At 71.6% G+C, this 56,783-nt stretch carries 50 protein-coding genes and 6 pseudogenes (2 of these 56 only partly in view); 24 read left to right on the top strand and 32 right to left on the bottom strand.

Going from position 1 to position 56,783, the window contains the following annotated elements:
- From OG747_RS02900 to OG747_RS02880, 5 genes and pseudogenes are all read right to left on the bottom strand, one after another.
- Positions 1–210, bottom strand: partial view of a TetR/AcrR family transcriptional regulator gene (locus OG747_RS02900; protein WP_405877461.1) — the 5' end (the start) only. Its footprint begins 345 nt before the window's first position; the window shows 210 of its 555 coding nt (coding positions 1–210); it begins with the start codon at positions 208–210; the stop codon falls past the left edge of the window.
- The gene (locus OG747_RS02895; RefSeq protein WP_405877459.1) at positions 207–569 is read right to left on the bottom strand and encodes a DUF1304 domain-containing protein; all 363 of its coding nucleotides are present in this window, start codon (positions 567–569) and stop codon (positions 207–209) included. Before OG747_RS02895 ends, OG747_RS02900 begins: the two co-directional genes overlap by 4 nt.
- A gap of 98 nt (positions 570–667) precedes the next feature.
- Positions 668–1,014: pseudogene (locus OG747_RS02890) on the bottom strand (amidohydrolase family protein); the annotation flags it as partial.
- Positions 1,015–1,281: 267 nt separating this feature from the next.
- Entirely contained in the window at positions 1,282–1,725 is a 444-nt protein-coding gene (locus tag OG747_RS02885; RefSeq protein ID WP_405877457.1) for a nitroreductase family deazaflavin-dependent oxidoreductase, read from the bottom strand.
- Positions 1,726–1,968: 243 nt separating this feature from the next.
- Complete coding sequence (locus OG747_RS02880) at positions 1,969–2,601, bottom strand: LysE family transporter (RefSeq protein WP_405877455.1); 633 nt, start codon at positions 2,599–2,601, stop codon at positions 1,969–1,971.
- Positions 2,602–2,978: 377 nt separating this feature from the next.
- Between OG747_RS02880 and OG747_RS02875 the strand changes: the two genes are divergently transcribed.
- Positions 2,979–4,166, top strand: coding sequence for a cytochrome P450 (locus OG747_RS02875; protein WP_405877453.1), 1,188 nt, complete (start codon positions 2,979–2,981; stop codon positions 4,164–4,166).
- Positions 4,167–4,185: 19 nt separating this feature from the next.
- Positions 4,186–4,380 carry a ferredoxin gene (locus OG747_RS02870; RefSeq protein ID WP_405885429.1) on the top strand — a complete coding sequence of 65 codons (195 nt, stop codon included), beginning with the start codon at positions 4,186–4,188 and terminating at the stop codon, positions 4,378–4,380.
- 66 nt (positions 4,381–4,446) lie between these two features.
- Here OG747_RS02870 and OG747_RS02865 read toward each other — a convergent pair.
- A pseudogene (locus OG747_RS02865) lies at positions 4,447–4,605 on the bottom strand (TetR/AcrR family transcriptional regulator); the annotation flags it as partial.
- Positions 4,606–4,653: 48 nt separating this feature from the next.
- Here OG747_RS02865 and OG747_RS02860 point away from each other — a divergent pair.
- Positions 4,654–5,187: a flavoprotein gene (locus OG747_RS02860; protein WP_405877451.1), complete on the top strand. Its 534-nt coding sequence runs from the start codon at positions 4,654–4,656 to the stop codon at positions 5,185–5,187.
- A 10-nt stretch (positions 5,188–5,197) separates the two neighbouring features.
- Here the strand turns inward: OG747_RS02860 and OG747_RS02855 are convergent, their stop codons facing one another.
- Complete coding sequence (locus OG747_RS02855; RefSeq protein ID WP_405877449.1) at positions 5,198–6,970, bottom strand: ArnT family glycosyltransferase; 1,773 nt, start codon at positions 6,968–6,970, stop codon at positions 5,198–5,200.
- A gap of 556 nt (positions 6,971–7,526) precedes the next feature.
- Here OG747_RS02855 and OG747_RS02850 point away from each other — a divergent pair.
- The 4 genes and pseudogenes from OG747_RS02850 (at position 7,527) to OG747_RS02835 (ending at position 11,852) form a co-directional block, all read left to right on the top strand.
- A complete protein-coding gene (locus OG747_RS02850) occupies positions 7,527–8,132 on the top strand; it encodes an NADPH-dependent F420 reductase (protein ID WP_405877447.1) in 606 nt (201 codons plus the stop codon).
- A 21-nt stretch (positions 8,133–8,153) separates the two neighbouring features.
- Positions 8,154–9,077 (top strand): alpha/beta fold hydrolase, encoded by a 924-nt coding sequence (locus OG747_RS02845; protein ID WP_405877445.1) that lies wholly within the window; start codon positions 8,154–8,156, stop codon positions 9,075–9,077.
- Positions 9,074–9,520, top strand: a pseudogene (locus tag OG747_RS02840) (AAA family ATPase); the annotation flags it as partial. The gene OG747_RS02845 and the pseudogene OG747_RS02840, both read left to right, overlap by 4 nt.
- A 1,318-nt stretch (positions 9,521–10,838) precedes the next feature.
- Positions 10,839–11,852 (top strand): LuxR C-terminal-related transcriptional regulator, encoded by a 1,014-nt coding sequence (locus OG747_RS02835; RefSeq protein ID WP_405885428.1) that lies wholly within the window; start codon positions 10,839–10,841, stop codon positions 11,850–11,852.
- 2 nt (positions 11,853–11,854) lie between these two features.
- Here the strand turns inward: OG747_RS02835 and OG747_RS02830 are convergent.
- A pseudogene (locus OG747_RS02830) lies at positions 11,855–12,013 on the bottom strand (phytanoyl-CoA dioxygenase family protein); the annotation flags it as partial.
- Positions 12,014–12,429: 416 nt separating this feature from the next.
- On the opposite strand from OG747_RS02830, the gene OG747_RS02825 reads away from it, so the two are divergent.
- On the top strand, positions 12,430–15,528 hold the full coding sequence (locus tag OG747_RS02825; RefSeq protein ID WP_405877443.1) for a glycoside hydrolase family 2 TIM barrel-domain containing protein: 3,099 nt from the start codon (positions 12,430–12,432) through the stop codon (positions 15,526–15,528).
- Here OG747_RS02825 and OG747_RS02820 read toward each other — a convergent pair.
- Entirely contained in the window at positions 15,439–16,986 is a 1,548-nt protein-coding gene (locus tag OG747_RS02820; RefSeq protein ID WP_405877441.1) for a cytochrome bc complex cytochrome b subunit, read from the bottom strand. The genes OG747_RS02825 and OG747_RS02820 overlap by 90 nt on opposite strands.
- Positions 16,983–17,927, bottom strand: a complete 945-nt coding sequence (sigJ, locus tag OG747_RS02815; protein ID WP_405877439.1) for an RNA polymerase sigma factor SigJ — start codon at positions 17,925–17,927, stop codon at positions 16,983–16,985. Before sigJ ends, OG747_RS02820 begins: the two co-directional genes overlap by 4 nt.
- A 173-nt stretch (positions 17,928–18,100) precedes the next feature.
- On the opposite strand from sigJ, the gene OG747_RS02810 reads away from it, so the two are divergent.
- Both OG747_RS02810 and OG747_RS02805 read left to right on the top strand, forming a co-directional pair.
- The gene (locus OG747_RS02810; protein WP_405877437.1) at positions 18,101–19,735 is read left to right on the top strand and encodes an MFS transporter; all 1,635 of its coding nucleotides are present in this window, start codon (positions 18,101–18,103) and stop codon (positions 19,733–19,735) included.
- Positions 19,732–20,361 carry a hemerythrin domain-containing protein gene (locus tag OG747_RS02805; protein ID WP_405877435.1) on the top strand — a complete coding sequence of 210 codons (630 nt, stop codon included), beginning with the start codon at positions 19,732–19,734 and terminating at the stop codon, positions 20,359–20,361. Before OG747_RS02810 ends, OG747_RS02805 begins: the two co-directional genes overlap by 4 nt.
- 14 nt (positions 20,362–20,375) lie before the next feature.
- Here OG747_RS02805 and OG747_RS02800 read toward each other — a convergent pair whose 3' ends face one another.
- The gene (locus OG747_RS02800; RefSeq protein WP_405877433.1) at positions 20,376–20,669 is read right to left on the bottom strand and encodes an SRPBCC family protein; all 294 of its coding nucleotides are present in this window, start codon (positions 20,667–20,669) and stop codon (positions 20,376–20,378) included.
- A gap of 32 nt (positions 20,670–20,701) precedes the next feature.
- Here OG747_RS02800 and OG747_RS02795 point away from each other — a divergent pair.
- The 5 genes and pseudogenes from OG747_RS02795 to OG747_RS02775 form a co-directional block, all read left to right on the top strand.
- Positions 20,702–20,932, top strand: a pseudogene (locus tag OG747_RS02795) (TIGR03086 family protein); the annotation flags it as partial.
- Positions 20,932–21,189, top strand: a complete 258-nt coding sequence (locus tag OG747_RS02790; RefSeq protein ID WP_405877431.1) for a hypothetical protein — start codon at positions 20,932–20,934, stop codon at positions 21,187–21,189. The pseudogene OG747_RS02795 and the gene OG747_RS02790, both read left to right, overlap by 1 nt.
- 37 nt (positions 21,190–21,226) lie before the next feature.
- Positions 21,227–21,472, top strand: coding sequence for a hypothetical protein (locus OG747_RS02785; RefSeq protein WP_405877429.1), 246 nt, complete (start codon positions 21,227–21,229; stop codon positions 21,470–21,472).
- 3 nt (positions 21,473–21,475) lie between these two features.
- The gene (locus OG747_RS02780) at positions 21,476–21,853 is read left to right on the top strand and encodes a toxin Doc (protein ID WP_075028158.1); all 378 of its coding nucleotides are present in this window, start codon (positions 21,476–21,478) and stop codon (positions 21,851–21,853) included.
- Positions 21,854–22,476: 623 nt separating this feature from the next.
- The gene (locus tag OG747_RS02775) at positions 22,477–24,387 is read left to right on the top strand and encodes an RICIN domain-containing protein (RefSeq protein ID WP_405877427.1); all 1,911 of its coding nucleotides are present in this window, start codon (positions 22,477–22,479) and stop codon (positions 24,385–24,387) included.
- A 43-nt stretch (positions 24,388–24,430) separates the two neighbouring features.
- On the opposite strand, the gene OG747_RS02770 is transcribed toward OG747_RS02775, so the two are convergent.
- Together OG747_RS02770 and OG747_RS02765 are read right to left on the bottom strand one after the other, a co-directional pair.
- Positions 24,431–25,423 (bottom strand): 2-hydroxyacid dehydrogenase, encoded by a 993-nt coding sequence (locus OG747_RS02770; protein ID WP_405877425.1) that lies wholly within the window; start codon positions 25,421–25,423, stop codon positions 24,431–24,433.
- The gene (locus OG747_RS02765; protein ID WP_405877423.1) at positions 25,420–26,589 is read right to left on the bottom strand and encodes a lactate 2-monooxygenase; all 1,170 of its coding nucleotides are present in this window, start codon (positions 26,587–26,589) and stop codon (positions 25,420–25,422) included. Before OG747_RS02765 ends, OG747_RS02770 begins: the two co-directional genes overlap by 4 nt.
- A 113-nt stretch (positions 26,590–26,702) precedes the next feature.
- On the opposite strand from OG747_RS02765, the gene OG747_RS02760 reads away from it, so the two are divergent.
- Positions 26,703–27,890, top strand: coding sequence for a PucR family transcriptional regulator (locus tag OG747_RS02760; protein ID WP_405877421.1), 1,188 nt, complete (start codon positions 26,703–26,705; stop codon positions 27,888–27,890).
- A 78-nt stretch (positions 27,891–27,968) separates the two neighbouring features.
- On the opposite strand, the gene OG747_RS02755 is transcribed toward OG747_RS02760, so the two are convergent.
- Positions 27,969–29,078: a Gfo/Idh/MocA family protein gene (locus tag OG747_RS02755; RefSeq protein ID WP_405877419.1), complete on the bottom strand. Its 1,110-nt coding sequence runs from the start codon at positions 29,076–29,078 to the stop codon at positions 27,969–27,971.
- 112 nt (positions 29,079–29,190) lie between these two features.
- On the opposite strand from OG747_RS02755, the gene OG747_RS02750 reads away from it, so the two are divergent.
- On the top strand, positions 29,191–29,517 hold the full coding sequence (locus tag OG747_RS02750) for an ArsR/SmtB family transcription factor (RefSeq protein WP_405877417.1): 327 nt from the start codon (positions 29,191–29,193) through the stop codon (positions 29,515–29,517).
- A gap of 27 nt (positions 29,518–29,544) precedes the next feature.
- On the opposite strand, the gene OG747_RS02745 is transcribed toward OG747_RS02750, so the two are convergent.
- From OG747_RS02745 to OG747_RS02725, 5 genes and pseudogenes are all read right to left on the bottom strand, one after another.
- On the bottom strand, positions 29,545–30,213 hold the full coding sequence (locus OG747_RS02745) for a cyclase family protein (protein ID WP_405877415.1): 669 nt from the start codon (positions 30,211–30,213) through the stop codon (positions 29,545–29,547).
- A gap of 21 nt (positions 30,214–30,234) precedes the next feature.
- Positions 30,235–30,480, bottom strand: a pseudogene (locus tag OG747_RS02740) (cytosine permease); the annotation flags it as partial.
- Positions 30,481–30,606: 126 nt separating this feature from the next.
- A complete protein-coding gene (locus OG747_RS02735; protein ID WP_405877413.1) occupies positions 30,607–31,053 on the bottom strand; it encodes a TIGR03668 family PPOX class F420-dependent oxidoreductase in 447 nt (148 codons plus the stop codon).
- Positions 31,054–31,086: 33 nt separating this feature from the next.
- Entirely contained in the window at positions 31,087–31,914 is an 828-nt protein-coding gene (locus tag OG747_RS02730) for an LLM class F420-dependent oxidoreductase (RefSeq protein ID WP_405877411.1), read from the bottom strand.
- A gap of 50 nt (positions 31,915–31,964) precedes the next feature.
- The gene (locus OG747_RS02725; RefSeq protein WP_405877410.1) at positions 31,965–32,516 is read right to left on the bottom strand and encodes a hypothetical protein; all 552 of its coding nucleotides are present in this window, start codon (positions 32,514–32,516) and stop codon (positions 31,965–31,967) included.
- Positions 32,517–32,825: 309 nt separating this feature from the next.
- Here OG747_RS02725 and OG747_RS02720 point away from each other — a divergent pair, with 309 nt between their 5' ends.
- The gene (locus OG747_RS02720; RefSeq protein WP_405877408.1) at positions 32,826–33,290 is read left to right on the top strand and encodes a subtilase-type protease inhibitor; all 465 of its coding nucleotides are present in this window, start codon (positions 32,826–32,828) and stop codon (positions 33,288–33,290) included.
- 138 nt (positions 33,291–33,428) lie between these two features.
- Here OG747_RS02720 and OG747_RS02715 read toward each other — a convergent pair whose 3' ends face one another.
- On the bottom strand, positions 33,429–33,662 hold the full coding sequence (locus tag OG747_RS02715) for a hypothetical protein (RefSeq protein ID WP_405877406.1): 234 nt from the start codon (positions 33,660–33,662) through the stop codon (positions 33,429–33,431).
- Positions 33,663–33,947: 285 nt separating this feature from the next.
- On the opposite strand from OG747_RS02715, the gene OG747_RS02710 reads away from it, so the two are divergent.
- Positions 33,948–35,543, top strand: coding sequence for a bifunctional phosphatase PAP2/diacylglycerol kinase family protein (locus OG747_RS02710; RefSeq protein ID WP_405877404.1), 1,596 nt, complete (start codon positions 33,948–33,950; stop codon positions 35,541–35,543).
- Positions 35,544–35,554: 11 nt separating this feature from the next.
- Here the strand turns inward: OG747_RS02710 and OG747_RS02705 are convergent, their stop codons facing one another.
- Positions 35,555–37,054 carry an MFS transporter gene (locus OG747_RS02705; RefSeq protein ID WP_405877402.1) on the bottom strand — a complete coding sequence of 500 codons (1,500 nt, stop codon included), beginning with the start codon at positions 37,052–37,054 and terminating at the stop codon, positions 35,555–35,557.
- A gap of 211 nt (positions 37,055–37,265) precedes the next feature.
- On the opposite strand from OG747_RS02705, the gene OG747_RS02700 reads away from it, so the two are divergent.
- A complete protein-coding gene (locus OG747_RS02700; RefSeq protein ID WP_405877401.1) occupies positions 37,266–37,619 on the top strand; it encodes an ArsR/SmtB family transcription factor in 354 nt (117 codons plus the stop codon).
- Between the two features lie 5 nt (positions 37,620–37,624).
- A complete protein-coding gene (locus tag OG747_RS02695; RefSeq protein ID WP_405877399.1) occupies positions 37,625–38,161 on the top strand; it encodes an SRPBCC family protein in 537 nt (178 codons plus the stop codon).
- A gap of 37 nt (positions 38,162–38,198) precedes the next feature.
- Here OG747_RS02695 and OG747_RS02690 read toward each other — a convergent pair whose 3' ends face one another.
- From OG747_RS02690 to OG747_RS02670, 5 genes are all read right to left on the bottom strand, one after another.
- Positions 38,199–41,024: an NHLP bacteriocin export ABC transporter permease/ATPase subunit gene (locus tag OG747_RS02690; protein WP_405877397.1), complete on the bottom strand. Its 2,826-nt coding sequence runs from the start codon at positions 41,022–41,024 to the stop codon at positions 38,199–38,201.
- A gap of 1 nt (position 41,025) precedes the next feature.
- Positions 41,026–43,248 carry an NHLP family bacteriocin export ABC transporter peptidase/permease/ATPase subunit gene (locus OG747_RS02685; protein WP_405877395.1) on the bottom strand — a complete coding sequence of 741 codons (2,223 nt, stop codon included), beginning with the start codon at positions 43,246–43,248 and terminating at the stop codon, positions 41,026–41,028.
- Entirely contained in the window at positions 43,245–44,054 is an 810-nt protein-coding gene (locus OG747_RS02680; RefSeq protein ID WP_405877393.1) for an HlyD family efflux transporter periplasmic adaptor subunit, read from the bottom strand. The genes OG747_RS02685 and OG747_RS02680 overlap by 4 nt, the downstream gene beginning before the upstream one ends.
- 91 nt (positions 44,055–44,145) lie before the next feature.
- Complete coding sequence (locus tag OG747_RS02675; protein WP_405877391.1) at positions 44,146–44,361, bottom strand: type A2 lantipeptide; 216 nt, start codon at positions 44,359–44,361, stop codon at positions 44,146–44,148.
- 483 nt (positions 44,362–44,844) lie between these two features.
- Positions 44,845–45,258, bottom strand: a complete 414-nt coding sequence (locus OG747_RS02670; protein WP_405877389.1) for a PaaI family thioesterase — start codon at positions 45,256–45,258, stop codon at positions 44,845–44,847.
- Between the two features lie 196 nt (positions 45,259–45,454).
- Here OG747_RS02670 and OG747_RS02665 point away from each other — a divergent pair, with 196 nt between their 5' ends.
- Positions 45,455–46,858 (top strand): S1 family peptidase, encoded by a 1,404-nt coding sequence (locus OG747_RS02665; RefSeq protein WP_405877387.1) that lies wholly within the window; start codon positions 45,455–45,457, stop codon positions 46,856–46,858.
- A gap of 114 nt (positions 46,859–46,972) precedes the next feature.
- On the opposite strand, the gene OG747_RS02660 is transcribed toward OG747_RS02665, so the two are convergent.
- Entirely contained in the window at positions 46,973–49,135 is a 2,163-nt protein-coding gene (locus OG747_RS02660; protein WP_405885427.1) for a SpoIIE family protein phosphatase, read from the bottom strand.
- 171 nt (positions 49,136–49,306) lie between these two features.
- On the opposite strand from OG747_RS02660, the gene OG747_RS02655 reads away from it, so the two are divergent.
- Together OG747_RS02655 and OG747_RS02650 are read left to right on the top strand one after the other, a co-directional pair.
- On the top strand, positions 49,307–51,760 hold the full coding sequence (locus OG747_RS02655) for a SpoIIE family protein phosphatase (protein WP_405885426.1): 2,454 nt from the start codon (positions 49,307–49,309) through the stop codon (positions 51,758–51,760).
- 60 nt (positions 51,761–51,820) lie between these two features.
- Positions 51,821–52,321, top strand: coding sequence for a metallophosphoesterase family protein (locus tag OG747_RS02650; RefSeq protein WP_405877385.1), 501 nt, complete (start codon positions 51,821–51,823; stop codon positions 52,319–52,321).
- 5 nt (positions 52,322–52,326) lie between these two features.
- Here the strand turns inward: OG747_RS02650 and OG747_RS02645 are convergent, their stop codons facing one another.
- The 5 genes in view from OG747_RS02645 to OG747_RS02625 are tightly spaced (at most 33 nt apart) and all read right to left on the bottom strand, a layout consistent with a single transcriptional unit that may run on beyond the window.
- Complete coding sequence (locus OG747_RS02645) at positions 52,327–52,977, bottom strand: SRPBCC family protein (RefSeq protein ID WP_405877383.1); 651 nt, start codon at positions 52,975–52,977, stop codon at positions 52,327–52,329.
- Positions 52,961–54,100 carry an XdhC family protein gene (locus OG747_RS02640; RefSeq protein ID WP_405877381.1) on the bottom strand — a complete coding sequence of 380 codons (1,140 nt, stop codon included), beginning with the start codon at positions 54,098–54,100 and terminating at the stop codon, positions 52,961–52,963. Before OG747_RS02640 ends, OG747_RS02645 begins: the two co-directional genes overlap by 17 nt.
- A 33-nt stretch (positions 54,101–54,133) precedes the next feature.
- Entirely contained in the window at positions 54,134–55,306 is a 1,173-nt protein-coding gene (locus tag OG747_RS02635; RefSeq protein ID WP_405877379.1) for a vWA domain-containing protein, read from the bottom strand.
- 5 nt (positions 55,307–55,311) lie between these two features.
- The gene (locus tag OG747_RS02630) at positions 55,312–56,196 is read right to left on the bottom strand and encodes an AAA family ATPase (protein WP_405877377.1); all 885 of its coding nucleotides are present in this window, start codon (positions 56,194–56,196) and stop codon (positions 55,312–55,314) included.
- A gap of 5 nt (positions 56,197–56,201) precedes the next feature.
- On the bottom strand, positions 56,202–56,783 hold the 3' portion of the coding sequence (locus OG747_RS02625) for an FAD binding domain-containing protein (RefSeq protein WP_405877375.1). The gene runs 270 nt beyond the window's last position; 582 of the gene's 852 nt are visible here — the last part of the coding sequence; its start codon lies beyond the right edge, outside the window — the gene reads right to left on this strand; its stop codon occupies positions 56,202–56,204.

Below are 56,783 nucleotides of genomic sequence, written 5' to 3'. Positions count from 1 at the left end.
CACGGCCTCCCCCACGACATCGGCGCAGGCGTCGACGGCCAGCGCCTCCAGGTCGGCGTAGTGCACGTAGAAGGTGGCCCGGCCGACCCCGGCCCGCCGCACCAGCGCGGCGACGCCGACCTCCTCCAGCGGGCGCTCGGCGCACTCCGCGAGGAGCGCCTGCCGCAGCTTCTGGCGGGTGCGGGCGGCCCGCGGGTCCTCCGGCGTCACCGTGCGATCAGGACGGCGGCCAGGGCGAGGGCGCCGGGCAGGGCCTGGGCGAAGAGTATGCGGCGGTTCGCGGTGACCGCTCCGTACACCCCGGCGACCACGACGCACACCAGGAAGAAGACCTGGACGTGGAACCCGGTCGGATCCGCGGCGATCAGGCCCCACACCAGTCCGGCCGCGAGAAACCCGTTGTAGAGCCCCTGGTTGGCGGCCATCGGGGCGGTCGCCCGGGCCATCTCCGGGTCGAAGCCGTGCAGACCCCGCCCCGGCTTCTTCTCCCACAGGAACATCTCCATCACCAGGATGTACGCGTGCAGCGCGGCCACCAGGCCCACCAGCACGTTCGCGACCGTCTCCATCGTCAGCAAGCTCCCTCGTAACAGGCTTTCCTGGACAGCTGTCCACTATAGCTGGACAGCTGTCCAGGAAGTCACTGCGAACGCGGTGACGGTGGGAGTCAGGCACCGGGCGCCGCGTGGACGCGCTCACCCCCCCACATAGGTCAGCGCGACCTTCGCGCACGCGATCTCCTCCGGCGGTCCCGCATACGGGTCACGGTCCAGTACGACGAGATCCGCCACGGCCCCCTCGTACGCTCCCGGTGTCGTCGAGGTGGTTCGCGTACGTCGATCCCGCGGTGTACGCCGCGAGCGCGGCCGTGAGGCTGATGCGCTCGGCGGGCAGGAACACCGCTCCCGCCTCGCCGGGGGCCACCCGGTTGACCGCGACATGGATGCCCTGGAGCGGGTCGGGGCTGCTGACCGGCCAGTCGCTGCCCGCCGCGAGCCGCGCCCCGCACCGCAGCCGCCGCGGCGACCGCGCGAGGCGACGCGGCAATGGGCGGCCCCGCCGCGACGGGGGAGCGCAGCGGGGCCTGAGGCTCGGCTGCCCGAGAGGCGGCGGATCATGCACGCCGATTCCGAGATTCCGGGATTCCGAGAAAAAGCCGGAGCCGGGCAAGTCCCGACTCCGGCGAACGGCTGCCCCTTGCGAAAGGAGACGAGGTGAGATCGGCACCGGCACGCACACCATGGGGAGCCGGTACAGACCACTGCCGTGCGTGCGCGACGCTCAGTCGGTCGGCTCCAGCACGAAGACGGGGATCTGCCGGTCGGTCTTCGTCTGGTAGTCGGCGTACGGGGGATACGCGGCGACCGCGCGCTCCCACCACTCCGCCTTCTCCTCGTCCGTGACCTCACGCGCCGTCATGTCCTGGCGCTCGGCGCCGTCCTGGAGCTCCACATGCGGATCGGACTGTACGTTGAAGTACCAGACCGGATGTTTGGGGGCACCGCCCTGCGAGGCGACCACCGCGTAGCGTCCGTCGTGCTCGACCCGCATCAGCGGGGTCTTGCGGATCTTGCCGCTCTTGGCACCCCGGGTCGTGAGAATGATGACTGGCAGTCCCGTGTCCAGCAGCGTGGCCCCCTTGGTGCCGCCGGAGCTCTCGTACAGCTCCACCTGGTCTCGCACCCACTGCGCCGGGCTGGGTTCGTACTCACCCTCAAGAGGCATGACTTCCGTCCCATCGTCGCGTCGTACTGGTCGTGTCTCGGCATGATTCAACACCAACGCGGACGCGAATCATCCGCACCACTGCACCCAGGGGGTCATCGCGCCCGCGGGACGTGTGCGGCACGGCGGAGCCGTTCCCGCACGACGCAGCGACGGGGCGGCACCGGTTCGTCCCGCATCCGGTGGACGTCCGACCGGTCATCCTCAGGAATGTGACAGGCGGCGCGCACTCATCGCGGCGCGTCATCGCGGCGCGACGAGCATCCGCACCGCGAGCACCATGATCACCGCGCTGGACGCGAGCGCCGTGACCAGCCGCCCCCGCCGTCCCGTCAGCGCCCGGCCGAGCAGCGTGCCACCCCCGGCGAGCAGCAGCTGCCAGCTCGCGGACGCGGCGAACGCGGCGAGCACGAACACCCCCTGCTCCAGGGGCCGCGCCGCCTCGGCCGTCCGGCTGCCGAGGACCAGCGCGGCGAAGTAGATCACGGTGGTGGGGTTGAGGAGGGTGATCCCGAGGAGCGTCAGGTACGCCCGCGCCGGGTGCGCCGGATCGCGTACGGACCGGGCGGCGAGCTGCTGGTCGCGGTACTGGCGCAGCGCGGTGAGCGCGCCCCGCACCGCCAGCGCCGCCAGCACCAGCCCCGAGGCCCAGCGCAACGGCTCCAGTACCGGCTGGAGCGCGGCGGCGAGCGCGCTGCCCCCGAGCGCGGCGACCAGGGCGTACAGCCCGTCGGCGGTGGCGACGCCGAGCGCGGCGCAGCCGCCGATCTTCAGGGTTGTACGCGCGGTGAGGGATACTAGGTAGGTCGCGACCGCTCCGACGGGGACGGCGATGCCGTAGCCCGCGAGAAGCCCCGCGACGAGCGCGGCGGTCACGATCGGGGGAGCGAGGGCCTCCGTGGACGGCCGGGCTGCTGCTGGACCCGCACCGGAGAAGCGGCGGAGGTCGGCGACAGGAAGGTTTCGATCGTGGACATGGGCTGATCCTGAGGCTGCCGGATCTGCCCACGCAACCCCTTTTCGCAGAGGCCGCCCATGAGGAGTTCAGGCCATGTGCGCGCCGCCGGGGCGACGGCGTCGGCGGGAAACCCGAGGTACGTGGGGGCGGTCCCCGCACGCTTCGGCCAGATAGCCCGTCCGGGGCATCTGGCCGAACTTCGCGTGGGTCTTTTAGGCGCCTGGGGCATCTAATGAAGATCGGCACGAAGATCGGCAAGATCGGTAAGAGGGAACCATCGCTTGCGAGGTCACTCATGACAGAACCCGTTGCCTTCCCCCAGGACCGTACGTGTCCCTACCACCCGCCCGCCGCCTACGACGCCCTGCGCGAGGCACGCCCCCTGTCGCGCGTCTCCCTGTTCGACGGCCGCAGCGTGTGGGTCGTCACCGGGCACAGCGCCGCCCGTGAACTCCTCACCGATCCGCGGCTCTCCTCCGACCGCACCCGCCCGGCGTTCCCGATGCCCACGGAGCGGTTCGCCATGTCCCGCAACCGACGGGTCGCGCTCCTCGGGCTCGACGATCCCGCGCACCACACCCAACGCCGCATGCTGGTTCCGAGCTTCACCCTGAAGCGGACCGCGGCCCTGCGCCCGCGTATCCAGGAGACCGTCGACCGGCTGCTCGACGCCATGGAGAAGCAGGGCCCGCCCGCCGAGCTGGTGAGCTCCTTCGCGCTGCCCGTGCCCTCGATGGTGATCTGCGCCCTGCTCGGGGTTCCGTACGCCGACCACGACTTCTTCGAGGAGCAGTCCCGCAGGCTGCTGCGCGGCCCCGCCGCCGCGGACATCCAGGCCGCCCGCGACCGGCTGGACGCCTACTTCGGCTCGCTGATCGAGCGCAAGCTGAAGGAACCGGGGGACGGACTCCTCGACGATCTCATCCAGGAACAGCTGCGCGAGGGGGTGATGGACCGCGAGGAGCTGATCAGCCTCGCCACGATCCTGCTGGTCGCCGGGCACGAGACGACCGCGAACATGATCTCGCTCGGTACGTTCACCCTGCTGCGGCACCCGGAACAGCTGGCCGAACTGCGCGCCGACCCGACGCTCATGCCCACCGCGGTCGAGGAGCTGCTGCGCTTCCTCTCCATCGCCGAGGGGCTGCTGCGGGTGGCCACCGAGGACATCGAGGTGGCCGGGGCGACGATCCGCGCCGACGAGGGCGTGGTCTTCGCGACCTCCGTCATCAATCGCGACGCGGGTACCTTCCCCGAGCCGGACGCCCTGGACTGGCACCGCTCGGCCCGCCATCACGTCGCGTTCGGCTTCGGCATCCACCAGTGCCTCGGCCAGAACCTCGCCCGCGCCGAGATGGAGATCGCCCTGCTGTCGCTCTTCGACCGGCTGCCCGGCCTGCGGCTGGCCGCGCCGGCGGACGACATCCCCTTCAAACCCGGAGACACGATCCAGGGGATGCTGGAACTCCCCGTGACCTGGTAAGAGGCTGGCGGCCATGAGCATCGACATCGCCATCGACAAGGACGTCTGCATCGGCGCGGGACAGTGCGCGCTGACCGCGCCGAACGTCTTCACACAGGACGACGACGGATTCAGCGCACTGCTGCCCGGCCGCGAGGACGGCGGCGGCGACCCACTGGTGCGGGAGGCGGCGCGGGCCTGCCCGGTGGGCGCCATCACCGTCACCGAGAGCTGAGGACCACTCGACCAGGACGGCCGTCGGCCGGCTCGCGTCGGCCGTCCTCGTCGAGCGATCGGCTCATCAGCGCTGGGCCTTGATGAGCAACCGCGCTGCCTCGCGCGCCTGCTCCGCGGGCTCCGTGGTCCGGGTGATGCCCGCGGTGACCATGGCCCCCTCGGCCAGCAGGAACAACTGGTCGGTGAGGGCGGCGGGAAGCCCCGCGGCGGACACCAGGCCGGCCCGCCGTCGAACGCGGGGACACCTTCCCGGTTCACTAGGGTTTCCCGCGTGAGCGAACACGCCGAAAAACCCTTCCTCTACGTCGTCGTCTGCGCGGCCGGCATCGCCCAGGACGTCGGCGAACTGATCACCGCGGCACAGGAACGGAACTGGGAGGTCGGCGTCATCGCCACCCCGCAGGGGCTGGGCTTCTTCGACGCGCCCGCCGTCCAGGCGCGGACCGGCCGCCCGATCAGGTCCGCCTGGCGGGCACCGGGCGACCCGCGCCCCTTCCCGGCCCCCGACGCGGTGGCCGTCGCCCCGGCCACCTTCAACACCGTCAACAAGTGGGCGGCCGGGATATCCGACACCCTCGCCCTGGGCACCCTGAACGAGGCGTACGGCCTCGGCGTCCCGATCGCCGTACTGCCCTGTGTGAGCGATGCGTTGGCGGCCCACCCCGCCTACCGGGCGAGCGTCGACCGCCTGCACGGGATGGGCGTACGGTTCGGCGACCGCTACTCGGGGGAGCCGGGGGAGGACGGCCGGCGCGCGGAGTTCCCCTGGCGACGGGCGCTGGACCTGCTCACCTCTCGCACATGATCCCTTCGCGTCAGCGCCGACGGTAGATCGTGATCGAGTATCCGACCTCGTCGACGGGGGTGGCGCCGTCGAGCAACGACGCCAGCCGGCCGTCGGCCTTCGCGACCGCGGAGTCCGACACGGCGAGCAGCCCGTGCACCTCGCTCGGCGGCGCCTTGCGCGGATCGGCCGCCTCGATCCCGTAGGACGACGGCACACCGCTGCCCTTGTAGACCAGCCAGACCCGCTCGCTCGGGTACCGCTCGGCCAGGCGGTCGGCCAGCCGGCCCAGGTCCTGCCCCCAGTCGACGTTCGAGTCGTGCAGCCGCAGATGGGTCTTTGACGGTCCGCCGAACGCCTCGTTGGAGTACGGCAGGTAGTACGGGAAGGCGCGCAGCGAACTGACCCCGACGAACAGGACCAGCGCCGCCGCGCCGAAGTGGGCCCAGCGGTGGCGCAGGGCGAGGACCCCGGCCGCCGCGACCGCCAGGAACACCGGAACGAACAGCGCGTACCGGACGCCGAGGTCACGCGACCCGGTCATGGCCACGGCCAGCAGGACGGCCGGGGGGAGCAGGACGTACGGGGCGGCGGGGCGCAGCCGGGGCACGGCGACGAGCACGGCCAGGCCGATCAGCCAGAGGACCAGCATGCCGATCGGTGTCTTCACCAGGAGTGCGGCCGGCAGGTAGTACCAGAGCGAGCCGTGGTAGAGCCGTCCGAACAGGAAGCCGCTCCACGTCGCGTTCTCGAAGCCGAACTGGATGCGCATGCCGTCGCGGTACGGCCGGGGGGCGGGCAGCCAGTCGATGGCGAGCCCGCGCAGACCGTGCACGGCCGGGACGTTCGCGGGCGTCGCCCAACGCAGCTGCGGGTCGACGACCAGGTAGGTGGCCCATATGACGGCGAGGGCCACCAGCGCCGTACCCGCCGCCACCGCGACGCCCAGCACCACGAGCCGCGCTTGTGCGCGCAGGGCCGGGCCGGGCGAGCGGCGCGCGTGCCAGAAGGACGAGAAGGACGAGAAGGACGAGAGGGGCGAGAAGGACGAGGAGATTGAGGGGGACGAGGGGGACGAGAAGGACCAGAAGGAGTGGAACGCCAGGAGCAGCAGTACCGGCACCGCGGGCAAGGTGCTCATCTTGGTGGCGGCCGCCGCGCCGAGCGCCACTCCCGCGAGCGCCAGGTGCAGCAGAGGACGCTGTCGCCGCGCCCGCCACACCAGCCACACCGACGTCAGGAGGAAGCCGGCCGCCGGTACGTCGAGCGTGGCCAGCGAGCCGTGCGCGATGACGTCGGGCGAGAACGCGTACAGGGCGAGCGACATCAACCCGCCCACGGCACCGACGAGTTCACGGGCGAAGGCGAAGACGACCAGGCCGAAAAGCAGCGTCAGCACGATCACCGGCAGCCGTGCCCACAGCATCACCCGCCAGGGATCGTTGCCCGACTCGTACAGCAGCCGCCTGCCGAGCGCCGTCTGATCACCCGTGAAGTGGGCGTCCAGGTGCGGGTGGGCGAACACCAGCCCGCTCGCGATGATCAGTTTGCCCAGCGGCGGATGCTCGGGGTTGAAGCGCAGGGTGTGTTCCCGCACATAGGTCTCCGCCGTGCCCACATAGACCGGCTCGTCGATCGTCGGGGTCTGCTGCACGGCCGCCGTGACCATCGCGACCGCCATCTGGGCCAGCAGGGCGACCACGGCCAGCGCGCACAGCCACCGCCGGTGTCGCCGGAGCCCCTCGAATCGCCCCGGCGGTCTGGCGGCGGGCGTCGGCAGGCGGTCGCCCTGTCTGCTGGCCATGGATGTCGACATGCCCTTTGATACGTCCGCTCCGTACGCACCCGCTCATCCGGAAACCACCCGGCTTCGGTGCGAGTATGCACGGTGATCTCTCCTGGTCCGGGGTACCCCCCGTCAGCGCGTCCGGCGCACGTAGTCCGCACTGCCCGGCGTCGGCACCTGCACATCCCGGCGCACGATGCTCAGTCGGTCCCCGTAGCCCGCGCGGGCTTTACGACCCCGCCTCGGACGCTCACGATCCTGGCGACTTTGGCCGGACTTGAACCGTGTTCGCTACCGGTTGGGCGCACCTCTGGGTGCCCGGCCGCGGCCTTGGCACCGCATGATCAAAGCGCCTGGACAACGCGCACGTCAAGGCTCCGCCTCGCGGTGCCCGCGCGGCCCGTGTCCAGTCGTACGACAGAAGCGCCGCGGTGACCCGCGGCGTGATGCTGACGCTCACCTCTTGTAGTAGCCGCGCGGAACCAGCGGAACCAGCGGAACCAGAGGAACCAGAGGAACCAGAGGAACCAGAGGAACCAGAGGAACCAGAGGAACCAGAGGAAGGGGACACGTCATGCCTATCGGAATCATCGGCGCCGGAGCCATCGGACAGGCCCTCGCCCACCGGTTCGTGGCCGCCGGCGAGCAGGTCGTCATCAGCAACAGCCGCGGTCCGCGGTCGCTGCGTGACCTCGCCGCCTCGATGGGGCCGGCGCTGCGGCCCGCCACCGTCGCCGAGTCCGCCAAGGAGGAGATCGTCGTCATCGCCGTACCGTGGGGACGGCTGCGCGAGGCGGTGGGCGCCGCGGGCGTGTCCGACTGGCAGGAGCGGATCGTCATCGACACCACCAACCCGCTCGGCCCGCCCGACTTCAAGGTCGCCGACCTCGGCGGCCGCACCTCCAGCGAGGTCGTCGCCGGACTCGTGCCCGGAGCGCGCTTGGTGAAGGTGTTCAATACGCTGACACCGGCGGTGCTCGGCTCCGATCCGCGCACGTTCGCCGGTCGGCGGGTGATCTTCGTCTCAGGGAACCACCCCGGGGCCAACGAGCGCGTCACACGGCTGGCCGAACGGGTGGGCTGGGCGGTCATCAACCTCGGGCCGCTGGCGTCCGGCGGCCGGCTGCAGCAGTTCCCGGGCGGGCCGCTGCCGACGCTCAATCTGCTCCTGGAGCCCTGACGCAAGCCGTATTGTCAGGACATGACCGGAGACCGTATCGAACTGGCTGTACACGACCACGGGGGTGACGGCCCACCCCTGCTCCTGCTGCACGGAGCCAGGCGCACACTCGCCGACTGGGCCGCCGTCGCCCCGCTCCTCGTCCCCCGGCACCGGGTGCTCGCCGTGGACCTGCGCGGACACGGTCTCTCCCCGTCCGGGACCTGGAGTCTTTCCCGGGTGCTGGACGACCTTGAGGCGGTGCTGGAGCGGTACGACATTCCCGGCGCGCTGCCCGTCGGGCACTCGCTCGGCGGGGTGCTCGCGGTGCGCTACGCGCTGGGGCACCCGGACGTCACGCCCGGCGCGGTGGACCTGGACGGCTACGGGTGGGGCCGCCCCGACCAGTACGTGGGCCTCGACCCGGCGTATGTCGAGGAACGCCTCATCCGGGTGAGGGAGTTGGAGAGCGCCATGGTGCCCGGCGAACCGATTCCGGTCGACGGCCTGAAGGACCTGCTCGCCGAGCAACGTGCGATGTCCGAACAACTCGGCATCCCCTACGAACTGTTGGAGGCGGGCCTCCTGCGCTCTGTGCGCCATGGGCCCGACGGACGGCTGGAGGTACGCCCGGAACGCGAGCACGCGCTGGAGATGCTGGCCGCGATCGACGCGATCGACGCGCTCGACCTCTTCGACGCCTTCGCGAAGACGCGCCGGCCGCTGCTGCTCGGACGCGCCCTGCGGCCCGCACCGCCCATCCCCGGCATGCCATGGTTCGACGAACTGATGACGGCGTACAGGAGGGGGCTCGCCCGGGATCTCGCCGAACTGGCCGAGCGGCGGCCCACCGTGCGGGTCGTCGGCATCGACGGCACTCACGAGATGCTCCTGGAGAACCCCGGCGCGGTCGCCGACGCCCTTCTCGCCTTCACCTCCGACGTGTTTTCCGGGGTCGCCTCATGACGCCCCTCCACGACGAGTGGATCGTCGGCCGGGACCACGAACTGGCCCTGCTTTCACGGCTCGTGGACGATCTCACGACGGGACAGACCGGGTCCCTGGTGATGACCGGCGGCCCCGGCGCGGGCAAGAGCGTCCTCCTCGACGCCGCCACCCGCATCGCCCGCCGCAGCGGGATACGGGTGCTGCGCTGCCGGGGGAGCGAGGGTGAGTCGGGCCTCGCCTTCGCCGGACTGCACCAGATGCTGCGGCCCTTCCTGGACCTGGCCGAAGGACTGCCGACGCGCCAACGCGCCGCGCTGCTGGGCGTGTTCGGGCTCGACGACGGCGCGCAGACGGTCTCCGATCCGCTGCTGACCTCGCTCGGCGCGCTGACCCTGCTGTCCGACGCCGCGGAGCGCGGCCCGCTGCTCCTGGTCGTCGACGACGCGCACTGGCTGGACCTCGGCACCCTCGACGTCCTGTCCTTCGTGGCCCGGCGCCTCGAAGGCGAGCCGGTCGCCCTGCTCGTGGCGGCGCGCGACACCGTCGTGCCCGCGCAATTCTCCCGTGGGATGGGTCAGTTGGCCCTCGAGCCACTCGATACGGCCGCGGCCGGCCGACTCCTCGACCGCCAGCCCGAACCACCCGCCGGACGAGCCCGCTCCCGTATCCTCGAACAGGCGGCGGGTGTGCCTCTCGCCCTCGTCGAACTCGCCCGGGCCGCGGCGCGCGACCCCGCCGCCGGTCACGAGGGGGCACTGCCCCTCACCGACCGATTGGAAGCCATCTTCGCCGCAGACCTGCCCGAACTACCCCCGGCCACTCGGGAGTTGCTGCTTCTCGCGGCCGCCGCGGAGAGCGCCGAACTGCCCGTCATCCTCTCGGCCGCGGGCGAGCGGACCACCCCCGACGACTGGCTCCCCGCCGAACGCGTCGGGCTCGTCCGCCTCGATGCCGACCGCATCCACTTCCGCCATCCACTGATCCGCTCCGCCGTCTACCAGGCCGCGACCTACGCCGAACGCCACACGGCCCACCGAGCGCTCGCCGACGTCCTGGTCGCCGACCCCGACCGCCGCGCCTGGCACCACGCGGCCGCCGCCTCGGGCGTCGACGAGGAGGCGGCAAAGGAGTTGGAGGACAGCGCGGAACGGGCACAGCGCCGCGGCGGTTACGCGGCCGCGGCCACCGCCCTCGAACGCGCGGCCCGGCTCAGCCCCGACCCCGCCGTCCGCGCACGACGCCTGGTGCGGGCCGCGACCGTGGCGATGTACGCCGGTCATCCGCGCTGGGTCGGCGAACTCAGTGCCCGGGTCGCCACCCTCACCGACGACCCCGCTCTCCTCGCCGAGGCCTCGCTCCGGGCGGGCTGGGCGCTCGCCGTGACCACCCAGTTCGCGGGCTCGCTCGGCTTTCTGCTGCCGGTCGCCGAGGCCGTCGTCGACGAGGACCCCGTACTGGCACTCGACGCCCTGTCGACGGCCACCACGCCCGCGTACAACTCGGGAGCCCCCGAACACCGGGAGAAGCTCCTGCGGATCGTGGAGCGCGTGCCGCCGCAGGAGGACGAGACGGGCCGGCTCTGGGTGCTGGCGGGCTGCGATCCGGTGCGGAACCGGGTGAGGGCCCTCGAACTGCTCGCGGGCACCTGGACCGCGCCCCTGCCGAAGCCAGGATCCGGGATCGACGTCCCGCTGTCCCGCATGGTCGTCTCCGGCGGGGCCGCCTGGATCCTGGACGAGACGACCGAGGCGGTACGGCTCCTCGGCGCGGCCATGGAGCATCTGCGCCGCTCCCCGACCTCCGGGGCGAACGCCACCGTGGCCCAGGCTCTCGCGCTCGCCCTGTACGAGAGCGGGTCCTGGACGGAGGCCCGCGCGGCACTCGACGAGGCGTACGGCCTGGCTGCCGAGGGGGGACTGGAGAACGTGGTGGTGGGAGCGCCCGTTCTCGGCGCCACCCTGCTCGCCCTGCGCGGCGACACCGAAGCGGCCCGCGCCGCCGTACAGCGCGCCGTACACGGCATCGACCTGCCCAACTGCCGCAGCCTGCAGGTGCGCGCGCACTACGCGCTGGGCGCCGCCGCGCTCGCGGAGGGCGACCACGCGGCGGCGTACAACCGCTTCCGCGCCGTCTACACCCAGCAGCCGGGGCCCGCGCCCCTGCACTTCCACGCCTCCGACTACTACCTGGCCGACCTCGTGGCAGCCGCCGTCCGCACGGGCCGGGCCGAGGACGCACGGCTCGTCCTCGACGCGACCCGGCGGCGCCTCACCGAGGGCGAGACGTCCACGCGGCTCGACGCGATCGTGCACCGGGCCGAGGCCCTGCTCGCCGAACCGGACGACGCCGAACGGCACTTCGCGGCGGCGCTGGCCGATCCGGCGGGCGATCAGTGGCCCTTCGAACGGGCACAGGTCCGTCTCGACTACGCGGAGTGGCTGCGCCGTCGGCGCCGCGCGGTGGAGGCGCGTCCACTGCTCGCCGCGGCGCTGGAGGTGTTCGAACGGGCTCGGTGCCCGCCCGTGGACCGAGCGCGCCCGCGCCGAACTGCGTGCCGCGGGCGTCACCCCGGCGGCCTCGCCGTCCACCGCCCTGGACGCGCTCGCCGAACTCACCCCGCAGCAGCTGCAGATCGCGCGCCTCGCGGCGGCCGGTCTGACCAACCGGGAGATCGGCGAACGCATCTTCCTCTCGCCTCGTACGATCGGCTTCCACCTCTACCGGATCTTCCCCAAGCTCGGCATCACCTCGCGAGCCCAACTCCGGGACGCGCTGCCCGAGTCGAGGAAATGACGTCAGTGCGGTGACGCCGGGGCGAACTCCGTGCCGCACGGGCCCGCGCCCTCGCTCTCGGGCAGGGCGACCGGCTCGCCGCCCATCGTCAGCGTCCGGTAGGAGCCGCCGATGTGATGCGTGGAACTCCGCGCACGGTTCGCCGATCTCGGCGGCGGTGAACAGCCCGCGCACCACGACGAACCCGTTCTCGTCGAAGTCCGACCACTGACGCCCGCTCATGTCCGTGACTGTCATCCGACCGTCCCTTCCCACCGGAGTCCCAGGTGCTTCGCGCCAGGCCGGTGAGCCTTCCGGGAGGATGCCCGTGCGTGCTGAGGAGTTGCCCGAGCCCGCTGATCCGTCCCCACCGCCGGGCCTGGTGACCGTCGGACGCTTTCAGCCGGGTCTTCCGGCAGCGGTACGGGGCTCCGCCGGGCGCCTACAGGAAGGGCGAAGCTACGGATTCCGGCCGATGTGATGAGCGGGGTGGAAGTGAGTGCCGCACCCTTGACGGGCCTATGTGTCACCCAGTCAGAATCTGTTTGTTCACGATCAGTTGTGATGACTTATGGGCCCTTGACGAGAGAGAGCCGCCATGACGGTCACTCGAAGATCGGTATTGATCGCAGGAACCGCCGTACCCGCGGCAGGATCGCTCCTGGGCGCCGCCGACGCCTGGGCGGACCCGCCAGGGCGCGCCGCGGGTCGCCGCGCCGTCGAGCTGCGCGACGGCTGGCGCTTCGCGCTGGTCGATCCGGGTGGGATCACCGACCCCACCGGCGCGTACGAGGGCGCCGCGCAGCCCGGCTACGACGACGCGGCGTGGCGAGAAGTCGCAGTCCCCCACGATTGGAGCATCGAACAGACGCCCACGACCGAGCACGGCACCACCAGCGGGACCGGCTTCTTCCCGGGCGGCCTCGGCTGGTACCGCAGCACCTTCATCCTGCCGCCCGAACTCACCGGCAAGCGGATCTCCGTGGAGTTCGACGGCGTCTACATGGACTCGTACGTCTACTGCAACGGCAAGGAGGTCGGCCGCCACCCCTACGGATACACGGGGTTCGCCTTCGACCTCGCCGACCTGCTGCACACGGACGGCACCACCGAGAACGTCATCGCCGTGAAGGTCCAGAACCAACTGCCCAGCAGTCGCTGGTACTCGGGCAGCGGCATCTACCGCGAGGCCCGGCTCGTCGTCACCGAAGCGGTGCACGTCCAGCGCTGGGGCACGTACGTCACGACACCGGACATCACGGCGGAGCGGGCCGTCGTACGGGCGCGGACGACGGTCGTCAACGACTCCGGTGCCGCCGCCGAGGTCCAGGTGATCTCGCGGATCGTCGACCCCGACGGCCGTACCGCGGCCCGTACGTCCACCACGGTCACGGTCACCGGCCGCGCCGACGAGACCCATGAACTCACCGTCTCCAGAACCAAGTTGTGGGACTTCGCGTCCCCGGACCAGCGCTACGCCCTGGAGACCGAACTGCGGGTCGGCGGCGCGAGCGTCGACACCTACCGCACCCCCTTCGGTATCCGGCAGGTCCGCTTCGACCCGGACGAGGGCTTCCACCTCAACGGCACCCACGCCAAGATCAAGGGCGTCGACCTGCACCACGACCAGGGCGCGCTGGGCGCGGCGATCAGTATCGACGCCGTACGCCGCCAGATGACCATCATGAAGTCCATGGGCGTCAACGCCTTCCGCACCTCGCACAACCCACCCTCGCCGCAGATGATCCAGGTCTGCGAGGAGCTCGGCATCGTGATGATGGTGGAGGCGTTCGACTGCTGGCGGACCGGCAAGACGAGGTACGACTACGGCCGGTTCTTCGACGAGTGGTGCGAGAAGGACGCCACCGAGATGGTCCTCGCGGCCCGCAACTCGCCCGCCGTGGTCCTGTGGTCCATCGGCAACGAGATCCCCGACTCCACCTCCACTCCGGGGCTCGCGATGGCCGACCGGATCATCGCCGCCATCAAGGCGGCGGACGACACCCGGCCGCTGGTCATCGGCTCGGACAAGTACCGTCGTGTGCCCACGAAGGGTTCCGCGGCCGACCTCATGCTCAGCAAGCTGGACGGGCTCGGCCTGAACTACAACACGGCCAAGTCGGTGGACGCCCTGCACGCCGCCTATCCGCACCTCTTCCTCTTCGAGTCGGAGTCGTCGTCCGAGACCTCGACCCGCGGCACCTATCAGGAGCCGGAGCACCTCAACACCGGTGAGAATTACACGCCCGGTCGGCGCGCGGTCTCCTCGTACGACAACAACCTCGCGTCCTGGACGATGAGCGGCGAGTACGGACACAAGAAGGACCGGGACCGGAAGTGGTTCGCGGGGGAGTTCCTCTGGTCGGGCATCGACTACATCGGGGAGCCCACGCCCTACGACGTCTTCCCGGTGAAGGCGTCCTTCTTCGGCGCGGTCGACACGGCCGGCTTCCCCAAGGACATGTACCACCTCTTCAAGAGCCAGTGGACGAGCGAGCCCATGGTCCATCTGGTGCCCATGACCTGGAACCACGAGGCCGGTGACACGGTCGAGGTCTGGGCGTACGCGAACGTCGACACCGTGGAGCTCTTCCTCAACGGAAAGTCCCTCGGCGCGGGGAAGTTCGACACCAAGACGACTACCGACGGCCGTACCTATCTGGAGACCACCGAGGCGACCGGCGACGACAAGACCTTCACCTCGGGCCCGTACCCCGGCAGTTACACCAGCCCGAACGGTAGCGCGGGCAAGCTCCACCTCACCTGGAAGGTGCCCTACGAGCCGGGTGAGCTGAAGGCGGTGGCCCGCCGTGACGGGCGTACGGTCGCCACCGACGTGCTGCGCACGGCCGGGGCACCGCACGCGGTACGCCTCACGCCCGACCGCAGGTCGCTTGCCGCCGACGGTCGTTCCCTGGTGTTCGTGACGGCGGAGGTGGTCGACGCCCGTGGTGCGGTCGTGCCTGACGCGGAGCACCTGATCACCTTCGACGTGGACGGCGGGTCGCTCGCCGGTCTCGACAACGGCCGGGAGGAGAGCGCCGAGCGCTATCAGGCCAGTACGCGAACGGCCTTCCACGGCAAGGCACTCGCGATCGTACGCTCCGGCACACGGCCGGGGTCACTGAAGGTGACGGCCCGCTCCGAGGGACTGCGGGGCGCCACCGTCACCGTGCGCACGACCACGGCGCGTGCGAAGGCGGCCACCGCACCGTCCGTCTTCGCACCCGACCCGGGACCTGGTGTCCCGAACTACCCGCTCGCGGACGCGAGTTACTCCGGCCGAACGGACACCCTGCCCGCCGCCATGCTGGACGGCGACGCGGCCACGGGCTGGTCCAACGCGTTCTACAAGTCGGCCACGGCCCTGCTGCCCGCGTTCAACGGGGCCCGTCCCGAGGACTGGGTCTCGGTGACCTGGGCGCGCCCGCGTACCGTCGACCGCGTCGAGGTCTCCTTCACCGTCGACGCGACGCACGCACTGCCCGCGTCGGTCGAGGTCGCGGTGTGGGACGGCGGACAGTACGTGCCGGTGAAGGGGACGGCCGTCGACTGGGCCACCGCGTCCGACGCGCCGACCGTGATCACCTTCGACGGGGTGCGCGGCTCACGGCTGCGGCTCCTCATGGCGAGCGGGCACCCCGGCGCCGCCGACGGCGGGCTGCGCATCAGCCGTCTGGAGGTCCCGGTGGTCTGACGAGTCCCGGTGCTCGTGCTCGGTCAGCGTGTGGAGTTCGGCCGGGCCGAGCGGACGGTGCACCTCGACGTACTCGCCGTGCGGCAGGCGTGTGACGACGCCGGTCGCACGGCCGTGCGCCACCAGTTCCCGGTCCCGCAACTGCAGCCCCAGGCAGATGCGGCGGGTGACCACGAGGACGACGGCCGGGATGACGAACACGGAGATCCGCACCGCCCAGGTGACGGTGTTGATCGAGAGATGGAAGCGCGTTGCCACGATGTCGTTGCCGCCGCCCGCGAGCAGGATCAGATAGAGGCTGATCCACGCCGCTCCGATCGACGTACGGATCGGCCGGTTGCGCGGGCGGTCGAGGAGATGGTGCTCACGCCGGTCTCCCGTGACCCACGACTCGATGAACGGGTAGACGCCGATGGCGACCAGGAGCAGCGGGAAGACGACGATGGGTATCAGCACGCCGAGCACGAGCGTGTGCCCGGCGACGGTGATCTCCCAGCCCGGCATGACGCGCACCAGGCCCTCGGCGAAGCCCAGGTACCAGTCCGGCTGGGCGCCCGTCGACACCTGGTCGGCGCGGTAAGGACCGTACGACCAGACCGGGTTGATGGTCGCGATCGCCGAGATCAGCGCGAGGACACCGAACACCAGGAAGAAGAAGCCGCCCGCCTTCGCCAGGTAGACGGGCAGGAACGGGGTGCCCACGACGTTGCGTTCGGTCTTCCCCGGGCCCGCGAACTGGGTGTGCTTGTGGTGGACGACGAGGATCAGATGGGCGACGACGAGCGCCGCCATGATCCCCGGGATCAGCAGGACGTGCAGCGAGTAGAAGCGGGCCACGATGTCGTGGCCGGGGAACTCCCCGCCGAACAGGAAGAACGACAGATACGTGCCGACGACCGGCACCGACAGGAGCGCCCCGTCCACGAACCTGAGGCCCGTCCCGGACAGCAGGTCGTCCGGCAGTGAGTAGCCGAAGAGGCCCTCGAACAGGCCGAGGAGCAGCAGCGTCCAGCCGAACACCCAGTTCACCTCGCGGGGCCTGCGGAACGAGCCCGTGAAGAAGTGCCGCATCATGTGCGTCAGCATCGCGGCGAGGAAGACCAGCGCGGCCCAGTGGTGGAGCTGGCGGATCAGCAGTCCGCCGCGTACGTCGAAGCTGATGTGGAGCGTCGAGGCGTACGCCTCCGACATCCGGATGCCGTTCAGCGGAACGTAACCGCCGTGGTACGTCACCTCGTTCATGGAGGGGTGGAAGAACAGGGTCAGGTACACCCCGGTGAGGATCAGCACGACGAAGCTGTAGAGGCAGATCTCGCCGAGGAGGAAGGACCAGTGGTCCGGGAAGACCTTGCGCAGATACCGCCTGCCGAGGGCGTAGACACTGAGCCGGCCGTCGAACCAGTCGGCGACGCGTTCGCCGGGGGAGGACTTCTCGGCCGGACGCCCGGTGACCGTCACGAGTGCTCCTCCTCGGTCTCCTCGTCCCGCCGTACGTGTGCGAGCTTCTCGGGATTGGTGACGATGTAGACGCCGGACACCTGCTCGCCGTCCGCGGTGAGGTCCATGACCATGACCGCGTACGGCGACTCGCCCTCGAAGAGCACCGCGGAGTCGTCGCCGTTGACGCGCCGGTAGCGGAGGTCGAGGCCGGTGCCGCGCCGGGTGGCGTAACCGGCGAACAGCCGCGCCGCCTTGTCCCGGCCGTGCACCGGTCGCAGCCCGCCCGAGGCCTTGCCGCCGCCGTCCGTCCACACCGTGACGTCCGGCGCCAGGATCTCCATCAGCGCGGCGATGTCCCCGCCGAGCGCGGCCTCGACGAAGCGCTCGGTCGCCTGCCGACGGACGCGCGGATGGGCCCGGTAGAGCGGCCGGCGGGCGTGCACGTGCTCCCGCGCGCGGTGCGCGAGCTGCCGTACCGCCGCCGGACTGCGGCCGATGACCTCCGCGATCTCCGTGTGGGCGTAGCCGAACACCTCGTTGAGGACGAAGACCGCCCGCTCCAGTGGGGTGAGGGATTCGAGAACCACGAGCATCGCCAGCGACACCGACTCCGACCGCAGGGCCCGGTCGTCGCCGGAGCCGGCGGGGGCGGGTTCGTCGAGCAGCGGCTCCGGCAGCCAGGGGCCCACGTACGTCTCGCGGCGGCGGGTGATCGCGGCGCGCCGCGCGAGCGCGTGGTTCACGGCGATGCGCACGAGGTAGGCGCGCGGGTTGGCGATGCCCTCCAGCGGGGTGCGGTGTGCGCGGCCCGTCCAGGACAGCCAGGTCTCCTGGAGCACGTCCTCGGTGTCCGCGACGCTGCCGAGGATGTTGTAGACGATCGCGAAGAGCAGCTCGCGGTGGTCGACGAACACCTGCGTCGCGCCGTCGGCCGTCCCGGTCGCGGGGCTTTCGGACATGCCTTGCCTCCCTTGGTGCGCTCACTACTGCGAGGGGAGAAGCGGGCCCGAATGTGACGTCCGGAGAGCGGAATGTGACGTACGTCTCACGCTGCCTCCTGGGTGTCACACCGGCCGAAACCCACGCCCTCTTGAACGCGAGTCCGATGCCTCGACACAAGGAGACAGACATCGTGTTCAAGAAGTGGCACGACAAGTGGCACGGCAACCCCTGGGCGATCCTCATCACGCTCTCCCTGGGTTTCTTCATGACACTGCTCGACCTGACGATCGTGAACATCGCGATCCCCGACATGGGGCAGGACCTCAACGCCTCCCTCGACGAGATCCTGTGGGTCGTCAACGCCTACACCCTCGCCCTGGCCGTCCTGCTGATCACCGCGGGCCGCCTCGGTGACCTGCGCGGCAAGCGCAACCTGTTCCTCGCGGGCGTCGCGCTCTTCACGCTCGCCAGCCTCGCCTGCGGCCTCGCGCAGAATCCGGCGCAGCTGATCGCGTTCCGCGCGGTCCAGGGTCTGGGCGCGGCGCTGCTCATGCCGCAGACCCTGTCGATCATCGCGGAGGTGTTCCCGGCCGACCGGCGGGGCGCCGCGATGGGGATCTGGGGCGTCGTCGCGGGCATCTCCGGCGCCCTCGGCCCGATCATCGGCGGCGCGCTGATCACCCACCTCGACTGGCGGTGGATCTTCCTCGTGAACCTGCCGCTCGGGGTCCTGGTGCTGGGCCTCGCCGCGGCGATCATCCCCGGTTCGCGACGCACCGTACGCCACCGCTTCGACACCCTGGGCGTGCTGCTCGCCTCAGGCGCCCTGTTCTGCCTGGCCTTCGGGCTGACCGAGGGGCAGCGCTACGACTGGAACGCCTGGATCTGGTCGCTGTTCGGCGCGGCGGCCCTTCTCTTCGCCGCCTTCCTCGGCCATGAGCGCGGCCAGCAGGGCGACGACCCGCTCGTCCCCTTCTCGCTCTTCAAGGACCGCGACTTCACCCTCATCAACTTCGTCGGCGTCACCGTGTCCTTCGGCGTCATCGGGATGTTCCTGCCGCTGACGATCTACCTGCAGTCCGTACTGGGTTTCAGCGCGCTCAAGTCCGGGCTCGTGCTGCTGCCCCTCGCGCTCGGCTCGTTCGTGACGGCCGGGCCCGCCGGAGTCCTCTCGGACAAGATCGGCGGCAAGTTCATCCTGATGACCGGACTGCTCGCCTGGACGGCGGCCCTGGTGTGGATCGTGGCCGCGACCGACGTCGGGTCGAGCTGGATGGCGGTCGCCTTCCCGCTCTTCCTCGCGGGCCTCGGCGCCGGCTGCACCTTCGCACCGATGGCCACCGAGGTCATGCGCAACGTCCCGGCGAGGCTCTCCGGAGCGGCGTCCGGCGTCAACAACGCGCTGCGGCAGGTCGGTTCGGTGCTCGCGGGCGCCGTCGTCGGCGCCGTGCTCCAGGCCCAGCTCGCCTCCTCGCTCACCGACCAGGCCCGGCAGCGCGCCGGACAGTTGCCCGCCGCCTACCGCGACGGCTTCGTCGGGGCCTTCTCCCAGGCGGGGACCGATGTGAACGCACGGCAGGCGGCGCGGCTGCCGAGCAGCGTGCCGCACGACATCGCCGACCGTATGCGCGCACTCGGCGGCCAGGTCTTCGGTCACGGCTTCGTGGACGCGATGGGGCCCGCCGTCCTGGTCTCGGCCGCCGTCCTGCTGACCGGCGCGCTCGCCTGCCTCGCCGTACGCCGTCACCGCGGCCCGTCGGCCAACCCGCACGCCCTGCCCGTGTACGAACCCGAACTGCCCGAACTGGAGGAAGCGACCTCATGACCACCGAAGCAGCGGCAGACACCATCGACCTCACCGTCATGTACGCCGCCCACGACGCCTTCCGGCGCGACCTGGAACGCCTCGGCGAGGCGGCGGCCGACGGCACCGCCTTCACCCCCCAGGTCCGCGCGGGCTGGGACAACTTCAGGAACCAACTGCACATCCACCACACCGCCGAGGACAGCGACCTGTGGCCGCGTGTGGAGCGCAAGGTCGACGGCCGCCCCCGGGACATCGCCCTCCTGGCGGAGATGGAGGCGGAGCATGCCCGACTCGACCCGCAGTTGACCGCCGTCGACGCGGCCCTGAAGAACCGGTCGGCCGAACTTTCCGGACTGGTCCGCTCCTTGGCGTCGACCCTCGACGACCACCTCGCGCACGAGGAGGAGAGCGCCCTGCCCCTCATCCAGGAGGTGCTGACGACCGCGGACTGGGGCGCCTTCACCGGTCGTATCCGCAAGACGCAGGGCCTGCGCGGGGCCGCGCTCTTCGTACCGTGGATTGTCGACGGCGCTCCGCCCGCCGACCGGGCCCGGTTCCTCGGCGCGCTGCCGCCGCCCGTACGGGTCCTCAACCGGCTGTTCTGGGAGGGTGGTTACCGCAGGCGTGGGCTGTGGCGGGCCTGAGAGCGGGGAACTGCTCAGGCCGGGTTCTGCTCCATCCAGCTGTCCGGGCCGGGGTCGCCGCCGGGCGCCCGTACGGCGAGCCGGTCCAGGTAGTGCTCCCAGCCCTCCTGGTGCGGCCCGCGGGCCGGCTCGGGCAGAGCGGAGTGGGTGAGGGTGAGCAGGGTGCCGTCCGGCTGGGGGGCGAACGTGACCTCGACCCGGCTGCTGCCGGGCGGCACCGGGTCGCCCTCGTTCTCCCAGCCCCAGGTGAAGACGATCCGCGTGTACGGCTCGACCTCCCGAGCCCGGCGCCTGGGAGGGCGAGACACCCTTCGGACCGGGCACCTTCCCGGCGCCGGTCGCCGGGATGATCACCATCATGGACCTGACCGTGCACGGCTGGGACCTGGCCACGGCCACCGGACAGCCGTTCACGGCCGACGACGACGTGATCGCCACCGCGGCGGCCGTCGCAGGACAGATCGCCGAGGGCGCCCGGGCGAACGGGTCCTTCGGGCCGGAGGTCGAGCCCGTCGCCGACGCCACCCCGCTGGAGCGCCTGCCGGCCTTCACCGGACGGAAGGTCGTCTGATGGCCGATGCCGACGAACTCTTCGGCCACCTCGCCGAGGACCTCGCACCCCGCGGGGCGAAGCTCTCCAAGATGTTCGGCATGCCCTGCCTGAAGGACCCGAACGGCAAGGCCTTCGTGGGCCTCCATGACGGGGAACTCGTCGTGCGTCTGCACCGCGACAGCCCCGAGCACGCCGAGGCGCTCGCCGTCACCGGCGCCCACCTCTTCGACCCGATGGGGGCCCGGTACCGCTGCCCATGCCTCTTGAGCAGGTGATATTTACGAGTAAGTACCTTCGCGGTACCGTGGCGGCATGCCAGCTCTGAATGTGGAGTTCAGCGACCGCGAACTAGAGGATCTGCGGCAGATCGCCAAGGAGCGCGGTACGTCGATGAAGGCCCTGGTGCGGGAGGCGGCCGCGGCCGACATCGTGCGGCACCGCGCGTTGCAGGAGGGCGCGGAGGTGTTTCGCCGTTTCTTCGCCGCCCACGCGGAGGAGTTCGCCGCCGCCTTCCCCGAGGACGAACCACCCGGCAGGGGCGAGGGGCGGGCCGCCTGACCGATGGCTCCCGTCATCCACATCGACGTGCCCTGGCTGCTGCAGCGCCACGAAGAGGTGCTGCCCGACCAGCCCACGGTCAACGACTTCTCGGCCCTGGTCGCCGCCGTGGCCCGGCACCGCGTCGATCCGCCGCGCCTCGGCGTCGACTCCGACCCGGCCTGGCGCGCCGCCGCCCTCCTGCACACCCTGGCCCTGCTGAAGCCGTTACCGGCCGCCAACGCCCGTTTCGCCTGCTCGGCGGCGGTGGCGTACATGTTCGTCAGCGGGGTCGGGATCGATCCGCCGTACGGGGCGCTCGTCGATCTCGCCCGTGATCTGATCTCCGGCAAGACGGACGTCTACGGCGCGGCCGACCGCCTGCGCTCCTGGCAGATCTGAGCCGGGCCCGCATCGGGCGGTGCGGTGTCGTAGTGGTGAGACCGGACGCCGGCCGAGGGCGGGAGATCGGGGCCGGCGGCCGGTTTCGCGCGGGAGAGCCGCCGTCCTGCGCGGGGCCTCCGGGAAGGGCCGGTTCCAGTGGACTACGGAGTTCCGCGCGCCGGGAGCGTGCGACGGGCTCCGGGGCGAGCGCGCGGTTCACACGGGGCGCATGGGCGCGGCGCATGCGTGGGGCCCATGAACACGGTCATGAACGCGGTCACGAACATGGCGCGTGAACGTGGCGTATGAACGTGGTGCGCCGGCGAGGCACGTGAACCTGGCGCGTGAACGTGGCGCGTGAAATTTCGAAAGCCGGTGCGAGCGGCGCGAGTTGCCGCAGTTACTGACTATCTTTCAAAGATGTGCATGTTGCTCAAGTGCCTTGTTGGTCATGAGCGTGTTGTGCAAGGGTGAAGATACCGCGCGGGTCAATGGCCGGGTATGAAATCGGTGTTCATTATTCCGGTCGGCGGCCATTTTCCCGGCGCTCCGTCAAAAAGGTGTGCACCAGGCAGGGGCTCCCTTTTTGGCGACCAAGAAAATTCTGTGTGCCACCTCGAACAGTGAAAGGAACCCGCTCTGTGCCCACCCCCCACCCCCCTCGTCCGTCCCATCCTCCCGGCGGCGCTCCCGGAGAGTCCGACGAGAGCCTCGCCGCGCGGCTGAGAGGCCAGGCGGAGGGCGAGGCCACCCAATCCGTCGCACTGCTGATGGCGCGGCACTGGCAGCCGACGTACGACTACGCGGTCATCTGCCTCGCCTCTTCGGCGAACGTCGCCTCGATGGTGGCCGCGACCTCCTTCCACTACGCGCTCGACTGCCTGATGCGCGGCGAGTCCGGAGCGGCCCTGAGACCCCGACTCCTCGTGACCGTGCGGGACACCGTCAATGAGTGGTCCGGGGAGGACCGGATATCCGGTGTTCTGCCGGACTTGAGGAAACCCGCCGGGGGGCGCGGCATGCGGGCGGCGCAGTCCATGACCGCCGAAAACCGAAAGCTCGCCGAGCGCTCTTTCCATGCCCTCCCGCCCCTCGCCCAGTGTCTGCTGTGGCACACCGAGGTCGAGGCCGAGCACATATCCGTACCGGCGGGTCTGTCGGGCATGGACGTCGACACCGCCGCGGCCGCTCTGGAGCAGGCCCGCGCGCAATTCCGCGAGGGCTGCGTGCACGCCCACCGGGAACTCGCGCCGAGCAAGGAATGCGGCTTCTACAACCGACTGCTGGACGTCCCGATGCGTCGTGGCGGCGCCTTGCTGCCGGATGTCCGACAGCATCTGGGGGAGTGCCGTCACTGCCGTCACGCCGCCGATCAACTCGGTCATTTCGAGGGCGGGTTGGGTATTCTGCTCGCCGAAGCGGTGCTCGGTTGGGGCGCGCGACGTTATCTCGACGCGCGCCCGGGGCGCGCGCAGCAAGCGATGAGCCCCCAGGGAGGTTCCGCGTTCGGCGGCAGACGTGCGGGCGGCGGCGGACAGCTGGGCACCGGCGGACGTCTTGGGACCGGCGGACGTCCTGGGACCGGTGGGCGTCCTGGGAGTGCTGGACGGCATCGCCTGCTGGCACAGATTGCCGCACCCGGGCGGCTGGCCCAGGCGGCACAGAAACACTCGAAGGCCCTGCTCACGGGGGCGGGCACGGCCTCGGCCATGCTGCTCGTGACGGTCCTCACCATCAGCCTGTGGTCCCACGACGACGGTGTCGCCGACCCTGCCGCCTCCACGGGCGTCGGCAGCAGCCACACCGTCTCACCCACCCCCGCCGGCCCGGGCCCCTCCGCCGACGCGTCGCCCCCGACCTCGGCCGGACTGCCCACCGGTACCGAGCAGACCCGGCTGCGCAACCTCGCCGCCGACCTCTGCCTCGACATCCGGGGCGGCAAGGCGAAGTCCGGCGCCGAGGCCGAGCTGGCCGTCTGCTCGTCCGCCTGGACCCAGCAGTGGTCGTACGAGAACGACGGCCTGCTGCGCAGCGTCGCCGACCCCGCGCTGTGCCTGGACTCGCACGCCGAAGACGGTGTCGTCGTCCTGGACCGCTGCGTGGCGAAGGGCGCCGCGCACGGCGCCGACGTGCGCTACGACCTCACGGTGCGGGGCGAGTTGATCCCCCGGTCACGCGACCGGCTTGCCATCACGTCCAGTTCCACCGATCCGGATTCTGACATCGTAGTCAAGGACCGGGACGGCTCCGACGCGCAGCGGTGGCGGACCGACTCCTCGTCCGCGAGCCCCGGGTCGCTGTCGATCGCGGGGACGGCGAGCGCCACGACGCGGCCCGTCGGCCGGCTGCCGTCCCCCGACAGCACGACGGCCGAGCCGCCGAGCGCGTCACCCAGCGAGTCGTCGACGGGCGGGCAGGCCACCTCGGAGGCGACCCCGTCGGAGGCCTCCGAGGAGCCCCGTTCCGTGACCGTCGGCGACCGCGCGAGCGCGGGGCCCGTGCCGCCGTCGCTCGTCCGACTTTCCGAGCCCGCCGAGGGGGTGGTGCTGTAACGGGGAGCGGGGCGTCCGCCGGACGTGCCGGTAGGGACCAGGACTAGGACACCACGTCCCGGGGCGGCTTGCCCGCCAAGAAGTCGGCGGCGTTCTGGACCGCGGCCAGCGCGATCCGTACGAGCGTCTCACGCGTGACGCCGGCGACGTGCGGCGAGAGCACCACGTTCGGGGCCTTGAGCAACCGCAGGGCCGCGGTGGGCGGTTCGGGGTCGAAGACGTCGATGCCCGCCCCGGCCAGGGTGCCTGCCTCGAGCGCGTCCGCGAGGGCGTCCTGGTCGATCAGGGCGCCCCGCGAGGTGTTGATCACGAACGCGGTGGGCTTGAGGAGCGCGAGCCGCTCGGCGTCGAGCAGGTGCCGGGTCGTCTCGGTGAGCGGCGCGTGCAGCGTGATGTAGTCCGACGTGCGCAGCAGTTCGTCGAGCTCTACGTGGCGCGCGCCGCCGAGCCGGGCCTCCGCCTCCGCGCCGACGGGCTGCGGCCCGGCGTACACGATGCTCATGTCGAACGCGACCGCGCGCCGGGCGACCTCCTCGCCGATGTGGCCGAGCCCCACGATGCCGAGGGTCTTGCCGGACAACTCGGTGATGGACTGCTGCAGCCGCGGCAGCGCCCAGTCTGCCTCGACGAGCGCGGTGTGCGCCGGGACCAGCTGCTTGGCGAGGGCCAGCATGAGGGCGAAGGTCTGCTCGGCCACGTTCTGCTTCTCCGCTCCGCTGGAGCCGATGTTGCACACCAGTACCCCCTGAGCGCGCGCGGCCTCCAGATCGACGTAGTCGAAGCCGTGACTGGCGCACTGGATCAGTTCCAGATCCGGTGCGGCGGCGAGGTGTTCGGCGGTCACCGGGCCGAGGCCCGTGATGATGACCTGGGCCTCGCGCAGCGCGGCCGGGTCCTCGTCGGTCGTCTCGACGACGGTGATGCGGGCCTCGCCGGGGAAGACGGTGGCGAGCGGGGCTCCGGCGGTGCGGCCGCCGACGTGGGGCGAGACCACGGCCAGAACGTTCTTGGTCACCGTGGTGACAGTCGTGCTCATGTGGTTTCCTCGATCAGGTCGTCGGGGCCGAGGGTGGCGGGGCGGGCGTGCCCGGACAGGGCGAGGGTGAGGTCGAACTCGGCGAGCAGACAGCGGACGACGTGTTCGACGCCCGCCTGTCCGTCGAGGCCGAGCCCATAGGCGTACGGGCGTCCGACGAGTACCGCCCGCGCGCCGAGCGCGAGCGCCTTGAAGATGTCGTCGCCGGTGCGGATGCCGCTGTCGAAGAGGACGGTCAGCCGCTCGCCGACCGCCTCGACCACGCGGGGCAACGCATCGGCGGCGGCCACCGAGCCCGCCACCTGCCGGCCGCCGTGGTTGGAGACGACCACGCCGTCCATCCCGGCGTGGGCGGCGCGGCGGGCGTCGTCCGGGTGCAGGATGCCCTTGAGGACGATCGGCCCGTCCCAGTTCTCCCGCAGGAACGCCAGATCCGGCCAGGTCTTGCCCGGGTCCGCGAACATGCCGACGAAGTGCATCACGGCCGCGTTCGGGTCCTCGTGCACGGGCTTGGCCAGACCCGCCTGGAACGCCGGGTCGGAGAAGTAGTTCGCGGTGCCCACGCCGTGCAGGAACGGCAGATACGCCTGGTCGAGGTCGCGCGGGCGCCAGGCCAGCAGGGGAGTGTCGAGGGTGACGAACAGCGCGGTGAACCCGGCCGCCTTGGCCCGGTTCAGGAAGCTCCGGGTGACCTCGCGGTCCTTCGCCCAGTACAGCTGGAACCAGCGCTCCGCCTCCCCCATGGTCTCCGCGACCTGCTCCATGGGCGTGCTGGACGCCGAGGACAGGATGTAAGGGACGCCCTGCGCCGCGGCGGCCCGCGCGGCGGCGGACTCCGCGTCCGGATGCATGATCGACAGCACACCCACCGGCGCGAGGGCCAGCGGCGCGGGCAGCGGACGCCCCAACACCTCGACGGACAGATCGCGTTCGTGCACATCGCGCAGCATCCGCGGCACGATCCGGCGCCGGTCGAGGGCGGACCGGTTGGCCCGCGCGGTGCTGCCGTTGCCCGCGCTGCCCGCCACATAGCCGACCGGACCCGGCCCGAGCCGCTGCTCGGTGAGCTCCTCCAGCCGGGTCAGATCGGTGGGCAGCCGCGGTACGGCGCCCGTCATTCCGTTCAGATAGATCTCGTACTGGAAGTCGGCCCAATGCTTAGCCATCCGTACGTCCCGCCTCTCGTCCCTGAGACCGCGCTGTACGCCGTCGATCCTTGCGAAGGTGACAAGGTCCGTCCACCGTGGTGCGCACATCGCACGGCTGGGATTATCACCCTGTGACAAGTGAGCCCGTTGCCGCCAGAGAGCACGTCCGGCAGGAGATGGTCGCCGATCCGCGTGTCGTGGCGGCGATCGTCTCGGCGGTCCACGAACAGGTCCCGGTGTACGCCGCGCTCGACGACAGCCGGCTGCCGGAGGTACGGGCCATCGCAGCCTGGGGACTGGAGCGGCTTCTCCACCTGTGGGTCACCGACGGCACCCTCGAACCGTCGGACCTACGGCGCCTGCGCGGCATCGCGGCGGCCCGCGCGGCGGACGGGCGGCCCGTGCAGGCGGTGCTGCGCGCCTACCGGGTGGCGGCGGCCGTCCTCACCGACGAGATCGCGGCCCGCGCGCCCCGGCTCGCCGCCGTGGACGCATTCGCGCTCGCCCGGATGCTGCTGACCGCGCTCGACACCCTCTCCGAGGAGATGGCCACGGCGTACGCCGCCACCGACGAGGACCTCGCGGCGGACCGCGACCGGGCGCTGCGGCTGCTGCTCGACGACCTGATCGCGGGACGGCATGCCTCGGTGGGCGCGCTGACGGACCGGTCGGCCCGGCTGGGTGTCCAACTCCCGGACCCGTACTGCCTGTTGGTGGCGGAGTCCGTTGATACGGACGGGCCCGAGATGTCGCACGACGCGGCGACGGGACTGCTCGACGCGCTCGACGGCACGAGCGCCTCCGACGTCACCTCGCTGGCGACCGTACGGGGTTCGCGCGCCGTCCTGCTGCTGCCCGCCGGGGTTGTGGTTGAAGCCGTGGCGGTTCTGGGCGAGCTGGCCTGGCGCGGCTGTGCGATCACCGGCGAGAGCCTGGACCGGGTCGCCGTCGCCCACCGCCTCGCCGCCGACGCCCTCGACACGGCGCCCGCCCACGCGCACCGCCCGGGCCGCCTCCTCACCGACGCCGACGCCCATGTCCTCGCCCTCCTCGCCGGGCACCCGGCCGCCGCGCCGGACCATATCGGCCGCCTCGTCCTCGGCCCGCTCGCCGACCAGGGCGGGCGACACCTACTGGAAGCCCTCACCGCGTACATCGACACCGGCTCGGCGAACGCCGCCGCGCGCGAGCTCCATCTGCACGCGCAGTCCATGCGCTACCGCCTTCGCCGCATCCACGAACTGACGGGCCGCGATCCCAGGGACCCCTGGCAGCGGTTGACGCTCGACATCGCGCGCACGATCGCGCTCAAGGTGTGACCTGGCGGGTGTCGCATGCTTTTACCAGAGCCTGGCCCGGCCCGGGCAGGGGGGAGTGAGGCCTGACTGCCTTTGGGGTCAGGACGAGGCGGCGGCGCGCTCGACGCGGTCCAGTAGTCGGTGGCGGCGCGCGGCGTGGGCGAAGTCCGGCGCGTGGTGGGTGCCGGCGGCGAGATCGGCCCGGATCTGGTCGTAGGCGTGGGCGACGGGATACCACACCTCTGTTCCGGAGGTGGCGAGTCGGACGACGGACGAATAAGAGGATGGCACCGGGAGTTCCTTCAGCTCGGTGTCTTCACCCTGTGCGCCGTGCACCGTGACCTGGCCGAACTGCAGATGGCCCGAACCGCCGGTGAGGAGCAGGTCGCCGTCGGTTCCGTTGATCTCCCAGTGGAAGTTGGTGGCGCGCGAGGCGCCGCCGCGGAAGTGGACGGAGGCCACCGCGCCGCCTTCGAGCACGCCGCTGACGGCGACCTGGTCCGGTGCGGTCATCGGCACGAGCTGTCCCGTCGCCGCGTTGCGGACCTGCGGGCGGCGGGTCGCCAGGGTGGCCTCGAGACCGGTGAATTCCCCGAGCGCCATGGTGACGGCGTCAATGGTGTGGCCGAAGGGGATGGTGAGCAAGGTGGCGCCGTTGGCGCGGTCGAGGAGGTATTCGCCGCCCGGCGCGAATTCCGCTCCCCAGCCGAGGCCCGAGGCGATGAGGCTGGTGGACAGGACCTCACCGACGTAGCCGTCGGCGATCAGGTCCCGTACGTAGCGGACCGGGGGAGCGGAGCGGGCCTGCAGTCCGACAAAGGTGCGGATCCCCTTTGCCTCCGCGACGGCGGCGAGCTCCTCGGCCTCGGCGAGGCCGTTGCCCAGCGGCCACTCGCTGAACACCATCTTTCCGGCTTCGAGGGCGGCCAGGACCAGCTCGCGGTGGTGCGGAACCTTGACGGTCACCACCACCAGGTCGACCTCGTCGCACCGTACGAGTTCCTCCGCGCTGCCGAAGGCGAGCGGGATGTCGTACTTCTCCCCCGCGGCCTTGGCGGATGCGGGGCTGCTGGCGGACAGCGCACGGACCTCATAGCCGGGCACGGCCGCGAGTGCGGGCAGGTGAGCCCGGGCCGCCCAACCGCCGGATGCGCTGAGGCCGATGAATCCGACGCCGATCGGGGCAGTGGGGGACGTGGGGGAGGACATGGCGGGTTCCTTTCCCGGGAACGCACGGGCTAAGTCATCTCACGTTCAATAAAAAAGGAACCTACCTCATGTTCGCATGATTGAGAACATGAGTGTGGTGGATACTTGGGCCATGGCCAGCCGTACGTCCTCGCCCCTGCTTCATCCCGACGAGCGGGAGTTCGACCTGTTCGCCGTGATGAGCGCCCTGACCGACCCGGTCCGACTGAGTATCGTCCTGCAGCTCAGTGCCGGCTCGGGAATGTCCTGCGGCACTTTCGGCCTGTCCATCGTCAAGTCCGCCCTCAGCCGGCATTTGCGCGTACTGCGCGAGGCGGGGGTCATACGACAGCGGGACGAGGGGACCCTCCGGGTCAACACCCTGCGCAGGGAAGAACTGGACCGCCGCTTTCCCGGCCTGCTCGACCTTGTGCTGAAGGAAGCGCCGAGCGGGTCGTAGCGCAGTCCGCAGAACCGGGAACGGACCTCAGGCGCCGCGGATTCGCGCCGTGGCCCTGACCGGCGCCCCGTCCGCCCCCGCCAGCCGCAAGGGGAAGAGGAAGACCTCGACCGAGTACCCCGCAGCCTGAGCGTTGGCAACGAGGTCGAGCCCGGTCAGGTTCTCGGCGATCACGCCTCCCGCGCCGCACAGGACGCGGTGGGCGGGAAGGTCCGCGTCGCCGGTGGGGTCCACGCTCAGCGCGTCCACTCCGACCGTGCGGACACCCGCGTTGACGAGCACCCGGGCCGCCTCCGGCGTGAGCCAGGGGTGGGTGAGGTACTGGTCCGTGCCCCAGTACACCGACCAGCCGGTGACGAGCAGCAGGATCGCGCCCGGTTGGAGGCGCAGGAGACTCAGCGCGGGCGCGAGCAGGTCGGGTGTGATCGGTGTCCCGGGCGCGAGACCTCGGACGTCCGCCAGCACCGCCGGTCCCGCGAAGCGCTCCAGGGGCAGAGCGTCCAGCGTGGGCCATGCCGAGTTCACGTGGTACGGCGCGTCCACATGCGTCCCGGACTGCGAACCCAGGTGCAGCCGCAGGACGTTGACCCCGTCCGTGGCGACCCGCAGCGCCCGTTCCACCTCCACCTGCGGGTCGCCGGGATACACGGGCATCCCGGCGACAACAGGGACGGACAGATCGAGCCAGGACTCCATCAATTCTCCTCCAGGACTTCCTCAGTTGCCCTCGACGGCGAGCACCGGCGCCGCACCGTCGGGCACCGCACCGGGACCGGTGATCGCCGGCACCGGCACGTCGACCGTACGGGCCAGCCGCGCGCCCTCGGGTCCGTAGACGGCCCGGGGCTCGGGGAACAGCCGGAGCATCGCCAGGAACAGCACGGCGGCGACGGCCAGTGACAGCGGCAGGCTGATGTCGATGCCGTTCGCGAGGTCGCCCAGCGGTCCGACGAACTGGCCGGGTGAGCGGATGCCGTCCTTAGGTCTGCCGACGCCAAGGCCGGGTCCGGGGCCCCCGCCAGAAGGTAAAACATCCATCTTCCGTGCCCGAGGTGGAGCATTCGTCCAGCACCGGGTGTGCCCGGTGACTCACCCCTCCGGGCCGGGCTCCGGTGCGGCGCGCCAGCCGTGCCACCGGTGGACGGTGATGGCGATCACCGGGCCCTCCGGCGGCCGCTGCCGGTACGGCGCGTACTTGTCGCGCAGCAGGGCGATCGCCGCGGTGTACTCGTCCTGCGTGCCGGGCGGCAGGACGCGGGCGTCGCCGTCCGCCCGTACCCACCACAGCCGGTCCCAGTCCTCGTCGTAGACATCGACGAGCAGACACACGGCGGGGTGGGCGGCGATATTGCGCAGCCGCCTCAGTCGCTGTGATCTCTTGGGTTTGTGGTCGACGGCGGTGACGATCTCACCGCCGCGCGCCGCGAAGACGAGGGGCACAAGGTGCGGGCGCTGCTCGGCGTCCACCGTCGCCAGGCGCGCCACCCGTGCCGCCATGAACCGGCGGCGCGCCTCGTCCTCGTCCATGTCCGGCACGGTGAGCTCCGATTCCCCGGCGGCCGGAAGCGGTCACCGGTAGGCGGACACGGCCTCGGCCAGTTCGTCCAGTGTGCGCAGTGTCTCGTCCTCCGGCCGGGTCGGCAAATACAGCAGCACACGGTCGACGCCGAGTTCCGCGTAGATGTCGAGGGATTCCCGGTCGTGCCCGCCCGCGTACACCACGACGGCCGGCCGGTCACCCGCAGTTTTGCGCATCTGTTCGATGCGTGCGCCCAGTTCCTTGGGCGGTACGCCGCTGGGCAGCCACGCCGACCCGTACTCGGCGACGCGGGCGAAGGTGCGGTCGCTGTTGCCCCCGACCCAGATGGGCGGATGCGGCCGCTGGACCGGCTTGGGCCAGGCGTAGGCCGGTCCGAAGTCGACGAGTTCGCCGTGGAACTCGGCCTCGTCCTTGGTCCACAGCTCGATCATGGCGCGAATGCGCTCGTCCATCAGCCGGCCGCGGGAGGCCGGATCGGTGCCGTGGCCCCGCATCTCCTCCCGGTTCCAGCCGGCCCCGACACCGAACACGGCACGCCCGCCGGAGATCAGGTCGAGGGAGGCGATCTCCTTCGCGGTGGTGATCGGATCACGCTGGACCACCAGGGCGATCCCCGTGCCCAGAAGCAGGTCGCGGGTCACGGAGGCGGCGGCGGCGAGCGCTACGAACGGGTCGAGCGTGCGGTAGTAGATGCGGGGCAGCTCGCCGCCGCCCGGATACGGCGTCTCCCGGTTCACCGGGATGTGCGAGTGCTCGGCCAGCAGCAGCGTGTCCAACCCGCGCTCCTCCAGAGCGGGGCCCAGAGCTGCCGGACCGATGCCCTCGTCGGTGATGAACGTCGACACTCCGAACTTCATCCGCAACCACCTCGTCCTGTCGGTATCTCTCGCCAGTGTGACGCGGTCGGTCACTCCTCGTCGGGTGCGGCGTCCTGCGGCGTGGCGTCCGGACCCTGGGCCCGGACCCGCTGCACATGCTCCAGCGAGTCGCGCAGTTCCGTGAGCCAGTCGTCGGTGTGGCGCTGGACGAGGCGTACGCACCAGGCGAGGGCGTCGCTGCGGCTGCGGGCGACCCCGGCGGCGATGAGGGTGTCGAGGACCTGCCGCTCGGGCTGGCGCAGCCGGGTCATGACGGGCGCGGCGATGTGGGTGAACAGGGCGCGCTCGCCGCCGCACTCCACACCCCAGGAGACCTTCTTGCGGAACCGGTGCTCGGCTTCCCGTGCCACCGCGACCCGGTCCTCGCGGGTGCGCTCGCGGAATTCCTGGATACGGGCCTGGGCGGCCGCCTCCTTCTCGGCGTCCGAGGCGCCCTCGGCGAGCCTGGGCTCAGGGATGCGGCCGACGACGGTGATCTCCTCGCGGTCGACCGTCACCTCCAGCAGGCTCTCGAAGAGATCGTCGGGCAGGCGGCCGGCGAACCAGCCGCGCAGCTTCTCCCGTTGCTCTGAAGTAATCATGTAATGACGATTACTCCATTGCAGAGCAGAAGCAAGGGGGTACGCCGGGGGCTGAACCGGAATGTTTCAGGCCTATTGCGGAGCCGGGGAAATTCAGCCAGGAGGGCGCCCGCGGTGATCAACGACCGCGCAGTTCCCGGGCTTGAGCGTTCGAATTTCGTAACTTCACGCCAGTGATTCAACACTCAAAGTTACCGAAACGCATGGGGTCGATGTGTGTTTCCGGTGCGGACTCGGCAGACTCGCGCTCGCCGCACCGGCACTCAACCGAGCCGGTACTGCATTCAATCGAGCGGAAGGATGCACACAATGCCGACCACCGCGCGCTGGGCAGCGACTCTCACCCTCACGGCCGCCGCCGTCTGCGCACCCCTCGGAGGGTCCGCGCTCGCCGCCCCGGCCCCCGCGACCCCGGCCCACGCCATTCAGGCGTCGGCCACCTCCGGGCTCTACGCCCCCTCGGCCCTGGTGCTCACCGTGGGCCACGGCGAGAACGCCGCCACCGTCACGCCGGAACGCGCGGTCACGCTGAACTGCGCCCCGACCGCCTCCGGCACCCACCCCGCCGCCTTCGACGCCTGCGCCGAACTCCGCGCGGTGAACGGTGACTTCGACGCCCTGTCGCTCAGAGACGGGGCAGTGTGCACCAGGCAGTTCAACCCCGTCGTCGTCACTGTCGAAGGCGTCTGGCGGGGCAAGCGTGTCGCGTATGAGCGCACCTTCGCCAACGAGTGCGTGAAGAACTCCTACGGGACGACCGTCTTCACGTTCTGATGACCGGGATCGCGTGGCCGCTGTGAGCAACGGACCGCGGGCACACCGGTGGGGAGTGCGAGCCCCGTAGCGGTGCGCCACGCGATCTCGCACCGGGGGCCGGCCAGGCGGAGTGGGGCCGCCGGCCGGCCCTCGGGATCATTCAGGCGTGGCGGGCGTGACGGGCGCGCTGGACGTGACGGGCGTACTGGACGTGATGGACCAGCGTCCCACCTCGCGGTAGCCGGAGTCGTACACGGCGGACCCGTCCCCCGGCGTCAACTCGTAGTGCTGCATGTTCCCGCCCCAGTAGCGCAGGATGCGCCCCAGTTCCTGAGCGGCGGACTCGTCCCAGCCCGCTTCCTCCAGGTCGACTTCGAGAAGGAACTTCACGCGTACGCGCCTCCGCTTCCGGATCGTCGTGTGCCGTCTCGCCATCCTTGCACGCCAACTCCCGGTCTTGTCGGAAGTGTTGACCGCCCCTCTGAAAACGCCGGGCACCGCCCGGCCGTAGCGCTCGTACGGCGCGCCGCGCCGCATCGTCCGGCCGGCCCCGGTTCCTCGTACCACCGCGCGAGCGCGCCCCCGCGGCGGAGACGTGCGCCGCCCGGAGCGGCCCTCTCACCGGTCCGAGTCCCCGGGGGTGCCGACCTCGGCGGGGTGCCGTAACCATGGAGCATGCATGTTCTCGGCGAGTTGGACCGGCGGCTGTTCACACGGGTGGCCGCGGCGCGGGTGCCCGCCGCGGATCCGGCGCTGCGGCGGCTGAGTCACTCCGCCGATCACGGACGGCTGTGGCTCGGCACGGCGGCCGGGCTCGCGGTCGTCGGCGGCCGCACGGCCCGGCGGGCGGCCCTGCGGGGCGCGGGCTCGCTCGCGCTGGCCTCGCTGACCGTCAACACCGTCGTGAAGTGGAGCACCCGGCGCCCCCGCCCGCTGCTGGACCTCGTACCGCAGATCCGGCACCTCACCCGGCAGCCGCACACCACCTCCTTCCCCTCCGGGCACTCCGCCTCGGCCGCGGCCTTCGCCACCGGGGTCGCCCTGGAGTCGGCCGGATACGGCGCCCTGGTCGCGCCCTTCGCGGCCGCGGTCGCCTTCTCGCGGGTGTACGTGGGCGTGCACTACCCCGGGGACGTGCTGGCCGGGGTGGCGATCGGCGTCGGGGCCGCCGCGCTCACCTGCCGCTGGTGGCCGCCGCGACCCACGGTCCCGGCACGGGAACGGCCCGCGGCGCCCGCGCCCGCGCTGCCCGGCGGCGAGGGGCTCGTCGTCTTCCTGAACAGCACGGCCGGGACGGGCGCGCCCGGCACGCCGTTGCCGCCCGCCGAGCGGCTGCGCGGACTGCTGCCCAGGGCCGAGCTGATCGAACGCGGCCCGGAGGACGACTTCGCCGCCCTGCTCGACCGGGCGGTCGAGAGGGCGGTCGAGAGGGCCGGGGAGACGGGCGGAGCGCTCGGCGTGTGCGGAGGGGACGGCAGCGTCAACGCCGCCGCCCGAGCGGCGGCCGGACGGGGGCTGGCACTCGCCGTGTTTCCCGGCGGCACCCTCAACCACTTCGCCCAGGACGTCGGCGTACCGGACTTCGAGGACACCGCCGTCGCGGTCACCCGGGGCGAGGCGGTGGGCGTGGACTTCGGCGTGGCGCGGTCGGGGGCCGGACACGAGGTGCGGTTCCTCAACACCTTCAGCATCGGCCTGTATCCCGAACTCGTACGGATGCGGGAGAACCTGGAGGGGCGGTGGGGCAAATGGCCCGCCGCGGCGGTCGCCCTCGTCCGGGTGCTGCGCACCGCGACCCCTATCGAGCTGCGCGTCAACGGCCGGCCCCGACGCCTGTGGCTGCTCTTCGCGGGCAACGGCCGCTACGAACCCGAGGGCTTCGCCCCCGCCTTCCGGCCTCGCCTGGACGACGGACTGCTCGACCTGCGCCTGGTCGACGGCGACCACCGGCTCGCCCGCACCCGGGTGATCGTCTCCGCGCTCGCCGGCGCGCTCGGCCGCTCCCGGGTCTACAGCGCTCAGGCCGTGCCGTGGGTCGCGCTGGAGGAGCTCAAGGGCATGGACGCGCTGGCCTACGACGGTGAAGTCGCGGCCACCCCACCTCGGTTGAGGCTGGAGAAGGAACGGCACGCGCTCGTCGTGTACCGGCCCGCCCTACCGCAGAACGAGGTCGCCCAGCAGGCGCGGCTCGCCGCAGCGACCGCCCGCTACCGCAGACGCGGGAGGGGCCGCCGTCTCCCTGCAGACGGCGGCCCCTCGGTTCCGGGGTGATGACACGGGGCTTACATGTGGACGGCCCGCACGGCGTCCGGGTCCGCCTCCTGGGTTCCGCGGCGGTAGAGCAGGAAGGCGATCACCGCGCCCGCGGCGAAGAAGCCCGCCGACCACCAGAAGGCGGTGGTGTAGCTCTCGATCGTGGCCTGTGCCTGGACCAGTTTGCTGGTCGCGTCCTTGCCGGACAGATAGCTGGTCGCGGCGCTCGCGGCCAGTGTGTTCAGCAGCGCCGTACCGATCGAACCGCCCACCTGCTGCATGGTGTTGACCGTCGCGGAGGCCACACCGGCGTCCTCCGCCGCGATCCCGCTCGTGGCCAGCGACATGGCGGGCGGCATCACGATGCCGAGGCCCGCGCCGATCAGGAGCAGCTGCGGCAGTACGGCGGTCGAGAAGTCCGAGGCGACACCGATGCCGGTCAGCCAGGCCATGCCGGCCACCGCGATCGCGAAGCCCGCCGGGATGACGACCTTCGGCCCGATCCGCGGCACCAGGACGGTGGTGGAGACCTGGGCCATGACCATCAGGGCCGCCATCATCGGCAGGAACGCCACACCCGTCTTGGTGGGGCTGAAGCCCAGGTTCAGCTGCAGGTAGTAGGTGAGGAAGAGGAAGACGCCGAACATGCCCGCGCCGGTGATCAGAACGGTGATGAACGACGCGGCACGGTTGCGGTCGAGCAGCACGCGCATCGGCAGCAGCGGGTGCTCGGCCCGGGTCTGCCACCAGGCGAACGCGCTCAGCAGGACGCCACCGGCGGCCAGGAAACCCCAGGTCTGCGGCGAACTCCAGTCGTGCGTCTCGGCGTTGGAGAAGCCGTAGACGAGGGCGAAGAGACCGGAGGAGACCAGGAGTGTGCCCGGCAGGTCGAGCTTGGAGTTCGCCGCGTCACGGTGGTTGTTCAGCAGCACCCAGCCACCGGCGAAGGCGACAACCGCGAAGACGAGGTTGACGAACAGCGTCCAGCGCCAGTCGAGCGCGTCGGTCAGCAGACCGCCCAGCAGCAGACCGACCACGCCCCCGGCGCCGGCGATCGCGCCGTAGACGCTGAACGCCTTGGCGCGTTCCTTGGCGTCGGTGAACGTCGTGTTCAGCAGCGAGAGCGCGGCGGGCGCGAGCAGCGCGCCGAAGACACCCTGCAGGGCGCGCGCGGTGACGAGCATCCCGAAGCTGGTGGAGGCGCCGCCGAGCACGGAGGCTCCGGCGAATCCGGCGACACCGATGAGGAAGGCGGGCTTGCGCCCGAAGAGGTCGGCGATGCGTCCGCCGAGCAGCAGCAGGGAGGCGAAGGCCAGTGAGTACGCCGTGACGATCCACTGCCGGTTGCCGTCGGAGAAGCCGAGGTCCGCCTGGGCGGAGGGGAGGGCGATGTTCACGATGGTGGCGTCGAGGACCACCATCAGCTGCGCGATGCCGGTGATCGCGAGGATCCACCATCGCTTCGACGATGGAGTGGACGAGCCGTCCACGGTGCCCTTGTGGGCACCTTCGGTCAGGGTCTGGGACATGGGAGAACCACTCCAGGGAAGTCGCTCAGGGGTTACGGACGACGAAGTCGTAAACGAAACCGTTTCGTACACATCGAGAGTAGAGCACCCTCAGCGAAACGGCAACGTTTCGCTGAGGGTGGCGGGTGAGGTGGGCGTCGCAGTCCATCGCGGGGGCGCTTGGACCATATATGCCTTGACGAGAATATAACAGGCTGGGCATATTGGACCCATGTCCGACGCCCCCCTCTGGACCGCTCTCGCCGACCCCCACCGTCGCGCGATCGTCGCGCTGCTCCTTGAGCGCCCGCGGCCGGTCGGAGAGATCGTGGAGGCGTGCGGTCTGAGCCAGCCGAGCACGTCGAAGCATCTGCGGGTGCTCCGGGACGCGGGCCTGGTGCGCGTACGACAGGACGCGCAACGCCGTGTCTACGCCCTCGACCCGGCTCCGATCGCCGCACTCGACGCCTGGCTGACCCCGTACCGGAAGCTGTGGAAGGAGAGTCTGGACGCCCTCGGCCGCCGCCTGGACAAGACGGCGGGGGAGCCGTCGGACACCCCGGAAGATCCCACCCCTAAGGACTGAGCCACATGTCCGCCGAACCCACCGCCCTCACCGGCAGCTACCTCACCCTCGACGACGGCCGCCCCGCCGTCCGCTTCAGCCGCACCTACGACCACCCCGTCGACCGCGTCTGGCAGTTCGTGACCGACCCGGACGAACTGGTCGAGTGGTTCCCCTCCCGGGCGGAGATCGAGCTGCGCCCCGGCGGCGCCGTCAAGTTCAGCGGCGACCCGAACATGCCCGAGTCCACGGGCCGGGTCCTCGCCGTCGACCCACCCCGGCACCTCTCCTTCGACTGGGGTGGCGACGAACTCCGCTTCGACCTCGAGGCCCTGGACGAGAAGCGCACCCACTTCACCCTCACCCATGTCCTCGCGGCCGAGAACACCGCCGCCCGCAACGGCGCCGGCTGGGAGGTGTGCCTCGCCGCACTCGACGCCAAGGCGCGCGGCGAGCGCTTCGAAGGCCCGCACGCCGGGGCCACCGCGTCCTGGAAGGAGATCTACGCCCGTTATGTCGAGGCCGGGGTTCCGTCCGGCGCCCCGGTGCCGGGAATGGACTGACGGCGCCCCGGCGCCGGGAGGGACCGACGGCCCTCACTCAGGCCAGTTGCCGCCGCACCAGCTCGTGCAGCCGCCCGCCCGTGTCCGCGAGCAGCTGCGCGGGCGGGCCCTGCTGGGCGACCCGGCCGTCCTCCATCACGATGACGCGGTCCGCGTCCAGCACCGTGGACAGCCGGTGCGCGATCACGATCCGGGTGGCGTCGAGCGCCCGGGTGCTCTCGATGACCGTGCGCTGGGTCTCGTTGTCGAGCGCGCTGGTCGCCTCGTCGAAGAAGAGGATGCGCGGCCGGCGGATCAGTGCCTGGGCGATCATCAGGCGCTGGCGCTGGCCGCCGGAGATCGCGCCGCTGCCGGAGACGATGGTGTGCAGCCCCATCGGCATCCGCTTGATGTCCTCGGCCAGGCCCGCCATCTCGGCCGCCGCCATCGCCTCCTCGGGCGTGTACGGCTCGGTGCCGCAGATGCAGTCCAGGATCGAGCCGGTGAACGGCTGCGCGTGCTGGAGCACCACACCGCACTGACGGCGTACGGCGGACTGGTCGAGCGCCCCCAGGTCCTGGCCGTCGTAGAGCACACTGCCGGAGACCGGCTTGTCGAAGCCGATCAGCAGCCGCAGCAGCGTGGACTTTCCGCAGCCGCTGGGGCCGACGATCGCCACGAACTCGCCGGGCTTGATGTCGAACGACACGTCGTCCAGGACCAGCGGGCCGTCGTCGGCGTACCGGAAGGACAGCCGCCGGGCCTCGATCGCGCCGGACAGCACACCGGGCCGGGTGCTCGCCACCCGCACCTCCGGCGTGGCGTCGAGCACCGGCCTGATCTCCTCGAACATCGGAAGCGCGGCCGCCGCCGACACGAACGCTCCGGTCACCTGGGTGACCGAGGTCAGCAGCATCGTCATCGACGTGTTGAAGGTCAGGAAGCCGGCGGCCGACAGCGAGCCGCGCGCCGGACCCGCGAGCAGCATGAACATCAGCAGCGAGCACAGCGGCAGATACACCGCACCCATCACCGCCGTGAGGTTCTTGATGCGGCCGACCTTCTGCTGGAGCTCACGGCTGCGCGCGAACTCACCCGCCCAGGCGGCGTACGCGTAGTTCTCGGCCGCCGCGACCCGCAGCTTGGGCAGGCCGCGCAGGGTCTGGAACGCCTGGTTGTTCAGCTTGTTGCCGAGCACGACAAGGCGCCGCTGCCAGCGCACCTGCCACAGGCCGAGCCCGAGGAACGCGGCCGCGATGACGACCAGCATGCCGACCGCGGCCAGCGCCAAGGGCACGCTGTACCAAAGGAGCAGCCCCAGGTTCATCGCGCCGACCGTGGCCGCCTGTGCGAGCGTGGGTCCGACGCCCGCGAGGAGGCGGCGGATCGCGCTGATGCCCATGGCCGCACTGGCCAGCTCACCGGTCGAGCGGGACGTGAAGAACTTCGTGGGCAGTCTCAGCAGCCGGTCCCACACGGCCGGTTGGAGCGTCGCCTCGATCCGCCCCTCCATCCGCAGCAGCGTGAGGTTCTGCAGCAGCATGAACGCCGCCGAGACGATGCTGGTGACCATGATGGCCAGACAGACCTGCACGATGAGGCCGTGCTGGGCCTTGGGCACGTACTCGCCGAGCACCTTGCCGGTGGCGATCGGCACCAGCGCGCCGATCGCGACGGTGACGAGACCGCTGATCGCGAGGTTGCGCAGATCGCCCCCCGTGTCCTGGAGACAGAACCGCAGCAGCCGCAGCGGACTCAACTTCCGCTCGGGCAGCGGACGGTAGAACATCACCGCCCGGGGCTCGAACTCCGGCGCGTTGGCCTTCTCGACCGGGGTCTCCCGACCGGACGACGGCTGTATGGCCACGTATCCGCCGCGCCGCCACAGCAGCGCGACCGGGGAGCCCGACACGGCACGGTGGCCCACCAGCGGGCCGATGTTGTCGCGCCACCAGCGCCCGTCGAGGCGTACGGCACGGGCGCGGACGCGCGAGGCGAGCGCGATCCGCTCCACCGGGTCGAGCCGGTCGCTCTCGGTCCCGCTCTGCGCGGGCTCGGCGAGGGTGATCCCGCAGGCGCGGGCGACCAGCTTGCAGGCCGCGTACGTGGCGTCCGCGTCGGCCGCCGTCGGGCGCTTGGACGACTTGCCGATCGACGCCAGCAGGGTTCGGTCGGCCTGGGCGCGGACGGCCTCGCCCGCCTTGATGCCCGCCGCCGTACGGTCCTCGTGGCTGGCCTCCAGCTGCTCGATCCAGCGATCGAGCGTGGACAGCAGCCGGTGCTGCTGGCTGACCATGCCCTGCCAGACACCGGAGTCCATCAGCAGGTCGGCCGCCGCTTCCGCGCCGTACAGCGAGCCGTACTGGACACTTCCGGGCGGCACCTGCATCCAGAAGACGTCGTCGTCGGTGAGCGCGGCGGCGTTCTCCGTGGCCATCGGCGCCTGGAAGAGGATGGACAGGCTCCGGCCGACACCGAGGGCGAGGGCGTACTCCAGCGGGCTCGACGTCGGCGGTACGTACTGGGGGTTGCCGTAATCGTCGTAGGACCAGGTCTGGGTGTCGACGGGCTGGTACAGCTCGCGCAGCACGATCCGGCGCACCACGCAGTCCCGCAACGGCCGCCCCACGAGGGTGTGTTGGGGCCCCGCGACCGGGCCGAGCAGCAGGGAGCCGGCTTCGAGGCGGCCGAGGTGGTGCCAGTGGCCCTGCTGGACGGCGTCGACCGCGAACAGGTCCATGGCGCCCGCCGCCACCAGCCAGAGGACCTGCGGTCCTTCCAGGTCGAGGCGGCCGAGGCCGGAGCAGTCGACCGGCGTACCCATGCCGCCGAGCGCGCCGAGGACGAGGTCTCCTTCGCGTGCGCCCTCGTGAACCGTGGTCATCTCATCGCTCCTTGACCAGCTCGGCGTAGGGACCGCCGGCCGCCACCAGGGCGTCGTGCCGCCCGCGTTCCACGATCGTGCCGTGCTGAAGCACGACGATCTCGTCGCTGTCGCGCACGGTGCTGAGCCGGTGCGCGATCACCACACAGGCGCAGCCGCGCTTGCGCAGGTTGTCGATGACGGTCTGCTCGGTCTCGGCGTCCAGCGCGCTGGTCACCTCGTCGAGGACCAGGATGCTGGGCCTGCGCACCAACGCCCGTGCGATCTCGAGGCGTTGCCGCTGGCCGCCGGAGAAGTTGCGGCCGTCCTGCTCGATCCGGCTGTGGATGCCACCGGGGCGGCGCGTGACCACGTCGTACAGCGCCGCGTCCTCCAGGGCCGCGACCACGGCGTCGTCCGGGATCGACGGATCCCACAGCGCCACGTTGTCGCGGACCGTCCCCTCGAAGAGGAACACGTCCTGATCGACGAAGGAGACGGAGGCGGCGAGCGCGCCGCGCGGGATGTCCTCCAGCCGCTGACCGTCGATGCGTATCGTGCCCTCCCACGGGGCGTACAGGCCCGAGATCAGCCTGGAGACCGTGGACTTTCCGCTGCCCGAACCGCCCACCAGGGCCACCTGCCGGCCCGGGCCGACCGTCAGCGAGAAGCCGGTGAGAAGCGGCTTGTCGAGCGGACTGTAGCCGAACGTGATGTTCTCCAGCTCGACATGGCCCTGCAGCCGGCGGGTGGACTCGCCGCTGCCGGAGCGGGCGTAGAGCGGGTCGGCCTGGAAGTTCTCGACGTCCTTGAGACGGGCCACGTCGGCCGCGAAGTCCTGGATGCGGCCCGCCACGCCGTTGAGCCGGGTGAGCGGCGCGGTGAAGCGGGTGACCAGGGCCTGGAAGGCGACCAGCAGACCGACCGAGATATGGCCCTCGACCGCCCGCAGGCCGCCGATCCAGAGGATCAGCGCGGAGTTGAGCGTCGCGAGTGTCGGTGCGACCACGCCCAGCCAGGCGCTCGGCACCCCGAGACGCTGCTGCTCCTCCAGCGTGGTCGCGTGCTGGCCCGCCCACTTGCGGAAGTAGCCGTCCTCCCCGCCGGTCGCCTTCATCGTCTCGATCAACTGGAGGCCGGTGTAGGCGGTGTTGGTGAGACGCGCGTTGTCGGCGCGCAGTTTCGCCGTACGGGTCGCGCGCAGCCGGATCACCACCCGCATCGCCACCACGTTGAGCAGCGCGACGCCGATGCCCACGGCCGTGAGCTGCGGGTCGTACGTGTAGAGGAGCACCGCGTACAGGACGACCACGATCGCGTCCACACCCGCCGCCGCGAGGTCGCGGGACAGGGTCTCGGCCACCGCGTCGTTCGACTGGAGCCGCTGCACCAGGTCGGCCGGGCTGCGCTGGGAGAAGAAGGTGACGGGCAGCCGCAGCAGATGGCGCAGGAAGCGGGCGCTGCTGAGCGTCGAGGAGATGATCCGGCCGTGCAGCAGATTCGCCTGCTGAAGCCAGGTCAGCACGACGGTCAGCACCACACAGGCGCCCATCGACGCGAACAGTACGCCGAGCAGCGAGGTCCGGCCGCCGATCAGATACGTGTCGATGTACGTCCGGCTCAGCGCGGGCACCGCCGCGCCGACCGCGACCAGCAGCAGACTCGCCAGTACGGCCGCGGGCATCGTGCCCGAGGTGCCGCGCAATCGGGCAGGCATGGCGCCCAGGACGCCAGGTTTGCGGCCGCCCTTGCGGAAGTCGGGCCCCGGCTCCATGACCAGCACCACACCCGTGAAGCTGGTGTCGAAGTCCTCCATCGGGACGAAGCGGCGGCCCTTGCCGGGGTCGTTGATGTGCACGCCGCGCCGTCCGAAGCGGCGGCCCATGCCGTCGTAGACGACGTAGTGGTTGAACTCCCAGAACAGGATCGCGGGCGCCGTCACCTCGGCGAGCGCGGCCGTGTCCATCTGCATGCCCTTGGCCGTGAGGCCGTAACCGCGCGCCGCCTTCAGGAGGTTGCTGGCCCGGGAGCCGTCCCGGGAGACACCGCAGGCGATGCGCAGTTCTTCGAGGGGGATGTGCCGGCCGTAGTGGCCGAGCACCATGGCGAGGGAGGCGGCGCCGCACTCCACGGCCTCCATCTGGAGGACGGTGGGGGTGCGGACCGTCTTGCCCTTCGCCTTGGGGACGGTGCGCTTGGGCGGGGCGGCGCGGCGTCTGCTCCGGGTGTCTGGTGTGGTGGTCACGGCAGGAGCCAATCGACGGGGCGCTGATCGGCCAGGCGGATCGAACCCGTGGCCAGGGTCATGGAGGTGAGCGCGAACGGTGGGCCGTCCGCCGAGGACCACTTCAGACCGCTCTTCGTCGCGGCGGAGCGGTCGAGGCGGACCAGGACGGCCACCGGCCTGCCCTTCTTGGCGAACTGCTCGCCCAGTTGGCTGTCACCAAGGAAGGAGGAGATCTGCTGAGGGGTCTGTACGCTCCGGCCGGCCGCCTTCACATGGCCGCGCAGCACTCCGTACTGCTGGGTCGGCACCGACTGGACGGTGAGGTCGACCGCGGCGTTCGCGGGGATGGTGGCGGCGCTCTCGGCGGGGACGTACACCGTCGCGTAGAGCGGATCGTCGGCGTGGGCGACCTTCTCCACCGCGGCGACGTTCGCGCCGGTCGAGATGATCGCGCCGATGGTGGCGGCGAGCGCGGTGACGCGGCCCGCGGCGACCGTGCGCACGACGGTCGTACCGCCCTGGGCCGTACGGACCTTGAGCACGGGCGCGTTCGCGGGCAGCCGTTCGCCCTCCTGGGCGACGACCTCGGTGACCTGCCCCGCGACGGGGCTCTGCAGGATGTAACTGCCCTCGCCGTGGGTGAGGACGGCGGGCGCGCTCACGGTGGACGCCACCGTGCCCGTGACAGCCCAGACGGACGCCGCCGCCATGACGGCCACCGTCACGGACAGGACGAGCCAGCCCTGGGGGCGGGCGAAGCGCACCGGAAGGTCGAGCTCTTCGGGCGACTGCAGCTTGGCGAGGGCCTGTTGGCGGAACTGCACGGGACTTCCCTCACCTGTTCGAGAGGTTTACGGCATCCGAGAAGTCCCGGAACCGGGGAGTGGTTCCGGGACTCAACGGCACTGAATGCGATCAGAGACCGGCGACCAGGCCGGTGACCGGGGCGGTGTTCAGACCGGTCACACCCTCGACGGTGCCGACGACCGTGCCCACCAGGCCCGAGACCGGGGCGATGCCGTCGACCAGGCCGGTGACGGTGCCCACGGCGTTCAGCGACAGACCGCCGGAGACGTTGTCGAGGTCGGCGTCCGAGATCTCGGCGGTCTCAACACGGGGGGTGGAGTTCATGATGGAACTTCCCTTCGTATGGATATTTCATAAGGGGGAGAGCGGCCCCCCTCTGGGGACAGATGACGGCCGCCACCGCGGGGGTGCGGCACCCGTTTCCGGGAGCCGTGGGGCTCCCGTTCCCGGGGCCTTGCCGCGACCTCCGCGGTGCAACGGATCAAAGCACGCTCGCGGCGCACGCTTCCAATCAACCGGGGCTCTCACCTGCGAACTTGAGCACCGGGGGCGCCCAACCGTGCAGACGTGCGCACGTCTCGAAGGCGACTTCTTCACATGCTGCACGGCATTGTTCCGTCCCCGCCCTTGCCGCCCCGCGAGCGAAAGGGACAGTCCCCCCGCAATGGCGCGGAGGGGGGCGCGCGACTGTGCAGATCCCCTGTTCACCGTGACGCGCCTGCGTATTCGATGTGCAGATTCCCTGAAGCCAGGATTCCGTTCCTGTTCGGAGACGGACCGTTACTGTCCGGTGGCTGTCCGTGTCGTTCAGCCCAGTAGCGCGTACACGGTGTTCGCGCGCGCCGCGATCTCCTCTGATCCCTCGGCGGTCATCGTGATGTCGGCGAAGGCCATCCGGCGGCCGAGCTTGGTGAGGACCGCCTCCACCAGCACGTCCGCGTCCATGACCGCGCGCTGGAAGGTGGTGGACTGCTGGACCGTCGTCATGGGGACGAACGCGCCGCGCGCCGCCGAGACCGCGATCACGGTCGCCGTGTCGGCGGCGGCCATCAGTGCCTGACCCGACAGGGAGCCGCCCTCCCGGGCCAGCCGCGCCGACCAGGGCAGCCGCAGCACCGCCCGGCCCTCGCTCAACTCCGCCACCGACAGGCCCAGATCGAGCACCCAGGGAGCGAAGTTCACGGAGAGGATCTTGTCGGCTTCCGCGAGGTTCAACGTCATACGAGGCATTCTTCCCCGGTCACGCGGCGTAAAGGCCCGATTGCCTCGTATTCCCTGCCTTTGGCCGAGGCAACTCCTGACTTTCTTCAACACAGTTGAACAGCCCGCGCGGCTCACGCGTATCAACAGGCATCCAGGCGCCCCCTAGTCAGCCGCCGGACGGTGGCCTCGACCCCGTCCCCAGGAGGTCAAAGAGTTGAGTCACAAAAGGATTCCCAAGCGCAAGGCCGCCATCGCTGTCGGAGGCGTCGCGGCGCTCGGAGCGGCGGCCCTGCTGCTGCCCCACGCCAACGCCTCACAGACCGACGCGAAGGACGCCGCTCCCAAGACGCTGAAGTCCGCGGACGCCTCGAACCTGGCCTCGCTCGTCGCCTCCCAGCTCGGTGAGGCCTTCGGCGGCGCGTACTGGGACGCCGCGAAGCAGCAGGTCGTCATCAATATCGTCGGCAACAACAGCAATGTCGTCAACACGGTCGAGAAGGCCGGCGCTGTTCCCCGCAGCGTCAACAACAGCCTGTCCAAGCTCAAGACGGCTGCCAAGACACTGAAGGCCGACGCGACCATCCCCGGCACCGCCTGGTCCATCGACCCCAAGACGAACCAGGTCCAGGTCAGCGCCGACAGCACCGTCACGGGTGCGAAGTGGGCCAAGCTGACCTCGACCGTCGACTCGCTCGGCTCCGGCGTGGCCACGGTCAAGAAGTCCGCCGGCACCTTCAAGACGCTCGTGTCGGGCGGTGACGCCATCTTCGCCCAGACGGCCGCGGGCGGCGTGCGCTGTTCCCTCGGCTTCAACGTCACCGCGAGTGACGGCAGCCCCGCCTTCCTGACCGCCGGGCACTGCGGTGTCGCGGCCAAGCAGTGGTCGGACTCGCAGAACGGCCAGCCGATCGCGACCGTCGACCAGGCCAACTTCCCCGGCGCCGGTGACTTCTCGCTCGTCAAGTACGACGACCCCAACACCCAGACGGCGAGCGAGGTCAACGAGGGGAACGGGAAGACCGTCCAGATCACCCAGGCGGCGGACGCCACGGTCGGTCAGCAGGTTCTCCGGATGGGCAGCACCACCGGTCTGCACGACGGCTCGGTCACCGGTCTCGACGCCACGGTCAACTTCCAGAGTGAAACCGTTCCCGGCGGTGTCGACACCGTCACCGGTCTCATACAGACGAACGTCTGCGCCGAGGCGGGCGACAGCGGCGGCTCCCTGTTCACCCAGGACGGCAGCGCGATCGGCATGACCTCCGGCGGCAGCGGTGACTGCACCGTCGGCGGTGAGACCTTCTTCCAGCCGGTGACGACCGCGCTCCAGGCGACCGGCGCGACGCTCGGCGCGGGTGGCGCCGCGGGCGCCGGCGCCGCGAGCGCCGCGGCCACCGACCCGGCCGCGAGCGCCGCGGCCACCGATCCGGCCGCGAGCGCCGCGGCCACCGATCCGGCGGCGACCGCCCCTGCGGCGACCGACCCGGCCGCGACCGACCCCGCGGCCACGGACCCTGCGGCCACCGACCCGGCCGCCGGCAACCAGTCCGGGACCGGCAGCGCCCAGAACAGCACCGGTATGGACGCCGGCTCCGGCCTGGTGACCAGCACCCCGTGACGCCGGTGACGAAGAGCCACTGACCCGGCCGTGGCACAACGGTCCCGGTCGGCAGTGGAAGGGTCCGGCCCTCCGGCGGGAGGGCCGGACCTCACCGTTTTCCGCTGCCGCACCTCAGTCGTGCGGCAGCACCCGCAGCAGGAGCAGCGCGACATCGTCGAGCCGCTCCTGCGACGCCGCCCCGCTCTGCTCGACGAGGCTGTCGGCCAGCGCGTTCAGCGGCAGATCGCCGGCCTCGGCGAACTGCCGCCCGAGGACGGCCAGCGCGTCCTCGATGTCCACACCCGGCGATTCGATCAGGCCGTCGGTGTACAGGGCGAGGACGGAACCGGGGACGAGCGGGACCTCGGCCGTCGCATACGTGGCGGCGGCATCGATCCCGAGCAGCGGCCCGCCGGCCAGGTCAAGCACCCGTACCCGCCCGTCCGGCCGCCGCAGCAGCGGGGGCGGATGACCCGCGCGCGCCATGACCGCCAGCTCGCGCGCCGGGTCGAGGAGCAGATAGAGACAGCTCACGAACAGCTCGGAGCCCAGGTCGATCAGCATCCGGTTGGTGCTGCGCATGACCTCCCCCGGCGGCTGACCGACGGTCGTGTACGCCCGTACGGCCGTGCGGATCTGCCCCATCAGGCCGGCCGCGGTCACATTGTGGCCCTGGACGTCACCGATCACCGCCGCGGCCAGACCGTGCGAGGGCACCAGGTCGTAGAAGTCCCCGCCGATCTCCATGCCCTGGGTGGCCGGGAGATAGCGCGCGACCGCCTCGATCGAGGGCAGCGACGGCAACGAATGCGGCAGCAGCGCGGCCTGCAGACCGTGCGCCAGCTGCAACTTGGCGTCGTAGAGCAGAGCCCGCTGCAGGGCCTGCGCGATCAGACCGCTCAGACTGGTCAGCACGGCACGCTCGTCCGCCGGGAAAGCGTGCGGTTCCGCGTAGGCGAGGACGCAGGTGCCCACTGGACGCCCGGAAGAGATCAGCGGCAGATACGCCCACGCCGCCATTCCGTCGGGTGCCGTGTCGCGGGACGGATACAGGCGCTCCATCTGCTGACGGGAGTCGAAGAAGGCCGGCACCCCGGTGTTCAGGGCACTCGTGCCTGGGGTCTGCGCGCTGAGCGGCACCCCGTCCCAGCGCTCCAAGATGTGCGCGTCCGGGTATCCCCGGTGACCGAGCACGTGCAGGCGCCCGGCCTGCGAGCCGAGGATCACCAGGGCCTTGCTGCCGACGGCGGGCGCGATCTCGTCCGCCACCAGCTGCACCACGTCCTGCACGCCCACCGCCTGCGTGAGCGCCCCGGCCAGACTGAGCACCTGCGAGATGGTCACCAGGCGCGGGGTGATGTCGTCGTCGCCGTGCCGCGGTCCGGCGCGCCCCATCTCGGCCACCGCCCGGGCCCGGGAGATCCGCACGCTCAGGCCGTTCGTACTGGGATAGAGCCGGAACGACAGCCAGTCGCCGGGTGGTCGCACCGCCACGAACGACGTCGCGTGCTGGCTGATCAGGGCGGCCCGGTAGCGGTCCTCGTAGACGGGATCGTTGAGCCAGGGCACCGTCGCCCACAGCTGGGTGCCCAGCAGCCCGCTGACCGGGACACCGAGCAGCTCCGCCGTCGCCGCGTTGGCGAAGCTGACCCGCCCGTTCAGATCCAGCGCGCACAGCCCGTACGGCAGCCGCGCCACCATCCGTGCCGCCTCCACCGCGCCGAGCGTGCCGGGGACCGCCGTGGCGGCCGGGGCGAGCAGACCGGGATCGGGGTGCAGCGGACGGTGCTCCGCCGCCGCCCGCTCCAGGCGCAGCGCGAGCCGGTCGCAGGCCGAGGTCAGGTGGTCGCGTTCCCGGTCGGAGAGGTCCGGGGGGTGCGAGCCGGGCCAGACCACGAAGACGGCGCCGTACGTCCGCTGTGCGGTCGCCACCGGGAGGGCGGCCAGCGCGAAGGGGTACGGCAGTACCAGGGCGATCCGCGGGAAGCGGCGGGCCATCTCCTCCTCGCCGCCGACCCAGATCAGCCGGCGCTCGCGCACCGCCGCCGTGACCGGGATGGGCGTGTTGAGCCCCACCCGCTCCCACGGCGCCGCGAACGCCCTGGGCATGCCCGCCATCGCCGCCATCTCCAGCACGGATTCGCCGGGCGTCAGCAGATACACCGCCCCGGAGTGGGCGTGGACGTCGTCCAGCATCGAGGCCAGCGTCATCGACAGCAGTGGCTGTCCGACCGGCGCCGGCCGACGACCCGCCGGTGCCTGCTCGGACCCCTGCCAGTCGGGCACGCCGACCACCTCCTCGCAGGACCGCCCGACGGGACCCCCAGGGATCAAGACTCCCTCTTGACGGCCCATCCCGCACGGCGAGCGCCACCCGCGGCACACGCTGCGGCCTCCGGCTCCGCCGCAGGCCGGACGGCCCCGGAACGGTCACAGGGGCTGCGCGAGCGGCGCGGAAGGGCTGTAATTACGGACGTGGTCAGTGAGGGCGCTGCGGAACGCGGAAGGAGAACGCTGCGTGCCGAACTTGCCCTGAAGACGCCCACCCCGGACCTGAACCCGGCCGAACGGCTGCGCCGCATCCTCGAACAGGCCCTCGTCTTCGCCGGCGCGACCTTCGCCGCCGTGTACTCGCCCGCCGAGAGCGGCCACGAACTGTACCTGGCCGAGTCGGCCGGCGTGCCCAGGACGCTCTACGGGCTGCGCGACAGCTATCTCCTCACCGGGGGCTCCCCCGCCGCGGACGTACACCGCTCGGACAGCCCGCTGTGGCTCGGCCCGGCGGAGATCGCCCGCTGCGCCGACGCCCGCCGGCTGCCGTCCCAGGACTTCTGGCTGGCCGTGCTGCCGCTGCCGGACGGCGGCTGCCTGGTCGCGGCCGCCGAGCGCCCGGGCGGCTTCGACACCGAGGACCGGCAGTGCCTGGGCCTGATCGTCGAGGCCGCCGCCTGCCCGGCGCCCGGCTCGGCGGCCGCGCCCGCCGCCCGGCCCACCAGCGCGTTCGACCTCGCCATGGACACCGGGCACGTCGAGGTGGACGACGAGATGCTGGAGCTGTTCGGCCTGAGCCCGGCCGAGTTCGACGGCAAGGTCGAGACCCTGCTGTCGATGACCCTCCCGGAGGACCTGCCCGCGCTGATGTCCGTGGTGGAGGCGGATCACATGTCCATCGGCGACCGCGAGCTGGAGTTCCGCATCCTGCAGCCCGCCGGGGAGCCGAAGTGGCTGCGGCTGCGCGGCCGTCTCCTGCCGGGCGGAGAGGGCCGCCCGGCGCGACTCGTGGGCACCGTCGCCGACGCCTCGAAGCTGCGCCCCGGCGTCAGCGATGTCGCCCGCGTCCAGCGGCTCGCCGCGGCCCTCGCCACCGCGGGCACCGTCCGTGACGTCGGCCAGGCCGTGGTGGCCGCGCTGCGGCGGCCCCTCCAGGCCGACCGGATCGCCCTCGCCGAGATCGAGGGCGACCGCCTCGTCGTCACCCTCCTCGACCCGCCCGAACCGGCCGCCTGGCCCGAGCTGTGGCGCTCCGAGTGGCGCTCGGAGTGGCCCGACGCGCCCGTACGCGCCATGCCGACGCTGGAGGCGGCCCTCAGCGAGGGACGCCCGGCCGTCTGGCCCGCCGGGGCACCCCTGGAACGCGCGCTCGCCGACGTGGGCCCCGGCGGCCTCGCCGTCCTGCCGCTGCCCGTCGGCGGCATCATGGCCGGCGTCTGTCTGATCGGCTGGGACACGCCGCACGAATTCGGTACCGACGAGCGTGCTCTGCTGACCGCGTCCGCGGGCCTCGCCGGCCAGGCCCTGACCCGCGCCCGCGCCTTCGACGCCGAACACGAGCTGGTCGGCATGCTCCAGCGCTCCCTGCTCCCGCGCCGCCTGCCGCGGCTCCCCGGAGCGGTCGCCGTGGCCCGCTATCTGCCCACCACGGCGGGACTGGAGGTCGGCGGCGACTGGTACGACGTGATCCCGCTGCCCGACAACCACGTCGCCCTCGTCATCGGCGATGTGCAGGGCCACAACGCCCAAGCGGCCACCCTCATGGGCCAGATGCGCACGGCCCTGCGCGCGTACGCCGTAGAGGGACACCCCCCGGACGTCGTCGTCTCGCACGCCAACCGTCTCCTCATGGACCTGGAGACCGACCTCTTCGTCACCTGCTGCTACGTCGACGTGGACATGGAGGAGGGCTCCGCCTGGTACGTCCGCGCCGGACACCTCCCGCCCGTGCTGCGCCACCCGGACGGCGGTACGGAGGTCGCCGAGTCCGAGGGCGGGCCGCCGCTCGGCGTCGTCCTGCAGGCCGACTTCCCGATGAGCCCGCTGCGGCTCCAGCTCGGCACGATCCTGGCCCTGACCACGGACGGGCTGGTCGAGTCCGCCGAGGTCGACATCGAGGACGGCCTGAACCGGCTCGCCGGGGAGCTGGCCGCGTCCGACCCCGCCCACCTCGGCATAGTGGCCGACGGACTGCTCACGGGCGCCAACCGCAGCGACGACGTCGCCCTCCTCCTGATGCGCTACGACGGCCTGACGACGCGCCCGCTGCGGGAGACCTGGACCGTCTGGCGTGTCCCGGAAGCGGTCCGGCACGCGCGCCGCTTCGCCCGGCGCACCCTGCGTTCCTGGGGCGTGGGCGACGACGGCATGGACACCGCACTCCTCGTCGTCTCCGAACTCGTCACCAACGCCCTCGTGCATACCGGCGGCCAGGTCAGAATGGACCTCACCCTCATCAACCACCGGCTGCGGATCTCCGTCGCCGACTCCTCGGCCCGTACACCCGTCAAGCCCACCAGCATCGGCTGGGAGGCCACCGGTGGCCGCGGCATCCTCCTGGTCGAGGCCGTGTCGGCGGCCTGGGGCACCGTGCCGGTCAGCGGCGGCAAGCAGGTGTGGAGCGAAATCCTGCTGGACGCGGACGGATAGGGGTCCTGCGACCGGTGTTCCGATCCGAGGGGCGGGGGCCGCGCTCCTAGGGTGGGTACGGTGCGTCTGCTTCTGATGTCCGACACCCACCTGCCCAAGCGGGCCAGGGAACTGCCCTCGCAGCTGATGACCGAACTCCCGCTCGCCGACGTCGTCGTCCACGCGGGCGACTGGGTGGACACCGCCACCCTCGATCTGCTGGAGGAGCGGGCGCGCAGGCTCGTCGGGGTCTACGGCAACAACGACGGCCCCGCCCTGCGCGCCCGCCTCCCCGAGGTCGCCCGCGTGGACCTGGACGGCCTGCGCCTCGGCGTCGTCCACGAGACCGGCGCCGCCCAGGGCCGCGAGCGTCGCTGCGCCGAGCGCTACCCCGACCTCGACGTCCTGGTCTTCGGGCACAGCCACATCCCCTGGGACACCACGACCGACACCGGCCTGCGCCTGCTCAACCCGGGCTCCCCGACCGACCGCCGCCGCCAGCCGCACCACACGTACATGACCGCGACCGTGACCCACGGACGGCTGACCGAAGTGACCCTGCACCGCGTCGAGGCCGGCTGACGGACTCAGCCGCGCCGGTGCCGTCGTATGCGCACGAAGACCAGCGCCAGTACGGCGGCCGCCACCGCGACCGCCACCCGCTTGGCGACCGGAAGTCCGGCCGTCCGCAGCAGGTCGATTGGCTCGACCGGCTCGACCGGCTCCGTCGGTTCGGCCCGTTCGAGCGGTTCGGTGCCTTCGGCTTGGAACGGTGCCGAACGCGCCGATGCCGTAGGCTCGTTGAGGCGCTGCGACAGACAGTCCGCGAACTGCCCGACCAGCTTGTCGCCCACCTCCGCCATGACCCCGCGCCCGAACTGCGCCGGACGCCCCGTCACGGTCAGATCGGTCCGCACCGACACCACCGTGCCGCCGTCGTGTTCGCCGAGCGTGGCCGTGACGGTGGCCCGTGCGGTGCCCTGCCCGCGGGTCTCCCTGCCGCTCGCGATGAGCACCATCCGGTGCGCCGACTCGTCCTGTTCCTCGAAGACGGCGGTGCCCCGGTAGGTCACCGTGATCGGGCCCACCTTCACCTTCACCGAACCGGTCACGGTCTTGCCGTCGTAGTCGTCCACCGTCGCGCCGGGCATGCAGGGGGCGACCCGTTCGATGTCGAGGAGCACCCGCCAGGCGTCCTCGACGGGAACGGGGACGGTGAACTCATGGTGCAGTTCCATGGTGCTCTCCTCCTGTCGGTTCGAGGCGCCCGGGATGGATCGCCCCGCCCGTCGCCGTCAGCGGCGCCCCGCTGCCGCCCCACCGCAGCGCGACGATCTCCGCGGCGACGGACACGGCCACCTCCTCGGGCGTACGGGCGCCGAGGTCGAGCCCGACCGGGGAGCGCAGCCGGGACAGCTCGCGCTCCGACAGACCGGCGTCGATCAGCCGCTTCCTGCGGTCGTCATGGGTACGACGGCTGCCCATCGCCCCGATGTACGCGGCCGGGCGGCGCAGCGCCTCCTCCAGCAGGGGCACGTCGAACTTCGGGTCGTGGGTGAGGACGCAGATCACCGTGCGCGCGTCGGTCGTCGTACCGCGCAGATAGCGGTGCGGCCAGTCGACGACGACCTCCACGCCCGCCGGGAACCGCCTGGGCGTGGCGAAGACGGGGCGGGCGTCGCACACGGTGACCCGGTAGCCGAGGAAGTCCCCGATGCGGGCGGCCGCGGCCGCGTAGTCGATCGCGCCGAAGACCAGCATGCGCGGCGGTGGTGCGAAGGAGTGGAGGAAGACGGTGACGGCGTCCTCGCGGCGCTCGCCGTGCGGCCCGTAGTGCCGCCGGATGGTGGCGCCCTGGGCCAGTTCGCCGCGGGCGTCGGCGGTGACCGCCACGTCCAGACCGGTGGTGCCCAGCGAACCGGCGACCTCGTCCGGCCACACCGCGAGGGTGGCGCCGCGCGGCGCCGGTCCGTCGATCACCGTCGCCACGGTCACCGGGCGGCCGGTGGCCACCGACTCGGCGACGGTACCGAAGGAGGGGTCCTCGTCGGGTGTCACGCGCCGGATGAGCAGGGAGATCTCGCCGCCGCAGGTGAGGCCGACGGCGAACGCGTCCTCGTCGCTGTACCCGAAGGTCTCCAGGCATGCCTCGCCGGACGCCACCACCTCCTGGGCCAGCTCGAAGACCGCCCCCTCGACACAGCCGCCGGACACACTGCCCACGACCTCGTCGCCGGGCCCGACCGCCATGGCCGCTCCCGGGTCGCGGGGCGCGCTGCGGCTGACCGCGACGACGGTGGCCAGCCCGAAGGGGGCACCCACCGCATACCACCGGTTCAGCGCCGGGAGGATCTCACGCATCGCTCGCTCCGCTCACCGCAGGGTGCGTCTCACTCAAGGGTCCGCTCCTCTCACCACCGCGGCCAGCCGCTCCAGCGCGGCCGGGCTGTGCCCCTCGACGAACGCGTCCACGCTCGGCAGCGCCGCCGCCATCCCGGCGGCCAGGGGCGCGTAGCCGGGTCGGGCCTTGCGCGGATTCGCCCAGATCACCCGGTGCGCGAGCCGGTGCAGGCGGCGCATCTGGTCCGCGAGCAGGGCGGGATCGCCGCGCTCCCAGCCGTCCGACAGCAGGACGACGACCGCGCCGCGCGCCATGCCCCGCCGCCCCCAGCGGTCGAGGAAGCCGCGCAGCATCTCACCCAGCCGGGTGCCGCCGCGCCAGTCCGGAACCGCCGCCGCGAGCGCGGCCATGGCCGTGTCGGGATCGCGGTGCGCCAGCTCACGGGTCACCCGGGTCAGCCGGGTCCCGATCGTGAAGACCTCCGTGCGGGCGCCCCGGGCGGCCCCTCCGGTGCGGGAGCCGTGCAGGGCCGCGTGCGCGAACCGCAGCAGCGCGTCCGCGTAGGGCCCCATCGAGCCGCTCACATCCACCAGCAGCACCACCCGGCGGGGCCGGTCCGTGCGCGCACGGTGCCGCAGCCGCGCCGGCTCCCCACCGCCGCGCAGCAACTCCCGTACCGTACGCCGCGGATCGACACCGCCCCGCCGGGCCGGGTGCCGTCGCGCGCTGCGCCGCGCCTCGCCGCGCAGCGTGAACGCGGCCAGCAGCCGCCGCAGTTGCTCCCGCTCGGCGGGGGTCAGCTCGGCGAAGTCCCGGTGCCGCAGTACGTCGGTGGAGTCGGCCAGGACGGCCACCGGCATGGCGTCCTCGGTCCGCGTCGCCGGGCGGGGAACGGGACCGCCGCCGCGTACGACCGTCCGTGTCCGAGTCCGGGGCGCGGGCGCGGGCCGGGCCGGGGGGCCGTCGGGCCGCCCGCCGAAGTACGCGGCGAAGACCCGCTCGTAGCGCTCCAGGTCGTCCTGGCTCCCGCACAGGGTGAGGCGGCCCGCCCAGCAGACGTCCGAGCGCACGCGGGGGTCGAGCACGTCGAGCGCGCCGAGGAAGGCCTGCACCCGGTCGGGCCCGGCGTCGACACCCGCGGCGCGCAGCGCCCGGACGAACCCGACGACCACGGCGGACGCGTCGACGCCCTGTCCCACCATGTTCTCGCCGTTCTCGCCGTTCATGCGGTTCACGTCCCTCGCGCCGTGAGGATCGCCGACAGATCGAGCCCGCGCGCCCGCTCGGCGTCCTCCCGGTACTTCAGCACCGACCCCAGCGTCGCCACCGCCAGCTCCGCGTCCACCTCGGTCGCCCCCAGCGCGTCCAGGGCCTCCGCCCAGTCGATGGTCTCCGCCACTCCGGGCGGCTTGAGCAGGTCCTCGGCGCGCAGGGCCTGCGCGAGCGCGGTCACCTGTTCGGCCAGCCGCGCCGTGATCCGCGGCAACCTCCTTCGTACGATGGCGAGTTCACGGGCGAACCCGGGGTGGTCGAACCAGTGGTAGAGGCACCGCCGCTTCAGCGCGTCGTGCACTTCGCGCGTCCGGTTCGAGGTGAGCACCACGACGGGTGGCAACTCCGCCCGCAGGGTGCCCAGTTCGGGGATGGTGATGGTGTACTCGGACAGCAGTTCCAGCAGGAACGCCTCGAACTCGTCGTCCGCGCGGTCGATCTCGTCGACCAGCAGCACCGACGGCTGGGTCTCCAGCGCCCGCAGCAGTGGGCGTGTGACGAGGAACCGCCGGTCGTACAGCTCCCCTTCGAGCCGGTCGGCATCCGTCACACCCGCGGCCTCGGCCGCCCGCAGGTGCAGCAGCTGGCGTGGGAAGTCCCAGTCGTACAGGGCCTGCGAGGCGTCGATGCCCTCGTAGCACTGGAGCCGGATCAGCGGGGCGCCCATCGCCTCGGAGAGGGCGGACGCGAGCGCGGTCTTGCCCACGCCCGCGTCGCCCTCGCAGAACAGCGGCCGGTGCAGCCGCAGCGCCAGGAAGCAGGCCACGGCCAGCCCGTCGTCGGCGAGGTACCCCGTTTTCTCCAGGCGGGCCCGCACCTCCTGCGGACCGCTCACCTCGTGCATGCGCGCTACTCCAGGGCGGCCAGCACGGCGCGCCGCGTGAGCACCCGGGCGAGGTGCGCGCGGTACTCGGGCGAGGCCGACGGATCGGACGACGGGTGTGTGCCCTCCGCCGCCGCCTCGGCGGCCCGGGCCACCGCGTCCGGCTCGGCGTCCGCGCCGGTGAGCGCCTCCTCGGCCGCCGTGGCCCGCAGCGGTGTGGAGCCCATGTTGGTCAGTCCGATCCGGGACTCGGTGAGGTGCCCGTCGTCCCGCCGTACGAGTGCGGCCACGCCGACCACCGCCCAGGCCTGCGCGACGCGCTGGAACTTCTCGTAGTGGAAACCCCAGCCCTCGGTCGACGGGATCTCCACCTGCACCAGCAGCTCGTCCGGTCGCAGCGCGGTCTGCAGATAGTCGAGGAAGAACGCGCGGGCCGGTATCGCGCGCCGCCCGTCCGGCCCCACCGCGATCAGGGTCGCGTCGAGCGCGAGGATCACGGCGGGCAGGTCACCGGCGGGATCGGCGTGCGCGAGCGAACCGCCGAGGGTGCCGCGATGGCGTACGGCGGGATCGGCGACCGTGGCGGTGGCCGCCGCCAGCAGCCCGGC

This window comes from Streptomyces sp. NBC_01384 (assembly GCF_045040035.1).
In the GTDB taxonomy this organism is placed as follows: domain Bacteria; phylum Actinomycetota; class Actinomycetes; order Streptomycetales; family Streptomycetaceae; genus Streptomyces.
The sequence above is the reverse complement of the archived record's forward strand: the minus strand, read 5'-3'. Positions and strand labels throughout refer to the sequence as shown.

Excerpts from the sequence above, each read along its gene's own strand:
- OG747_RS02630 (WP_405877377.1), bottom strand. The coding sequence starts at position 56,196 with ATGCACGAGGTGAGCGGTCCGCAGGAGGTGCGGGCCCGCCTGGAGAAA.
- OG747_RS02825 (WP_405877443.1), top strand. The coding sequence starts at position 12,430 with ATGACGGTCACTCGAAGATCGGTATTGATCGCAGGAACCGCCGTACCC.
- OG747_RS02805 (WP_405877435.1), top strand. The coding sequence starts at position 19,732 with ATGACCACCGAAGCAGCGGCAGACACCATCGACCTCACCGTCATGTAC.
- OG747_RS02675 (WP_405877391.1), bottom strand. The coding sequence starts at position 44,361 with ATGAACTCCACCCCCCGTGTTGAGACCGCCGAGATCTCGGACGCCGAC.
- OG747_RS02845 (WP_405877445.1), top strand. The coding sequence starts at position 8,154 with ATGACCGGAGACCGTATCGAACTGGCTGTACACGACCACGGGGGTGAC.
- OG747_RS02640 (WP_405877381.1), bottom strand. The coding sequence starts at position 54,100 with ATGCGTGAGATCCTCCCGGCGCTGAACCGGTGGTATGCGGTGGGTGCC.
- OG747_RS02720 (WP_405877408.1), top strand. The coding sequence starts at position 32,826 with ATGCCGACCACCGCGCGCTGGGCAGCGACTCTCACCCTCACGGCCGCC.
- OG747_RS02855 (WP_405877449.1), bottom strand. The coding sequence starts at position 6,970 with ATGGCCAGCAGACAGGGCGACCGCCTGCCGACGCCCGCCGCCAGACCG.
- OG747_RS02745 (WP_405877415.1), bottom strand. The coding sequence starts at position 30,213 with ATGGAGTCCTGGCTCGATCTGTCCGTCCCTGTTGTCGCCGGGATGCCC.
- OG747_RS02670 (WP_405877389.1), bottom strand. The coding sequence starts at position 45,258 with ATGACGTTGAACCTCGCGGAAGCCGACAAGATCCTCTCCGTGAACTTC.
- OG747_RS02725 (WP_405877410.1), bottom strand. The coding sequence starts at position 32,516 with ATGATTACTTCAGAGCAACGGGAGAAGCTGCGCGGCTGGTTCGCCGGC.
- OG747_RS02850 (WP_405877447.1), top strand. The coding sequence starts at position 7,527 with ATGCCTATCGGAATCATCGGCGCCGGAGCCATCGGACAGGCCCTCGCC.
- OG747_RS02750 (WP_405877417.1), top strand. The coding sequence starts at position 29,191 with ATGGCCAGCCGTACGTCCTCGCCCCTGCTTCATCCCGACGAGCGGGAG.
- OG747_RS02875 (WP_405877453.1), top strand. The coding sequence starts at position 2,979 with ATGACAGAACCCGTTGCCTTCCCCCAGGACCGTACGTGTCCCTACCAC.
- OG747_RS02785 (WP_405877429.1), top strand. The coding sequence starts at position 21,227 with ATGCCAGCTCTGAATGTGGAGTTCAGCGACCGCGAACTAGAGGATCTG.
- OG747_RS02755 (WP_405877419.1), bottom strand. The coding sequence starts at position 29,078 with ATGTCCTCCCCCACGTCCCCCACTGCCCCGATCGGCGTCGGATTCATC.
- OG747_RS02635 (WP_405877379.1), bottom strand. The coding sequence starts at position 55,306 with ATGAACGGCGAGAACGGCGAGAACATGGTGGGACAGGGCGTCGACGCG.
- OG747_RS02770 (WP_405877425.1), bottom strand. The coding sequence starts at position 25,423 with ATGAGCACGACTGTCACCACGGTGACCAAGAACGTTCTGGCCGTGGTC.
- OG747_RS02765 (WP_405877423.1), bottom strand. The coding sequence starts at position 26,589 with ATGGCTAAGCATTGGGCCGACTTCCAGTACGAGATCTATCTGAACGGA.
- OG747_RS02695 (WP_405877399.1), top strand. The coding sequence starts at position 37,625 with ATGTCCGCCGAACCCACCGCCCTCACCGGCAGCTACCTCACCCTCGAC.
- OG747_RS02705 (WP_405877402.1), bottom strand. The coding sequence starts at position 37,054 with ATGTCCCAGACCCTGACCGAAGGTGCCCACAAGGGCACCGTGGACGGC.
- OG747_RS02730 (WP_405877411.1), bottom strand. The coding sequence starts at position 31,914 with ATGAAGTTCGGAGTGTCGACGTTCATCACCGACGAGGGCATCGGTCCG.
- OG747_RS02885 (WP_405877457.1), bottom strand. The coding sequence starts at position 1,725 with ATGCCTCTTGAGGGTGAGTACGAACCCAGCCCGGCGCAGTGGGTGCGA.
- OG747_RS02700 (WP_405877401.1), top strand. The coding sequence starts at position 37,266 with ATGTCCGACGCCCCCCTCTGGACCGCTCTCGCCGACCCCCACCGTCGC.
- OG747_RS02645 (WP_405877383.1), bottom strand. The coding sequence starts at position 52,977 with ATGGAACTGCACCATGAGTTCACCGTCCCCGTTCCCGTCGAGGACGCC.
- OG747_RS02690 (WP_405877397.1), bottom strand. The coding sequence starts at position 41,024 with ATGACCACGGTTCACGAGGGCGCACGCGAAGGAGACCTCGTCCTCGGC.
- OG747_RS02710 (WP_405877404.1), top strand. The coding sequence starts at position 33,948 with ATGCATGTTCTCGGCGAGTTGGACCGGCGGCTGTTCACACGGGTGGCC.
- OG747_RS02780 (WP_075028158.1), top strand. The coding sequence starts at position 21,476 with ATGGCTCCCGTCATCCACATCGACGTGCCCTGGCTGCTGCAGCGCCAC.
- sigJ (WP_405877439.1), bottom strand. The coding sequence starts at position 17,927 with ATGTCCGAAAGCCCCGCGACCGGGACGGCCGACGGCGCGACGCAGGTG.
- OG747_RS02895 (WP_405877459.1), bottom strand. The coding sequence starts at position 569 with ATGGAGACGGTCGCGAACGTGCTGGTGGGCCTGGTGGCCGCGCTGCAC.
- OG747_RS02790 (WP_405877431.1), top strand. The coding sequence starts at position 20,932 with ATGGCCGATGCCGACGAACTCTTCGGCCACCTCGCCGAGGACCTCGCA.